General features: G+C 71.0%; 51 protein-coding genes and 1 riboswitch (2 of these 52 running past the window's edge). Of the genes, 43 read left to right on the forward strand and 8 right to left on the reverse strand.

What is annotated here, in order from left to right; all coding sequences use genetic code 11:
* Positions 1-123, reverse strand: the start of a protein-coding gene (thiM, locus tag ITJ59_RS17355) for a hydroxyethylthiazole kinase (RefSeq protein WP_194652564.1). The gene continues 750 nt to the left of window position 1, outside the view; 123 of the gene's 873 nt are visible here — the first part of the coding sequence; it begins with the start codon at positions 121-123; its stop codon lies beyond the left edge, outside the window.
* A riboswitch (TPP riboswitch) is annotated at positions 112-207 on the reverse strand. Its footprint overlaps the gene before it by 12 nt.
* An 82-nt stretch (positions 208-289) precedes the next feature.
* Here thiM and ITJ59_RS17360 point away from each other — a divergent pair.
* From ITJ59_RS17360 to ITJ59_RS17380, 5 genes are all read left to right on the forward strand, one after another.
* Positions 290-1,270 (forward strand): NUDIX domain-containing protein, encoded by a 981-nt coding sequence (locus ITJ59_RS17360; RefSeq protein WP_194652565.1) that lies wholly within the window; start codon positions 290-292, stop codon positions 1,268-1,270.
* 90 nt (positions 1,271-1,360) lie between these two features.
* On the forward strand, positions 1,361-2,107 hold the full coding sequence (locus tag ITJ59_RS17365; protein ID WP_194652566.1) for a phosphotransferase enzyme family protein: 747 nt from the start codon (positions 1,361-1,363) through the stop codon (positions 2,105-2,107).
* Positions 2,104-3,195, forward strand: coding sequence for a winged helix DNA-binding domain-containing protein (locus tag ITJ59_RS17370; RefSeq protein ID WP_194652567.1), 1,092 nt, complete (start codon positions 2,104-2,106; stop codon positions 3,193-3,195). The genes ITJ59_RS17365 and ITJ59_RS17370 overlap by 4 nt, the downstream gene beginning before the upstream one ends.
* A 156-nt stretch (positions 3,196-3,351) precedes the next feature.
* Complete coding sequence (locus tag ITJ59_RS17375; protein ID WP_194652568.1) at positions 3,352-4,326, forward strand: DnaJ domain-containing protein; 975 nt, start codon at positions 3,352-3,354, stop codon at positions 4,324-4,326.
* Entirely contained in the window at positions 4,326-4,697 is a 372-nt protein-coding gene (locus ITJ59_RS17380; protein ID WP_194652569.1) for a hypothetical protein, read from the forward strand. The genes ITJ59_RS17375 and ITJ59_RS17380 overlap by 1 nt, the downstream gene beginning before the upstream one ends.
* Here the strand turns inward: ITJ59_RS17380 and ITJ59_RS17385 are convergent.
* Entirely contained in the window at positions 4,691-5,053 is a 363-nt protein-coding gene (locus tag ITJ59_RS17385) for an RNA-binding S4 domain-containing protein (protein WP_071254500.1), read from the reverse strand. The genes ITJ59_RS17380 and ITJ59_RS17385 overlap by 7 nt on opposite strands.
* 33 nt (positions 5,054-5,086) lie before the next feature.
* Between ITJ59_RS17385 and ITJ59_RS17390 the strand changes: the two genes are divergently transcribed.
* Positions 5,087-5,344: a hypothetical protein gene (locus ITJ59_RS17390; RefSeq protein ID WP_323749544.1), complete on the forward strand. Its 258-nt coding sequence runs from the start codon at positions 5,087-5,089 to the stop codon at positions 5,342-5,344.
* Positions 5,345-5,573: 229 nt separating this feature from the next.
* The gene (locus tag ITJ59_RS17395; protein ID WP_194652570.1) at positions 5,574-6,737 is read left to right on the forward strand and encodes a hypothetical protein; all 1,164 of its coding nucleotides are present in this window, start codon (positions 5,574-5,576) and stop codon (positions 6,735-6,737) included.
* On the opposite strand, the gene ITJ59_RS17400 is transcribed toward ITJ59_RS17395, so the two are convergent.
* Positions 6,734-8,257, reverse strand: coding sequence for a S1C family serine protease (locus tag ITJ59_RS17400; protein ID WP_228511790.1), 1,524 nt, complete (start codon positions 8,255-8,257; stop codon positions 6,734-6,736). The genes ITJ59_RS17395 and ITJ59_RS17400 overlap by 4 nt on opposite strands.
* Positions 8,258-8,456: 199 nt before the next feature.
* Here ITJ59_RS17400 and ITJ59_RS17405 point away from each other — a divergent pair, with 199 nt between their 5' ends.
* The 5 genes from ITJ59_RS17405 (at position 8,457) to ITJ59_RS17425 (ending at position 12,540) form a co-directional block, all read left to right on the forward strand.
* On the forward strand, positions 8,457-9,491 hold the full coding sequence (locus ITJ59_RS17405) for a FecCD family ABC transporter permease (RefSeq protein WP_194652571.1): 1,035 nt from the start codon (positions 8,457-8,459) through the stop codon (positions 9,489-9,491).
* The gene (locus ITJ59_RS17410; protein WP_194652572.1) at positions 9,488-10,498 is read left to right on the forward strand and encodes a FecCD family ABC transporter permease; all 1,011 of its coding nucleotides are present in this window, start codon (positions 9,488-9,490) and stop codon (positions 10,496-10,498) included. Before ITJ59_RS17405 ends, ITJ59_RS17410 begins: the two co-directional genes overlap by 4 nt.
* Positions 10,499-10,611: 113 nt before the next feature.
* Complete coding sequence (locus ITJ59_RS17415; protein ID WP_194652573.1) at positions 10,612-11,091, forward strand: FHA domain-containing protein; 480 nt, start codon at positions 10,612-10,614, stop codon at positions 11,089-11,091.
* Positions 11,091-11,795: a MerR family transcriptional regulator gene (locus ITJ59_RS17420; protein WP_123312968.1), complete on the forward strand. Its 705-nt coding sequence runs from the start codon at positions 11,091-11,093 to the stop codon at positions 11,793-11,795. Before ITJ59_RS17415 ends, ITJ59_RS17420 begins: the two co-directional genes overlap by 1 nt.
* A gap of 184 nt (positions 11,796-11,979) precedes the next feature.
* The gene (locus tag ITJ59_RS17425) at positions 11,980-12,540 is read left to right on the forward strand and encodes a MerR family transcriptional regulator (protein ID WP_123312967.1); all 561 of its coding nucleotides are present in this window, start codon (positions 11,980-11,982) and stop codon (positions 12,538-12,540) included.
* Positions 12,541-13,000: 460 nt separating this feature from the next.
* Here the strand turns inward: ITJ59_RS17425 and ITJ59_RS17430 are convergent, their stop codons facing one another.
* On the reverse strand, positions 13,001-13,822 hold the full coding sequence (locus ITJ59_RS17430) for a ParA family protein (protein ID WP_194652574.1): 822 nt from the start codon (positions 13,820-13,822) through the stop codon (positions 13,001-13,003).
* Positions 13,823-13,882: 60 nt separating this feature from the next.
* On the opposite strand from ITJ59_RS17430, the gene ITJ59_RS17435 reads away from it, so the two are divergent.
* The 3 genes from ITJ59_RS17435 (at position 13,883) to ITJ59_RS19465 (ending at position 18,031) form a co-directional block, all read left to right on the forward strand.
* Positions 13,883-17,293 carry a pyruvate carboxylase gene (locus ITJ59_RS17435; protein WP_194652575.1) on the forward strand — a complete coding sequence of 1,137 codons (3,411 nt, stop codon included), beginning with the start codon at positions 13,883-13,885 and terminating at the stop codon, positions 17,291-17,293.
* Between the two features lies 1 nt (position 17,294).
* The gene (locus tag ITJ59_RS17440; protein ID WP_194652576.1) at positions 17,295-17,798 is read left to right on the forward strand and encodes a peptide deformylase; all 504 of its coding nucleotides are present in this window, start codon (positions 17,295-17,297) and stop codon (positions 17,796-17,798) included.
* A gap of 101 nt (positions 17,799-17,899) precedes the next feature.
* Positions 17,900-18,031: a hypothetical protein gene (locus ITJ59_RS19465; protein ID WP_267238389.1), complete on the forward strand. Its 132-nt coding sequence runs from the start codon at positions 17,900-17,902 to the stop codon at positions 18,029-18,031.
* Positions 18,032-18,122: 91 nt separating this feature from the next.
* Here ITJ59_RS19465 and ITJ59_RS17445 read toward each other — a convergent pair whose 3' ends face one another.
* Entirely contained in the window at positions 18,123-20,027 is a 1,905-nt protein-coding gene (locus ITJ59_RS17445) for a long-chain fatty acid--CoA ligase (RefSeq protein WP_323749545.1), read from the reverse strand.
* 122 nt (positions 20,028-20,149) lie between these two features.
* Between ITJ59_RS17445 and ITJ59_RS17450 the strand changes: the two genes are divergently transcribed.
* The 3 genes from ITJ59_RS17450 (at position 20,150) to ITJ59_RS17460 (ending at position 23,379) form a co-directional block, all read left to right on the forward strand.
* A complete protein-coding gene (locus tag ITJ59_RS17450; RefSeq protein WP_194652577.1) occupies positions 20,150-21,103 on the forward strand; it encodes an ROK family glucokinase in 954 nt (317 codons plus the stop codon).
* Between the two features lie 61 nt (positions 21,104-21,164).
* Positions 21,165-21,890 (forward strand): lysophospholipid acyltransferase family protein, encoded by a 726-nt coding sequence (locus ITJ59_RS17455; protein WP_194652578.1) that lies wholly within the window; start codon positions 21,165-21,167, stop codon positions 21,888-21,890.
* Between the two features lie 103 nt (positions 21,891-21,993).
* Positions 21,994-23,379 carry a class II 3-deoxy-7-phosphoheptulonate synthase gene (locus ITJ59_RS17460; RefSeq protein WP_194652579.1) on the forward strand — a complete coding sequence of 462 codons (1,386 nt, stop codon included), beginning with the start codon at positions 21,994-21,996 and terminating at the stop codon, positions 23,377-23,379.
* 301 nt (positions 23,380-23,680) lie between these two features.
* Here the strand turns inward: ITJ59_RS17460 and pknB are convergent, their stop codons facing one another.
* Together pknB and ITJ59_RS17470 are read right to left on the reverse strand one after the other, a co-directional pair.
* Positions 23,681-25,747 (reverse strand): Stk1 family PASTA domain-containing Ser/Thr kinase, encoded by a 2,067-nt coding sequence (gene pknB, locus ITJ59_RS17465; RefSeq protein ID WP_194652580.1) that lies wholly within the window; start codon positions 25,745-25,747, stop codon positions 23,681-23,683.
* Positions 25,748-25,829: 82 nt separating this feature from the next.
* Complete coding sequence (locus ITJ59_RS17470; RefSeq protein ID WP_323749546.1) at positions 25,830-27,125, reverse strand: lytic transglycosylase; 1,296 nt, start codon at positions 27,123-27,125, stop codon at positions 25,830-25,832.
* Positions 27,126-27,296: 171 nt separating this feature from the next.
* On the opposite strand from ITJ59_RS17470, the gene ITJ59_RS17475 reads away from it, so the two are divergent.
* Positions 27,297-27,653 carry an Rv2175c family DNA-binding protein gene (locus ITJ59_RS17475; protein WP_323749547.1) on the forward strand — a complete coding sequence of 119 codons (357 nt, stop codon included), beginning with the start codon at positions 27,297-27,299 and terminating at the stop codon, positions 27,651-27,653.
* A 70-nt stretch (positions 27,654-27,723) separates the two neighbouring features.
* Here ITJ59_RS17475 and ITJ59_RS17480 read toward each other — a convergent pair whose 3' ends face one another.
* Positions 27,724-28,821: a polyprenyl synthetase family protein gene (locus tag ITJ59_RS17480; RefSeq protein ID WP_323749548.1), complete on the reverse strand. Its 1,098-nt coding sequence runs from the start codon at positions 28,819-28,821 to the stop codon at positions 27,724-27,726.
* Positions 28,822-28,952: 131 nt separating this feature from the next.
* Between ITJ59_RS17480 and ITJ59_RS17485 the strand changes: the two genes are divergently transcribed.
* The 24 genes from ITJ59_RS17485 to hisD form a co-directional block, all read left to right on the forward strand.
* A complete protein-coding gene (locus tag ITJ59_RS17485) occupies positions 28,953-29,360 on the forward strand; it encodes a DUF3040 domain-containing protein (RefSeq protein WP_194652583.1) in 408 nt (135 codons plus the stop codon).
* A 489-nt stretch (positions 29,361-29,849) separates the two neighbouring features.
* Positions 29,850-30,281 carry a division/cell wall cluster transcriptional repressor MraZ gene (gene mraZ / locus ITJ59_RS17490; RefSeq protein WP_071254530.1) on the forward strand — a complete coding sequence of 144 codons (432 nt, stop codon included), beginning with the start codon at positions 29,850-29,852 and terminating at the stop codon, positions 30,279-30,281.
* A 106-nt stretch (positions 30,282-30,387) separates the two neighbouring features.
* The gene (rsmH, locus tag ITJ59_RS17495) at positions 30,388-31,353 is read left to right on the forward strand and encodes a 16S rRNA (cytosine(1402)-N(4))-methyltransferase RsmH (RefSeq protein WP_194652584.1); all 966 of its coding nucleotides are present in this window, start codon (positions 30,388-30,390) and stop codon (positions 31,351-31,353) included.
* A gap of 1 nt (position 31,354) precedes the next feature.
* Positions 31,355-32,041, forward strand: coding sequence for a hypothetical protein (locus tag ITJ59_RS17500; protein WP_194652585.1), 687 nt, complete (start codon positions 31,355-31,357; stop codon positions 32,039-32,041).
* 49 nt (positions 32,042-32,090) lie between these two features.
* Positions 32,091-33,860: a peptidoglycan D,D-transpeptidase FtsI family protein gene (locus ITJ59_RS17505; RefSeq protein WP_194652586.1), complete on the forward strand. Its 1,770-nt coding sequence runs from the start codon at positions 32,091-32,093 to the stop codon at positions 33,858-33,860.
* A 14-nt stretch (positions 33,861-33,874) separates the two neighbouring features.
* The gene (locus ITJ59_RS17510; RefSeq protein WP_194652587.1) at positions 33,875-35,533 is read left to right on the forward strand and encodes a Mur ligase family protein; all 1,659 of its coding nucleotides are present in this window, start codon (positions 33,875-33,877) and stop codon (positions 35,531-35,533) included.
* Entirely contained in the window at positions 35,530-37,035 is a 1,506-nt protein-coding gene (locus ITJ59_RS17515) for a UDP-N-acetylmuramoyl-tripeptide--D-alanyl-D-alanine ligase (RefSeq protein WP_194652588.1), read from the forward strand. Before ITJ59_RS17510 ends, ITJ59_RS17515 begins: the two co-directional genes overlap by 4 nt.
* Positions 37,032-38,135, forward strand: coding sequence for a phospho-N-acetylmuramoyl-pentapeptide-transferase (gene mraY / locus ITJ59_RS17520; protein WP_194652589.1), 1,104 nt, complete (start codon positions 37,032-37,034; stop codon positions 38,133-38,135). The genes ITJ59_RS17515 and mraY overlap by 4 nt, the downstream gene beginning before the upstream one ends.
* 4 nt (positions 38,136-38,139) lie before the next feature.
* A complete protein-coding gene (gene murD, locus ITJ59_RS17525; RefSeq protein ID WP_194652590.1) occupies positions 38,140-39,669 on the forward strand; it encodes a UDP-N-acetylmuramoyl-L-alanine--D-glutamate ligase in 1,530 nt (509 codons plus the stop codon).
* Complete coding sequence (ftsW, locus tag ITJ59_RS17530) at positions 39,638-40,930, forward strand: putative lipid II flippase FtsW (RefSeq protein ID WP_194652591.1); 1,293 nt, start codon at positions 39,638-39,640, stop codon at positions 40,928-40,930. The genes murD and ftsW overlap by 32 nt, the downstream gene beginning before the upstream one ends.
* Complete coding sequence (locus ITJ59_RS17535) at positions 40,927-42,036, forward strand: UDP-N-acetylglucosamine--N-acetylmuramyl-(pentapeptide) pyrophosphoryl-undecaprenol N-acetylglucosamine transferase (RefSeq protein WP_194652592.1); 1,110 nt, start codon at positions 40,927-40,929, stop codon at positions 42,034-42,036. The genes ftsW and ITJ59_RS17535 overlap by 4 nt, the downstream gene beginning before the upstream one ends.
* A complete protein-coding gene (murC, locus tag ITJ59_RS17540; RefSeq protein ID WP_194652593.1) occupies positions 42,033-43,454 on the forward strand; it encodes a UDP-N-acetylmuramate--L-alanine ligase in 1,422 nt (473 codons plus the stop codon). The genes ITJ59_RS17535 and murC overlap by 4 nt, the downstream gene beginning before the upstream one ends.
* Positions 43,451-44,827: an FtsQ-type POTRA domain-containing protein gene (locus ITJ59_RS19740; protein WP_194652594.1), complete on the forward strand. Its 1,377-nt coding sequence runs from the start codon at positions 43,451-43,453 to the stop codon at positions 44,825-44,827. The genes murC and ITJ59_RS19740 overlap by 4 nt, the downstream gene beginning before the upstream one ends.
* A gap of 145 nt (positions 44,828-44,972) precedes the next feature.
* Complete coding sequence (ftsZ, locus tag ITJ59_RS17550; RefSeq protein WP_194652595.1) at positions 44,973-46,133, forward strand: cell division protein FtsZ; 1,161 nt, start codon at positions 44,973-44,975, stop codon at positions 46,131-46,133.
* Between the two features lie 7 nt (positions 46,134-46,140).
* On the forward strand, positions 46,141-46,863 hold the full coding sequence (locus ITJ59_RS17555) for a YggS family pyridoxal phosphate-dependent enzyme (protein WP_194652596.1): 723 nt from the start codon (positions 46,141-46,143) through the stop codon (positions 46,861-46,863).
* A 43-nt stretch (positions 46,864-46,906) separates the two neighbouring features.
* The gene (locus ITJ59_RS17560; protein ID WP_194652597.1) at positions 46,907-47,482 is read left to right on the forward strand and encodes a cell division protein SepF; all 576 of its coding nucleotides are present in this window, start codon (positions 46,907-46,909) and stop codon (positions 47,480-47,482) included.
* A gap of 70 nt (positions 47,483-47,552) precedes the next feature.
* Positions 47,553-47,849 (forward strand): YggT family protein, encoded by a 297-nt coding sequence (locus ITJ59_RS17565; RefSeq protein ID WP_111085780.1) that lies wholly within the window; start codon positions 47,553-47,555, stop codon positions 47,847-47,849.
* Positions 47,850-48,047: 198 nt separating this feature from the next.
* Entirely contained in the window at positions 48,048-48,737 is a 690-nt protein-coding gene (locus tag ITJ59_RS17570; RefSeq protein ID WP_194652598.1) for a DivIVA domain-containing protein, read from the forward strand.
* A 2-nt stretch (positions 48,738-48,739) separates the two neighbouring features.
* Positions 48,740-49,429, forward strand: coding sequence for a signal peptidase II (gene lspA / locus ITJ59_RS17575; RefSeq protein ID WP_228511796.1), 690 nt, complete (start codon positions 48,740-48,742; stop codon positions 49,427-49,429).
* Positions 49,426-50,355 carry an RluA family pseudouridine synthase gene (locus tag ITJ59_RS17580; RefSeq protein WP_194652599.1) on the forward strand — a complete coding sequence of 310 codons (930 nt, stop codon included), beginning with the start codon at positions 49,426-49,428 and terminating at the stop codon, positions 50,353-50,355. Before lspA ends, ITJ59_RS17580 begins: the two co-directional genes overlap by 4 nt.
* Before the next feature lie 495 nt (positions 50,356-50,850).
* Complete coding sequence (gene dnaE, locus ITJ59_RS17585) at positions 50,851-54,333, forward strand: DNA polymerase III subunit alpha (protein WP_416354879.1); 3,483 nt, start codon at positions 50,851-50,853, stop codon at positions 54,331-54,333.
* A gap of 4 nt (positions 54,334-54,337) precedes the next feature.
* Entirely contained in the window at positions 54,338-55,150 is an 813-nt protein-coding gene (locus tag ITJ59_RS17590) for a hypothetical protein (protein WP_194652601.1), read from the forward strand.
* Positions 55,147-56,652, forward strand: a complete 1,506-nt coding sequence (locus ITJ59_RS17595; protein WP_194652602.1) for a hypothetical protein — start codon at positions 55,147-55,149, stop codon at positions 56,650-56,652. The genes ITJ59_RS17590 and ITJ59_RS17595 overlap by 4 nt, the downstream gene beginning before the upstream one ends.
* Before the next feature lie 35 nt (positions 56,653-56,687).
* Positions 56,688-57,671: the 5' portion of a histidinol dehydrogenase gene (gene hisD, locus ITJ59_RS17600; RefSeq protein WP_194652603.1), read on the forward strand. It continues 324 nt past the right edge of the window; only the first 984 of its 1,308 coding nucleotides appear in the window; it begins with the start codon at positions 56,688-56,690; its stop codon lies beyond the right edge, outside the window.

Here is a 57,671-nt window from a genome sequence, read left to right on the forward strand (position 1 = left end):
CGCGGTGACGTTCTGCACCACGGTGTTCGTGATGCACTGCACCAGCGGGCCCCGGGCACGGACGGCCTCGAGCAGTTCGGCGGTTCGGTGGGCCCAATCAGGGGTGGGCGCAGCGGTATCCATGGACGATCCCTTCGCGAGTACGAGCTCGAGCAGGTTCGACGGGTGTGATCTCAGCCGCTGGTTGCGGCACCCCGTGTCTCGAGCGACACCGTACACGAGCAGCTGCGTCGCGCTCCGGCCCGTCCTCTCCGGTCACATGTCCGGCCCCGTGTGACAGGGTTGACGCGTGCCAGACACCACGCCTCCCGGACCGCCACCAGGCCCCCGCGACCCCGGCGACGCCTGGGCGGTCGGCCCCGACGGCACCAAGGCCTGGGGGCTCTTCGGCGCCGCCGGCCTGCTCGTCGACGACGGCGCCGGACGCGTCCTGCTGCAGCACCGCGTCGAGTGGAGCCACCACGGCGGCACCTGGGGCATCCCGGGCGGCGCACGCCACCAGGGCGAGGACGCCGTGACCGGAGCCCTCCGCGAGTCCGCCGAAGAAGCCGGCGTGCCGCACGACGGCGTCGACCTGCGGCACACCGCACTGCTCGACCTGGGGTTCTGGACCTACACGACGGTGGTGGGCAGGGCCTCGCGACCGTTCGAACCGGTCATCGCGGACCGCGAGAGCCTCGCGCTGTCCTGGATCCCCGTCGCCGAGGTCGACGACCTACCGCTGCACCCCGGTTTCGGCCGGTCGTGGCCGGCGCTCCGTGCATCGATCACCACCACGCCGCACATCGTCGTCGACGCGGCGAACGTCGTCGGCAGCGTGCCCGACGGGTGGTGGAAGGACCGGGCCGGGGCCGCATCCAGGTTGCTGTCGTCGGTGTCGGCGCTCGCCGGATCCGGGGTGCACGCCGAGCTGCTCGCGTTGCCGTTCGCGCGGTGGTGGCCGCGGTGGACCGTCGTGCTCGAAGGCGAGGCCCGTGGGGCCGCGGCTGCCGGTGCCGCGGCTGCCGGTGCTGCGTCCGCCGGTGCCGAAGCGGCCCGCGGACTCGACGTCGTGCAGGCACCCGGGTCCGGGGACGACGCGATCGTGGCGTCGGCGCAGTCTGCGGTCGACGCCGGCGACGGGCCCGTCGTGGTCGTCACGGCGGACCGTGGACTCCGCACCCGCGTCGAGGCGGTCGGCGCCGTCGTGCACGGCCCGTCCTGGCTCCGCGACCAGTTCTCGGAAGACCCGGCCGTGCCGCAGGTCGGTCACGAGGGCTCGCCGATGTGACGTGTTGTTCACACGACTGTGTCACGGGCGGACACAGTCGTCGGTAGTGTGGCCGGACGTCAACGGAGACGCACACACAGGAGGTTCCCCATGGAGCGGATCACCAGGGCCGACGACCGAGTCCACCGCCCGGCCGGGCCGTGGACACCGACCGTCCACCGGCTGCTCGCACACCTGCACGAACAGGGGTTCGTCGCGGCACCGGAACCGATCGAGCACGGCGACACCCTCGAGACGGTGTCGTTCGTCCCCGGGGTCGCGGGGGAGTACCCGTGGACCGAGGACGTCGCGAGCGAAGCCGCCCTCGTCACGAGCGCCCGCCTGCTCCGGCAGTTCCACGACGCCGCGGCCACGTACCCGCGTGACGCATCACGCGACCTCTGGTCCCAGGCGGTCCGCGCACCCGTCGAGACGATCGTGCACGGCGACTTCGCACCGTACAACTGCGTCTACGACGGCATCCAGGCCGTGGGGCTCATCGACTTCGACACCGCACACCCCGGTCCCCGCGTCTGGGACGTCGCGAGTGCCGTGTACCGGTTCGCCCCGTTCACCACCGGCGAGGTCGAGGGCGCGACGGCTCCGGACCTCGACGACCGGCTCGCCCGCGCCGCCGAGTTCTGCCGCGCCTACGACCTCGACGACCGCTCCCGCAGCGTCCTGGTCGAGACGATGACCGGGTCCCTCGTCGCGATGGTCACCACCATGGAGACCGAGGCAGCCGCCGGCAACCCGAAGTTCGTCAGCGACCTGGCACACGGGCACGCCGACCTGTACCGGGCCGACGTCGCCTACATCGAGCAGCACGCCGCCGACATCGCCGCCGCCGTCGCGTGACCCCGACCCCTGCGCAGCTCCGCGCGATGCGGCTCGCCGCGCAGGGGATCGCGGTCCCCGGCCTCGGACCCACCGCCGCCGTCGAACGGATGACCGCCGTGCAGGGGCAGGACCTCGGCCATGCCCTCTGGGCCATCGGGGTCCGCGCACCGGGGGCCACCCGCACCGAGGTCCGTGATGCCTTCGACCGCGGTGACCTCGTCCGCTCGTGGCCGATGCGGGGGACCCTGCACGCCGTGCGGCCGGACGACCTGCGGCTCCTGCTCTCCCTGACCGCCGAACGGACCCTGCGGAGCATCGCCCGCCGCGCCACCGAACTCGGCATCGACGACGTGCTGCTCGGCCGTGCCCGTGACACCACCGTCGCCGCACTGTCCGGCGGCCGGTCCCTCGTCCGCGACGACCTCTTCGAGGAGTACCGCGCCGCCGGCATCGACCCCGCGGGCGGCCGCGGATACCATCTGCTGCTGCAGCTCTCGCAGGCGGGGCTCGTCGCCTGGGGGCCCACCGCCCGCGTCGGCCAGGGGCTCGTGCTGCTCGACGAGTGGGCGCCCGCGATCGCCGAGGTCCCCGAGCGCGACGAAGCACTCCGCCGAGTGCTCGTCGGGTACCTGCGCGGCCGGGGCCCCGCCACCGAGGCCGACGCCGCCAGCTGGACGAAGCTCCCGCTCGGCGACCTCCGACGAGCCCGAGCCGCAGCCGGCGACGCCGTCGAGGACCTCGGCGACGGACTCCTCGCGCTCGCCGACCGACCCACCACCGGCGGCACACCCACCGGACACCTGCTGCCCGGGTTCGACGAGTACCTGCTCGGGTACGCCGACCGCTCCGCCCAGCTCGACCCCGCACACGCCGACCGGGTCGTCCCCGGAGCGAACGGGATGTTCCTGCCCATGGCCGTCGTCCGCGGCAGGGTCGTCGGCACCTGGGGGCGGACCGAGCGTGCCAGCGGGGTCGCCGTCACCGTGACACCGTTCGCGGTGCTCGACACGGGATCGGTGCGCGCGCTCGAGGCAGCCGCCGACCGGTACGCGCGGTTCCTCGACGCGCCCGTCGCGTTCGGGGTCGTGGAGGCGACCACGCGCTGACCGCGGCCGGTGGGGTCGAGTCCATCCCAGCCTCTCCCCACCGGCACGGCCGACCCGCCGCTGGCGCGTCGATCCGGAACCGGCGGCGTGGGCCCAGGGCGTCCCCAGCAACCACGCGGCGGACTCGTACCCTGCCTCGGGTAATGTCGCAGGGCCATGACCGACAGCCCGGCCGACGCCACCCCGTACGAAGTCCTCGGCGTCCCCGCGACCGCCGACGACGACGCGCTCCGCCGCGCCTACCGGCGTGCGGCCCGCGAATCCCACCCCGACCTCGGTGGCGACGCCCAGCACTTCCGCCGCGTCCAGCTCGCCTGGGAACGCATCGGCACGCCCGCTGCACGTCGTGCCTACGACGCGGGTTCCCGCGGCGCGTTCAGCAGCAGCGGCTCCGGCCGGTCCGGTTCCTCCGGGACGTCCGGTTCGTCCGGTTCGTCGACCGGGAGGCCCGACACCGGTCGCGACGACTACGCACCCCCGTCAGCCCGTCGCGACACCCGCCCCCGCGCCCGGTCCCACGGACACCCCGGCGGACGCTCCCGCGAGGTCTTCCTGCAGGCAGAACGCGAATGGGTCGGACTCGGCGATCCCATCGAGGACCCCTACGACCCCACCCTCATCCGCTCGGCGCCCCGACACATCCGACGGCTGCTCGGCGAGGCGCTCGCCGAAGAAGCGACCGCCTCGATCGTCTCGGACATGGGCATCGGTGTCACCGTCTGGCACGACCTCGATGCCGGGTCCGAAGGCAAGCTCGACCACGCCGTCCTAACCCCGAGCGGGCTGTGGGCCGTCGAGTCGATCGACTGGGGAGCCCCCGTGCGCGTGGAGCACGGTGACATCGTCGGGGAGACCCTGGCGCCCGGCGAGCGTCCGGTGAAGGAACTCGTCCGCGCCGCCCGCGCCGTGCAGAAGCAGACCCGCGTGCGGTTCACCGGCCGGCTGCTCGTCGTGCCGGACTCCGCGGTCGAGGTCGACGTGCAGCTCGTCGGCTCGCCGAAGAAGCCCACCGCCCTCGTGGTGCGCCGGAGTGCGCTCGGGCAGGTGCTCAACGGGGTGTGGTCCCCGCCCGGCTCGGTCGACGTGTTCGAGATCCGCGACCGCCTGCAGCAGACCGTCCGTTTCGTCTGATGCCGGATCCCGTGGTCGTGCTCGTCGGTGGCTGGGAGCACCAGTGTTGCGGACCAGCCGTCGAGATCGGTGACGTCGTCGAGTACGGCGTCGTGCCCGCTGACGGAGCGCGTCGTTTCGACGAGGTCCGGCACGACACGGTGCGGACGCAGACCATCCGCGGTCGGGTGGTGGAGCTGTACGCCGTCGGGGTCGGCGGTCGTGTCGCGATCGAGCGGGTACCGAGCGGATCGGCGCTCTGCGGATCCGACGAGGACGACGACGGGCACCTCGAAGCTCGCTGGACCGGTCAGCCGATCGCCGTCGAGTGGGACGCCGACGAGGAGTTCGAGGTCGTCGTCGATCCGTACGGCAAGCCTCGGCGTCAGTAGCCGCGGAGCTTCTCGAGGTCGCGGCGCTCCCGCTTGCTCGGGCGTCCGGCGCCGCGGTCGCGCATCGGCACGAACCCCGCCTCTTCCTTGGACAGCCGTGGCGGAGTCCTGTCCTCGAAGTGCTTCGCGGCCTCGGGTGCACTCGTCCGCTTCAGGATGATGCCCGTGACGACGACGATCCGGTCGAAGCCGTTCTGGCGGACCCGCACCTCGTCGCCGGGGCCGATCGGCTGCGCGGGCTTCGCGCGCTCCCCGTTCACCCGGACGTGCCCGGCCTTGCACGCGGCGGTCGCAGCGGAGCGGGTCTTGGTGATCCGCACCGCCCAGATCCAGCTGTCCACGCGAGCCTTGGCCATCCCCTCACTCTAGGCGGCCCCTACGCTGGGCGGGTGAGCACCGGGGAGCAGGCGGCGATCGCGCGGGCCCGAGCGCTCGGCGTGCTGCACGACGCCGCGATCGGGGACCGGCTCGTCGTCCGGGCGCACCACGGCGACGGTGCACAGGACGCCCTCGGGGACCTCGTCGCCCGCACGCCCGACACCGTCACGATCGCCACCCGCCGCGGCACGGTCGAGGTCCGGCTCGACGACGTCGTCGCCGCGAAGCCCGTCCCACCGCCCCCGGCCCCGCGCGCGCCCCGCCGCTGACCTCGCACCGTGCGAGGTTCGTCTCGTCCCGTGCGAGGTTCCGTCCTCCGTGCGACCCGTCGTGGGTCGCACCACCACCGGAACCGCGCACCACTCGCTCCCACGCTCCCACGCACCGCCCAGCGCCTCGCACGGTGCGAGCGCCCGCCACCGCGCACGCACGCACCCGCCCCCGCGCCACCGGCGAGCCGCACCCCTCCGCACCCGCAGCCCGACGTAGCCTCGACCCATGGCAGTCCCCGTCCCACTCGGCACCGAGGACCGCACCGCCCGCCTCACCCTCCGCCGCCCCGACCAGTGGCGCCGCGAGGACTCCTCCCAGGCGGACCTGCGCGTCACCGGCGACGACATCGTCCTCACCGTCCGATCCCGCCCCAGCGACCGCGCGATCGGCGACGAGAACACGGGCCTCCTCGCGAGACTGCCCGGCTCGGTCGAGGGCCTGCTGCTCGTCGGCTGCGACCCCTGGACCGCCGCCGGCGCCCCCGCGCGCCTGGTCGAGTACGTCCGACCCGACGAACACGGCGACGTCGCCGGCGCGCACCTGCTGTTCGTGACCGGCCGGCACCGCGTCGACCTGACGATCGAACGCCCCCTGGCGCGACTGCTCGAGACCGACGAGCTCGTGTTCGCGGTCCTCGAGAGCGTCCGCGCCACCGAGCCGTCCCCGGTCCGCCCCGAGCGCGACCTCGAACCGCTGCCCGCCCCGGCACCGGGGCCGGAACTCGACGGCCCCCGCCTGAGCGCCGACGCGGTCGGCACGCTCAAGAGCCTCGCCGGACGCCGGTGGAACCCGACGCTCCTCCGCACCGCGGCGGGCCGCGAACTCATCGAAGCGGGCCTCGTCGGCCGACTGGGCACGCTGCCGGAGTCGACCCAGACCCTGCTCGAGCCGTGGCAGGGCGATGCCCAGCCGGTCACGCTGGAACAGCACATGCCCGACGGTGGCGAGTCGCGCCTCCAGGCCTGGTCGCAGACCGTCGTGGACGGGACCGCCGAGGCGGGCGCGGTGGTCGCGTCCGTCACGCCGGACCGCGCGGTCGCGCTGACGGCCGGGAGGCTCGGCATCGGCCCGACGTGGACCTTCCCGTTCCGCACGGGGTCACTGCCAGAGCACCTGCTCGGCCGCCGCCTGGCCGGCGGTGCCGACGCACCGGACCTGCCGGAGGCGCTCGTCGAGGCGGACCCGCGGCTCGCGCGGTTCTGGGCCGCACCGTGGACGGTGTCGTACCTGCGCCGACCCGGCAAGCCGAAGCCCGTGACGATCGTGCGTGCCGAGGGGATCGGCTTCGCCCGTGTGGGCAAGACGGAAGCCGGGGAGACCGTCTTCCAGACGGACTCCCCGGCGAACGTGTACCGGTCGGTGGTGCGGGCGCTGCTCGCTCCTGCTTAGGCGGCCGGGCCGGCGGTCAGGGTGACGGTGACGGTCTTCGCGGCGCCGGAGCTGTCGGTGTAGCCGACCACGACCTTGTCGCCGACGGAGTGCGACTGCACGGCCGCAGTGAGCTCGTCCGACGTCGTGACCGTCTTGCCGCCGAGGCTCGTGATCGTGTCGCCCTCGGTCAGGCCGGCGCTCGCGGCACCGGAGCCCTCGACCGTGCCGGCGACGGCGACGCCACCCGTGGTGCTCGCGGTGTTGCTCACCTGGACCCCGAGGAAGGCGGGCAGGCCGATGGTGATCGTGCTCGAGGACTCCCCGGCCAGGATCTTCTCGGCGATCGCCTTCGCGGTCGTGATCGGGATGGCGTAGCCGGTGACGTCCGCGCTGCCCGAGGACGCTGCGGTCGCCATGCCGACGACCTCGCCCTCGCTGTCGACGACCGGGCCGCCGGAGTCGCCGGAGACGATGTTCGCGGCGATCTCGATCAGGCCGGTCAGCGACTCGGTGCCGGTGCCGGACTCGCTCTGCACCTGGATGTCCTGGTCGGTGGCCGTGACGGTGCCCTCGGCGGCGACGAGGTTGCCGGTTCCCTCGGCGTTGCCGACGTCGGTGACGGTGTCGCCGGTGCTCGGCTCGCCATCGTCGTCGAGGGTGACGGTGGACAGGCCGGAGGCGTCCTCGAGCTTCAGGACGGCGACGTCGTTCGTGGCGTCGGTGCCGACCACGTCCGCCTTGTACTCCTTGCCGGTGGTCTCGTCGGTGACGGTGATGCTCGTGGCGCCCTGGATGACGTGGTTGTTCGTCAGGACGGTGCCGTTCGAGCTGAGGATCATGCCGGTGCCGGCCGCCTGCGAGGACTCGTCGTAGTTCAGGACGGTGTTGATCGTGACGACGCCCTTCTTCTGGGCGGCGGTCGCCGCGGTGGCGGCGGACTCGGTGCTCGTGCCGGCGCTGCCGTCGGTCCCGTTGCCGGTGCTGCCGTCGGTCCCGTTGCCGGTGCTGCCGTCGGTGCCGCTGCCGTCTCCGGGGACCGTGAAGCCGTTCGTGCCGTCGCTGCTGCCCGTTCCGCTGTCCGGCAGCGTCGTGGTGCCCTGCGACTGGCTCGACGTGGTGGTCGTGCTCTGCGAGGACAGGCCGAGCGCCGTGCCACCCGCAGCGCCGACGATGGCGAGGGCCGCGATGCCGGAGCCGATCATCAGGCCCAGGCGACGCGGGCGCTTCGTGGTCGCGCCCGGGTGGTTCGCCGTCGCGGCGGTGTGTGCCCAGGCGTGGTGGGTGCCCGTGAGTGCCGGGCTGCCGATCAGGTACGGGCCGCGGCCGTCGGGGGAGTAGGCGTAGGGGCCGGAGCCGTCGGGACCGTACAGGTACGGGCCGGAACCGTCGAAGGCGTAGGCCGGACGGAGGGTGGCGGGGTCGGCGTGCGGAGCCTCCCAGCGCATCCCGTACGCCTGCTGCTGCGTGCCGTCGGTCCGGGCAGTGCCCTGCTCGTCGTGCTCGCGGTCGGCGTCGGCGGGGTTCGGGGTCTCGTTCATCGGTGCTCTCCGGTCGTCCCTCGACGACCCGGGCGGGTGTCGATGGAGACCAGTACAGGCGGCGATCCAATGACGAGCCTATGAACGAACCCAGCGACTGCTCCGGGCTTGCTCGGGGGACGCCGAGCGGGGTGCCGGTTCGGTCGCCCGGGTGTCCGTTCGGGTCGCCCGGGTGTCCATTAGGGTTGCCTTACTTCCCATGCGCTCCTCCACGACCGCGCCCCCGGCGCCCGCCTCCGTCTCCCGTCTGGTCGGGGCGACGGTGCTGGCCGTCGTCGTCCTCGCCGTGGCGTGCGCGCTGTCGATCGCGTACGGATCCCGGCCGATCCCGCTCGGCACCGTGGTCGACACCGTCCTGCACCCGGGGCGGAACGACGAGATCGGGTTGATCGTGCTCGGCAACCGCGTGCCGCGCACCGTCGTCGGACTGCTCGCGGGTGCCGCGCTCGGCGTCGCCGGGGCGGTGATGCAGGGGGTGACCCGCAACCCGCTCGCCGACCCGAGCGTGCTCGGCGTCAACTCCGGGGCGGCCCTCGCCGTGGTCGCCGGCATCGCGCTCTTCGGCGTGAGCGGCACGGCGGCCTACCTGCCGTTCGCCTTCGTCGGCGCTGCCCTGGCCGCGTTGCTCGTCTACGGGATCGCCGCCGTCGCCCGCCGTGGACTCTCGCCGGTCGGCCTCGCGCTGTCCGGGGCCGTCGTCGCCGCAGCGCTGTCCTCGATCACCACGGCGGTGCTCGTGACGAACGCGAGCCTGCTCGACCAGCTGCGGTTCTGGCAGGTGGGCGCCCTCGCCGGCAAGGACCTCGGCACCGCCGGTGTGATCACCGCGCCGGTGCTGATCGGGCTCGTGATCGCGTTCGGACTCGGGCGGTCGCTCAACACGCTCGCACTCGGTGACGAACTCGCGGCGTCGCTCGGACAGCGCGTCGTGCTGGTTCGTGCCGTGGGCGGACTCGTCACCGTACTGCTCGCCGGATCCGCCGTGGCAGCGGCCGGACCGATCGCCTTCGTCGGGCTCGCCGTGCCGCACGCGGTCCGACGGCTGAGTGGTCCAGACCACCGCTGGACCATCCTGCTGTCCGCGATCGTCGCCCCGGCGCTGCTGCTGGTGGCCGACGTCATCGGGCGCGTCGTGGCGTACCCGGGGGAGCTGCAGGTCGGCATCGTCACGGCGCTCATCGGTGCGCCGGTCTTCATCGCCCTGGTGCGGTCGCGGGCGGTGCGGGGCCTGTGAGCGCGTCGTCGTCCCGCCGCGGCTCGCTCGTCGGCATCCGGCGCGAGATCGCCGTGCTCGCCGCCGTCGTCGTCGTGCTCGTCGTGCTGGTGCTCGTCGGCCTCGGCGTGGGGTCCATCCCGCTCAGCCCCGCGCAGGTGCTCAGCGCGTTCGTCGGTCAGGGCGACCGGATCTCGGACTTCGTCATCGGGCAGTTGCGCGGACCGCGGGTGTTCGGTGCCGTGTTCGTCGGGGCGAGCCTCGGCGTCGCCGGTGCCATCGTGCAGAGCGTGGTGCGCAACCCGATCGCGAGCCCCGACGTCATCGGCATCACCTCGGGTGCCAGTGCGGCCGGCCTCACCGCGATCGTGCTCTTCGGGGCCTCCGGCGGCACGCTGTTCTCGGTCGTGCTCGTCGGGGCCGTCGTCGTCTCGATCGTGATCGCCGGACTCGCCTGGCGCCGGGGAATCACCGGCAACCGGGTCGTCCTCGTCGGCATCGGCGTCTCGGCGATCTGCCTGAGCATCACCGGGTGGATGCTCACGAGCGGCACCGTCACGCAGGCCGGCACCGCGCTGCTCTGGCTCTCCGGCAGCCTGAACGCCGTGGACCGCAACCTGGTCGGCGTGCTCGGCGTCGCGTTCGTCGTGCTCATGGCGCTCGCGCTCCTGCAGTCGTCGCGCCTGACCGTGCTGTCGCTCGGCGACGAGGTCGCGGCGGCCCTCGGACTCCGGCCGGACCGCGCGAAGGTGCTGCTGCTCCTCACCGCGGTGTGCCTGACGGCTGCTGCGGTCGCCACGGCGGGGCCGGTGTCGTTCGTCGCGCTGATGGCCGCTCCGATCGCCCGTCGCCTCGTCGGGGGTGGCCGGGTGGCGCTCGGCGTGGCGGCTGCCGTCGGTGCGGCGATCACCCTGGGCAGTGACCTCATCGCCCAGTTCGCGATCCCCGGCAACGCCCTGCCCGTCGGTGTGGTGACCGGGGTCGTCGGCGCGCCGTACCTGCTCTGGCTGCTCGCGCGCGGTCGATGAAGTCGACGTCCGCGTTCGCGGATCGCGGACGATCCTCCACAGGGCCGATTCGGGGCTGCCGTTCGGGCACTCGTTTCCGATACGCTGGTGGGCCAAGAGGAGGAGGTCCACCGATGCCAGATCCAGTGGTCCCGCAGCCGGGCGGTCAGAAGACCCCGGAGCAGCGGCTGGTCGACACCACGTTGACCTTCAGTATGGACATGGGCGCGGCGCTCACCGCCGAGTCCGGAGTCTCAGCAGAAGAGCGCGAGGCGGTCAACGCCCTGCCGTCCGGATCGGCGTTGCTCGTCGTGCGCCGCGGTCCGAACGTGGGTGCGCGGTTCCTCCTCGACTCCGACGTCACGACGGCCGGCCGACACCCCGACGCCGACATCTTCCTCGACGACGTCACGGTGTCGCGCAAGCACGCGCAGTTCCTGCGGCACGGTACGGCGTTCACCGTCAAGGACAACGGTTCGCTCAACGGGACGTACTTCGACGGTGACCGCATCGACGAAGCACCGCTCACCGACGGGGCAGAGGTCCAGGTCGGCAAGTTCCGCCTGACCTTCTACGCCTCCCGGGTCGACCTGGCGCGCCTGGCGAACGCGTAGTGGCCGCACGGTCCGCTGCGGCCCGGGCGGGGTCAGCGGCACCGGACCTGCTCACGATCGGGCAGGTCCTCGCTCGCCTCAAACCCGAGTTCGCGGACCTGTCGAGTTCCAAGTTGCGCTTCCTCGAAGAGCGCGAGCTCGTCACGCCGATCCGCACGGCCAGTGGGTACCGCAAGTTCTCCGCGGCCGACGTCGACCGACTCCGGGTGATCCTCGGTCTGCAGCGCGACCACTACCTGCCACTCAAGGTCATCAAGGACTACCTCGCCGACCTCGACGCGGGGCGCGAGCCGGTGTTGCCCGGGGGCGGGGACGCTCCTCGTCCGTCGATCCTCGGGCGCGAACGCCGGTACACCCGCGACGAGACCGCCCGTGCTGCCGGTGCGTCCCCGATGCTGCTGGCCGACGCGGTGTCCGCGTCGCTGCTGCCCGCCACCGAGACCTACGGCGAGGACAGCGTCTCCGTCCTCAAAGCGCTCGTCGAACTCCAGCGCACCGGGATCGAACCGCGGCACCTCCGCACGCTCCGCAGCACCGCCGAGCGCGAGGTCGGGCTCATCGAATCGGCCCTGATGCCGGTGTCCCGCCGGGGCGATGCGACGTCACGGGCGAAGGCCACGGAACTCGCACGCGAGATCGCCGTCCAGCTCGAGGTCATCCGCTCGAGCCTCATCCGAGCGGCGATCGGTCGTCTCGACGCATGATCCGTTCCGGTGCTCCCCGGGGGCTTGTGCGTCAGTGGGTGGGGCGTATCCTCGACACGCCGGACGCGCCGAGTCGGATGTCCCGCGCGGGAGCGGTCGGAGTCGCTACCGTTGACCTCGGAACAACTCTCAACCCGTCGTTGAACCTTCGGGCGGGAGCTCGATCGTCGTGGAAGGCAAGCGCATGAGTGGGAACGACACCCCAGGCACCGAGTCGGACACGACCCGGTACGACCTCGGGCTGCTCTTCACCGACGGCCTCCCCGAGCACGACGAGCAGAACGGGTACCGCGGCACCGTCGCCGCCCGGGCCGCCGGCATCTCGTACCGTCAGCTCGACTACTGGGCACGCACCGAGCTCGTGCAGCCCACCATCCGTGGCGCTGCCGGCTCCGGCTCGCAGCGGCTCTACGGGTTCCGCGACATCCTCGTGCTCAAGCTCGTGAAGCGTCTGCTCGACACCGGCATCTCGCTGCAGCAGATCCGCACCGCGGTGAACCAGTTGCGCGAGTCGGGCGTGTCCGACCTCGCGCAGACCACCCTGATGTCCGACGGCGCCTCGGTCTACCTGTGCACCTCGGACGACGAGGTCATCGACCTGGTGTCCCGCGGACAGGGTGTCTTCGGCATCGCGGTCGGCAAGGTCCTGCGCGAGGTCGAGACCTCGCTGGTGGAGCTCGACGCCACCGCTGCGGCCGACCCGTCCGACGAGCTCGCCGCGCGTCGCGCTTCCCGCGCCTCCTGACGCCGGGCGCAGCCGGTTCGCACCCGCTCCCCGCACCCGCGCCCGCGCCCGCGCCCGCTCGTGCTCGTGCGCCCCGAGGTTCCGAAATCTCGGCACCTCGCCGATCGCTGAGCCCGTACGTGGAACCTCGGCGAACCTGAGCGGCGAGTCCCGGAACCTCGGCGAGGTCAATCGGTCCGACGTGTGATCTCCGCGGACGTGCGACGCAGACGCGACCCGCACACGTGCGCGCCGTGGAGGTTCCAATATTTCGGAACCTGGGCGCGTATTGCGGTCGGGGGTGGAACCTCGGCGAACCTGAGCGGCGAGTCCTGGAACCTCGGCGTAGTCGATCGGCGAGTCGTGCGGCAGGCGCGAGCAAACCCCGAACCCGACCCCCGAACCCCGAACCCCGACCCGAGAAACCGTTACCGACCCGAAGACCCGGACCGCCCCCGACCCGACCCGAACCGACTACCGCCTACGCGCCAGCGGCACCCGAGCCATCGGCGTACGGCCCGATCTTGCCCGTCCGCATGATGCGCTCGAGCAGCTGGTCGAAGTTCTTCGCCATCTCCTGCGCGGACTCGCCGGGCCACACGTGCAGGGGCTTCGCGGCACCCTGCGCCTGCTGCAACGAGGTGCGCTCGGGTAGCTGCGGCGACAACACGAGCGGGCCGAACATGTCGCGGAGTTCCTTGATGCGGAACTGGTGCTCGAGCGACTGGACCCGGGCGCGGTTCACGATGATGCCGAGCGGCTGCAGGCGGGGGGAGAGGCCTCGGCGGATCTCCTCGATGGCCCGGAGTGCACGGTCGGCTGCGGCGACGGAGAACAGGCCGGGCTCGGTGACCACGGTGACGCGGTCGGATGCGGCCCACGCGGTGCGGGTCAGCGCGTTGAGCGACGGTGCGCAGTCGATGAGCACGAGCTCGTAGTCCTGCTCGACGTTGGCCAGGGCCTCTTCGAGCTTCCAGATGTCGCGGATGGAGGGGTGCGGCCCGTCGAAGTTGATCGCGGAGGGCGACCCGACCATGACGTCGATCTTGCCCTGCGAGCCCTTCGTCCACCCGGACGGGGCGATCGCCTGACGGACGATCTTCTCCTTCGGGTTCTCGAGGACATCGGCCACGTTGAGGTGTCCGGCGATGTTGATGTCGAGGCCGGTGGAGACGTCGGACTGCGGGTCGAGATCCACCACCAGCGTGCGCAGTCCCTTGGCGAAGGCGGCCGAAGTCAGGCCGAGCGTCACCGTCGTCTTGCCGACACCGCCCTTGAGGGAGCTCACGCTGAGTACATGCACGATCAGCAACGTTACCGCCACTAGGGTTGTCTCACCTCAACCCGGGCTGAAAGGGACGTCGTGTTCAGCAAGATCCTCGTGGCGAACCGTGGTGAGATCGCCATCCGCGCATTCCGTGCAGCGTACGAACTGGGGGCGCGCACCGTCGCCGTCTACCCGTACGAAGACCGGAACTCCCTGCACCGCCTGAAGGCCGACGAGGCCTACCTGATCGGTGAGCGGGGCCATCCGGTCCGGGCGTACCTGGACGTCTCCGAGATCGTCCGCGTGGCGCGCGAGTCGGGCGCCGACGCGATCTACCCGGGGTACGGCTTCCTGTCCGAGAACCCCGAGCTCGCCGCCGCGGCCGCCGCAGCCGGCATCACCTTCATCGGCCCGGGTGAGCACGTGCTCGAGATGGCCGGCAACAAGGTCACGGCGAAGGAGCACGCGATCGCGGCCGGTGTCCCGGTCCTCGTGAGCACCCCGGCGAGTCGCGACATCGAGGAGCTCCTCGCCGGTGCCGACGCCATCGGGTTCCCCGTCTTCGCCAAGGCCGTCGCCGGTGGTGGCGGCCGTGGCATGCGGCGGGTCGAGACGAAGCCCGAACTCCGCGCCGCGCTCGAAGCGGCGATGCGCGAGGCCGACAGTGCCTTCGGTGACCCGACGATGTTCCTCGAGCAGGCGGTGATCCGGCCGCGGCACATCGAGGTGCAGATCCTCGCCGACGCGACGGGCACCGAAGCCGGCACGATCCACCTGTTCGAGCGGGACTGCTCCGTGCAGCGCCGCAACCAGAAGGTCGTCGAGATCGCCCCGGCGCCGAACCTCGACCCCGCGATCGCGCAGGCGCTGCACCGCGACGCGGTCGCCTTCGCCCGGTCGATCGGCTACGTGAACGCCGGCACGGTCGAGTTCCTGCTCGACACCGAGGGTGAGCGAGAAGGCCAGCACGTCTTCATCGAGATGAACCCGCGTATCCAGGTCGAGCACACCGTGACTGAAGAGGTCACCGACGTCGACCTCGTGCAGTCGCAGATGCGGATCGCCTCGGGCGAGTCGTTGGCCGACCTCGGGCTGTCGCAGGACACCGTCGCCGTGCACGGGGCCGCCCTGCAGACCCGGATCACGACCGAGGACCCGACCCAGGGCTTCCGTCCGGACACCGGCCGCATCACCACGTACCGCAGCCCCGGCGGGGCGGGCGTGCGCATGGACGGTGGCACGGTCGCCACCGGCGCGCAGATCAGCCCGCACTTCGACTCGATGCTCGCGAAGATGACGTGCCGCGGCCGCGACTTCCCGGCAGCGGTCGCCCGGGCGAAGCGCGCCCTCGCCGAGTTCCGCATCCGCGGCGTCAGCACGAACATCCCGTTCCTGCAGGCCGTGCTCGAGGACCCAGACTTCGCCCGCGGTGACGTCTCGACCAAGTTCATCGAGGAGCGCCCGCAGCTGTTCAGCGGGCACGTGTCGAAGGACCGCGGCACCAAGGTCCTCAACTGGCTGGCCGACGTCACCGTCAACAAGCCGAACGGCGATCGGTCGCCGCTGGTGATCGACCCGAGCGTCAAGCTCCCCGCACTCGACCTCAGTACGCCGGTGCCCGAGGGCCAGCGCGACCTGCTGCTGGCGAAGGGCCCGGCCGAGTGGGCGAAGGCCCTCCGCGCGCAGACCCGGCTCGCCGTGACCGAGACGACGATGCGCGACGCGCACCAGTCGCTGCTGGCAACCCGTGTCCGCACGAAGGACCTCGTCGCGGTCGCCCCGTACGTCGCGCGGCTCACGCCGCAGCTGCTCAGCGTCGAGGCGTGGGGCGGCGCGACGTACGACGTCGCGCTCCGGTTCCTCGGCGAGGACCCGTGGGAGCGCCTGACCGCGCTGCGCGAGGCGATGCCGAACATCCCGATCCAGATGCTGCTGCGCGGCCGCAACACGGTCGGCTACACCCCGTACCCGACCGAGGTGACGGACGCGTTCGTCGCCGAGGCCGCCGCCACGGGCGTCGACGTCTTCCGCGTGTTCGACGCGCTCAACGACGTCAGCCAGATGCGACCCGCCCTGGAGGCAGTGCTCGCGACCGGCACGGCCGTCGCCGAAGCGGCGCTCTGCTACACCGCCGACCTCCTCGATCCTGCCGAGGACCTGTACACGCTGGACTACTACCTCCGTCTCGCGGAGCAGATGGTGGAGGCCGGCGCGCACGTCATCGGGATCAAGGACATGGCCGGCCTGCTCCGCGCCGGCGCCGCCGAGAAGCTCGTCGCCGCGCTGCGCGAGCGCTTCGACCAGCCCGTGCACGTGCACACGCACGACACCGCCGGCGGGCAGCTCGCCACGCTCCTCGCCGCGTCCCGCGCCGGTGCGGACGCCGTCGACGTCGCGTCCGCACCGATGGCCGGCACGACGAGCCAGCCGAGCATGTCCGCCCTCGTCGCCGCCCTGGCGCACACGGAGCGCGACACCGGGCTGTCCCTCGACGCCGTCGGCGACCTCGAGCCCTACTGGGAGGCGGTCCGCCGCGCCTACGCCCCGTTCGAGTCCGGGCTGCCCGGGCCGACGGGCCGCGTCTACAAGCACGAGATCCCCGGTGGGCAGCTGTCGAACCTGCGACAGCAGGCGATCGCACTCGGGCTGGGCGACCGGTTCGAGCAGGTCGAGGACTGGTACGCCGAGGCGAACCGGATCCTCGGCCGCCCGACCAAGGTCACGCCGTCGTCGAAGGTCGTCGGCGACCTCGCCCTGCAGCTCGCGGCGGTCGACGCCGACCCGGTCGACTTCGAGCAGAACCCGGACAAGTACGACATCCCGGACTCCGTCGTGGGCTTCATGGCCGGGGAACTCGGTGACCTGCCCGGTGGGTGGCCCGAACCCTTCCGCTCGAAGGTGCTGGCGGGCCGCGACGTCCGGCTCGAGATCACCCCGGTGCCCGACGGCGAACGTGCGCACCTGGAGTCCGCCGGCCCGGAGCGGCGACAGGCACTCAACCGGCTGCTCTTCCCGCAGCCCACGGCGCAGTTCGAGCGGGTGCGCGAGCAGTACGGCGACCTGTCCGTCGTGCCGACCGTCGACTACCTGTACGGACTCCGCCCGGGCCAGGAGCACGTCGTGCCGCTCGGCAAGGGCGTCAACCTGTTCGTCGGGCTCGAGGCGATCGGCGAGGTCGACGACAAGGGCATCCGCACGGTCATGGCGACGATGAACGGGCAGCTCCGCCCGGTCTCGGTCCGCGACCGGTCGATCGAGGTCGAGACGAAGGTGGCCGAGCAGGCCGACAAGTCCGACCCGAAGCACGTCGCCGCACCGTTCTCCGGTGTGGTGACGCTCAAGGTCGCCGTCGGTGACGTCGTCGAGGCCGGAGCGGCCGTGGCGAGCATCGAGGCGATGAAGATGGAAGCGGCCATCACGGCACCCGTTGCGGGGACCGTCGGCCGTCTCGCGATCCCGGTGACCCAGCAGGTGGACGCCGGCGACCTCCTGGTGGTGCTGCAGTAAATTGACCGTCCGTCCCATCCGCCTGTTCGGCGACCCCGTCCTCCGCTCGCCGGCAGACCCGATCCGACCCGAACTGCTCGGGAGCCCCGGCATCCGCGACCTCGTGCAGGACCTCATCGACACCGTCGAGGAGCCCGGCCGAGCCGGTGTGGCCGCGCCGCAGATCGGTGTCGGCCTCCGAGCCTTTTCGTACAACGTCGACGGCGAGGTCGGCTACGTCTTGAACCCGGAGATCGTCGAGGTCTCGGGGGAGCCCGAGCTCATGGACGAAGGGTGCCTGTCCGTCCCGGGGCTCGGCTACCCGACCCGGCGACACCCGTACGCCAAGGTCCGCGGGGTCGACGTGGACGGCGCCGAGGTCGTGCTCGAGGGCACCGGGCTGATGGCCGAGGCGCTCCAGCACGAGGTCGACCACCTGGACGGCACCGTGTACGTGATGACGCTCGACCCCGAGGTCCGGCGCCAGGCGCTGCGGGACATCCGGGCCCAGGACTGGTTCCACTGATGACACCCCCACGGGGGATTGTCGCTTTGTCCTGACGAAGAGGTACCGTATCCGCGTCGGCCTCCCACCGGCAGCCCATCCCATCCCCCCAGGACTCCCGCATGACCACCCAGAACGACGAGCTCAGCTCCCACCGCACCCGCACCAACCGTCGTCCGGCCGACACCACCGTCGCCACCGGTTCGACCGCCGTCCTCGACGCCCCCGCGACGGAGCAGTCGCCGGAGGCCTGAGACCCTGCGTGCGCCCCCGGCGCCCGCTGAACGGCCTGGAGGCCCGGATCACGTCCCTGGGACGTGATCCGGGCCTCCAGGCCGCTTGCCTCTACTGCCGCTCGCCGCGGTCCCGGCGTCGGCCCTCGACGACGGGGGTCGCGGTCGTCTGCACCTTCGACCCCGAGTAGATGTGGTCGATGTCCGCCGCGAAGTCGCGCAGGATGACCGATCGCTTGATCGTCAGCTTCGGCGTCAGGTGCCCTGAGCCCTCCGTCAGCTCGGTGTCCAGGATCGTGAACGACCGGACCGACTCAGCCCGTGAGACCCGGCCGTTGGCGGCGTCGATGGCCTCTTGCACGGCGGTGAGCACGCGCTCGTCGTACGCGGCCTCGTGCGCGGAGAGCGCCGGGGTGATCCCGCGGCTCTCGCACCAGCCCGGCAGCATCTCACGGTCGAGGGTTACGAGTGCGGCGACGAAGGGCTTGCCCTCGCCGACGACCACGACCTGCCCGATGAGCGGGTGCTCGCGGATGCCGTCCTCGAGCGGGGCGGGCGCGACGTTCTTGCCGCTCGCGGTCACGATGAGTTCCTTGGCACGTCCGGTCACCGTGAGGACGCCGTCGCCGTCGAGTCGCCCGAGGTCGCCCGTGCGGAACCAGCCGTCGTCGGTGAACGCCTGCTCGGTGGCTTCGTCGTTCCGCCAGTAGCGGTCGAACACGTCGACGCCGCGGATCAGGATCTCCTGGTCGTCGGCGATCCGGATCTCGACCCCGGGGAGCGCCGGGCCGACCGATCCGATGCGCAGGTCCGCCGCACGGTTCACGGTGGCAGGGGCGGTCGTCTCGGTGAGGCCGTAGCCCTCGAGGATCAGCACGCCGATCGACCGGAAGAAGTGCGACAGCCGGGGCGAGAGCGGTGCCGAGCCGCTGACCGCGTACTCGGTGCGGCCTCCGAGGGCGTTCCGGAGCTTCGCGTAGACCAGCTTGTCGAACAGTCGGAACTTCAGGCCGAGCACGAGCGGCACCCGGCCGGCGGCCAATGCCTCGGAGTGCGCGACCGCCGTGTCCGCCGCGGCCCGGAAGATCTTCCCCTTGCCGCCGAGGTCGGCCTTCTGCTCCGACGCGTTGTAGATCTTCTCGAACACCCGGGGGACCGCGAGCAGGAACGACGGCCGGAAGGACGACACGGCCTTCATGAGGTCCTTCGTGTCCGGCTCGTGGCCGACCAGGACCCCGGCGGACACCGACATCGCCGCGATGAACCGGGCGAACACGTGGGCCATCGGGATGAAGAGCAGGGTCGAGGCCCCGTCGGCGACGACCTCGGGCATCGCGACGCTGGCGTTCTCGACCGTGGCGGTGAAGTTGTCGTGCCGCAGCACGCACCCCTTCGGACGGCCGGTGGACCCGGAGGTGTAGATGATCGTCGCGTCGTCGTGGCCGTGCACGGTCGCGGTCCGGGCGTCGAGTTCGTCGTCGGTGACGTCCTCGCCGAGCCGGGTCAGGTCGTCCAGGCCGCCGCCGTCGATCGTCCAGTGCTGCCCGAGGTGCGGCAGGTCCGGGGCGATCGAGGCGACCCGACGCGCGTGCTCCTCTTGCTCGACGACTATCGCCACGGCTTCGGAGTCGGAGAGGATCCAGTGCACCTGGTCGGGGGAGCTCGTCTCGTAGACGGGGACCGACACCAGGCCGGCGGTCCAGACGGCGAAGTCGACGAGCGTCCACTCCAGCCGCGTGCGGGACAGGATCGCGACGTGGGCGCCCGGCTCGAGGCCAGCGGCCACGAAGCCCTTCGCGATGCCGCGGACCCGTGCCAGCACCTCGCCCGCGGTGATCGTCGTCCAGGTGTCGCCGTGGCGCTGGGCCAGGATCGGACGCGACGGCGTCAGCCGGGCCCGGTCGCCGAGGAGCCGCGCTGCGGAGCCGTGGTCGGGGGCGACGGGGCCGCTGGTCGGACGCGAGGCGTGCCGGCTGGTCGGCTCCTCGGTGCTGGGTACGGGCCGCTGATCGTTCACGGTGACTCCCTTGTCTGCCGGTTCGATTCGAGGTCGCCTCATCCTGCGAGGCGACACAGCCAGCATAGGGCGGGTCGCCGGGCGTTCCGTGGGTTCGCGGCGAACCGGTAGGCTCTTGGACCGTGCACGCCATCGGAATCGACATCGGGGGCACCAAGATCGCGGGAGCGGTCGTGACGGAACTCGGCGAGATCATCGCCGAGGACCGCGTGGCCACCAACGCTGCGGACCCGAACGCCATGCTCGACGACGTCGTCTCGATGGTCGAGCGACTCAGCTCAGGACACGAGGTCGGCGCCGTGGGCGTCGCAGCCCCCGGGTTCATCGACGCCTCGCAGTCGATCGTCTACTACACGCCGAACATCCGGTGGCGGAACGAGCCCCTGCGTCAGAAGCTGCAGCAGCGCCTCGGCGACCTGCACATCACGGTCGACAACGACGCCAACGCCGCAGGGTGGGCCGAGTTCCGCTTCGGCGCCGGCCGGCTCGTCTCCGACATGACGATGCTCACCATCGGCACCGGTGTCGGCGGCGCCATCGTGACCGAGGACCGCCTGTTCCGCGGTGGGTTCGGCACCGGCGGCGAGATCGGCCACCTGCGCATCGTGCCGAACGGCCTGCCGTGCGGCTGCGGCGCCCGTGGCTGCATCGAGCAGTACGGCTCCGGCCGTGCCCTGCAGCGCATGGCGAACGACGTCGCCGACGCGGGTGGCATCGGTTCGGCGCTGGCCGACGCACGCGAAGCCAACGGCGGCCAGCTCGACGGGCACATCGTGGGCGACCTGATCCTGGCCGACGACCCGGGTGCCCTCGCGGCCCTCCGTCGCCTCGGTCGGCACCTCGGCGAGGCCTGCGCGTCGCTGTCCGCCGTGCTCGACCCCCAGCTCTTCGTGTTCGGTGGCGGTGTCGCCAGCGCGGGGGACCGGCTGCTCGACCCGATCAAGCAGGCGTACCTCAACAACCTGCCGGCGCGCGGCTACCACCCCGAACCGGACTTCGTGATCGCCGAGCTGGTGAACGACGCCGGTGTCGTCGGTGCCGCCGACCTGGCCCGCATCCACGCCCGCACGGCGTAGGCGCATCCACGCCCGCACCGCGTAAGGTCGCTCTGGCCCACCCCACCACCTGGAGTCGTCGATGACCTACTGGCTGCTGAAGAACTTCCTGCTCGGCCCGCTCATCCTCACCCTGTTCCGCCCCTGGGTCGTCGGCCGCGAGCACGTGCCGGCCAAGGGTCCGGTCATCTTCGCGTCCAACCACATCTCGTTCATCGACTCGGTGATCCTGCCCGCCGTGCTCGACCGGCGGCTGTCCTTCCTGGCGAAGAGCGACTACTTCACCGGGCGGGGCCTCAAGGGCTGGGCGACGAAGACGTTCTTCAACGCCATCGGCCAGCTGCCGATCGACCGGTCCGGCGGCAAGGCCTCCGAGGCGTCGCTCCGCACCGGTCTGCAGGTCCTGGCCCGCGGCGAGCAGCTCGGCATCTACCCGGAGGGCACCCGCAGCCCCGACGGCAAGCTGTACCGCGGCCGGACCGGCATCGCCCGGATGATCCTCGAGGGCCGGGTCGTCGTCGTGCCCGTCGCGATGGTCGGCACGCGCGAGGTGCAGCAGATCGGCCAGCGGTTCCCGAAGATCAAGCGCGTCGGGGTGGTGTTCGGCAAGCCGCTCGACTTCTCACGGTTCCAGGGGTTCGAGACCGACCGGTTCATCCTGCGCAGCGTCACGGACGAGGTCATGCACGAGCTCGCCGGGCTGAGCCGGCAGGAGTACGTCGACGTCTATGCGACGAGCGTCAAGGAACGGGCCAGCTCCGCGCGCGAGGCCGTCATGCGGGAACGGAAGTCGTCACCCGCACGTTAGGCTCTGAGGGTCCCGGCACTCCGCCAGGACGCCCATCGACGACCCGCCGTCCGCGTGCCGGCGCGTCGTCGGGCCGCCCGCACAGAACACCGAGGTAACGCCCTTGCCCGAGTCGACCGACTTCGTCGCCCTGCAGGATCCGGACGTCATCGAGGGTCTCGACTATTGGCGGACGCTCCCCATCAAGCAGCAGCCCACGTGGCCGGACGCGGGCGCGGCCGAGGCCGCCTCGGCCGAGATCGCCACGCTGCCGCCGCTCGTCTTCGCGGGCGAGGTCGACAAGCTCCGCGAGCGGCTCGCCGCCGCCGCGCAGGGCAAGGCCTTCCTGCTGCAGGGTGGTGACTGCGCGGAGACCTTCGCGGGTGCCACGGCCGACTCCATCCGCGACCGCGTCAAGACGATCCTGCAGATGGCCGTCGTGCTGACCTACGGCGCCTCGATGCCGGTCATCAAGATGGGCCGCATGGCGGGGCAGTTCGCCAAGCCGCGCTCGAGCGACTTCGAGACCCGCGGCGACGTCACGCTGCCTGCCTACCGCGGCGACATCGTGAACGGCTACGACTTCACGCTGGAGAGCCGCACGGCTGACCCGCGCCGCCTGGTGCAGGGCTACCACACGGCCGCCTCGACCCTGAACCTCGTCCGTGCCTTCACGCAGGGGGGCTTCGCCGACCTGCGTCAGGTGCACTCGTGGAACAAGGGCTTCGCGTCGAACCCGGCGAACGCCCGCTACGAGCACCTCGCCAAGGAGATCGACCGCGCGATCCGCTTCATGGACGCCTGCGGTGCCGACTTCGAGGCACTGAAGCACGTCGAGTTCTACGCGTCGCACGAGGGGCTGCTCATGGACTACGAGCGCCCGATGACCCGCATCGACTCGCGCTCCGGCCAGGCGTACGACACCTCCGGCCACTTCATCTGGATCGGAGAGCGAACGCGTGACCTCGACGGTGCTCACGTGGACTTCCTGTCGCGGGTGCGGAACCCGATCGGCGTGAAGCTCGGCCCGACGACGACCGTCGACGACATGAAGGCCCTGGTCGACAAGCTCGACCCGAACCGCGAGCCCGGCCGCCTGACGTTCATCACGCGCATGGGTGCCGGCAAGATCCGCGACGAGCTGCCCAAGCTGCTCGAGGCGATCAAGGGCATGGACGCCAACCCGCTGTGGGTCACTGACCCGATGCACGGCAACGGCCTGACGACGCCCACCGGCTACAAGACCCGTCGGTTCGACGACGTCGTGGACGAGGTCCTCGGCTTCTTCGAGGCGCACCGGCAGGTCGGTACCTACCCGGGCGGCATGCACGTCGAGCTCACCGGTGACGACGTCACCGAGTGCCTCGGCGGGTCGGAGCACATCGACGAGGCCACCCTCGCGACCCGCTACGAGTCGCTGTGCGACCCGCGGCTGAACCACATGCAGTCGCTCGAGCTCGCGTTCCTCGTGGCCGAGGAGCTCGGCGCGCACCCGCACGTGCGCGCCTAGCGCGAAGCGGGTCGGGTCAGTCCCGCCAGAGCGACAGAACCCCGCGAACTGTTCGCGGGGTTCTGTCGCTTCCGCGTACCGGACGGGAGGCCCGTGGCGGCCCCGTGCCGCGCCTCCCGTCCGCCGCCCGGTCGCGTCGACTTCCCGCCCCGCGAAGCGTCGGCCGCGCCGGTTCGCGAAAGCGACAGTGTGCCGCCGATGTTCGGCGGCACGCTGTCGCTTTCGCGGTGCCTTCGGCGAGGCCGTGCGGACAGGTGTCGCTTCGACGGACCGGACCGGACCGGACCGGACTGCTCGACCGCTACTGGTCGTAGGACAGGGTGACCGTGTCGCCGCGGTACACCGTGGCTCCGAAGCCCGGGTCGGTACCGGTCACGGGGAGCGTCGACTTCCAGTCGTAGAACCCGCACAGGATGTTCGTGCAGTCCGGCACGGAGACCTTGAGCCCGAGGCCTTCGAGGGTCGCCGAGGCCTGGTTGATCGTGAGTTTCTCGGCGGCGACGTCCGGCAGGGTGATCGGCGTCGGGCCCTTCGACACGACGACGTCGATCGCGGTGCCCCGGACGGCGGGAGAGTCCTGCACCGCGGCGGAGACGATCTGACCGGTGGGGACGGACTCGTCGTACTCTTCGGTCCGCGCGCCGAGGATCAGGCCGGCGGCGTCGAGTTCGGCGGTGGCCTGGTCGACCGTCTTGCCGACGACGTCGGGCACGGCACCGAGGGACACGGTGAGGGTGACCGGACCGGTCTCGCCGTAGGCCTTGACCGAGGTCAGGTCGAGCGCCTTGCCGCCGGAGGCCCGTCCCGTCGCTGCGATCACGGTGTCCTTCGGGACGTCGGCGGAGAACTCGTACCGGTTGTCCTGCAGCTCGAAGTCGTCGTCGAGCGCGGCGGTCACGGTGGAGATCGGCTGCCCGACGATGGTCGGCAGCGCGATCATCTTCGGTCCGTTCGACACGACGAGCTGCACCGCCGTGCCCTTCTGCACCTCGCGCTTCGCGGCCGGCTTGGTGATGGACACCTGTCCCTTCGCGACGACGGCGTCGAACCGGGTTCCGGTCTTCGACGCCGCGTGCAGGCCCTGGGCTTCGAGCAGCTGCCGGGCCTGCGAGACCGACTTGCCCGTCACTTCGGGGATGCGCACGTTCCCGCCCGGTCCCGGGCCGAAGTACCAGCCGAAGCCCGCGCCGATCAGCAGGAGCACCACGAAGACCGACAGCGCGATCCAGCCGCGCTTGCGACGCTTCGCGGAGAGGTCCGCCAGGCGCTGCCCCGCGGGCGAGAGCACCCCGGGCTGCGCGCCCGTGCGGCGGGGCCCCGGACCGGTGTTGCGGCCTCGGGCGGCGGGACGGCTCCGTTCCGGGGAGTCGATGATGGCCGTGGCGTCGGTGGCCGCCGGTGCTTCGGCGGCAGCAGCACGGGCACCTGCGGCGGCAGCGCCGACACCGGCCGTGGTCCCGCCGCCGGAGGGCAGGATCGCGGTCGCGTTCTCGGGCCGCAGCACGGCGGTCCGGTACTGCCCGGTGGCGCGCTGCTGGTTGCCCGCCATGTGGTCGAGCATCTCGCGGGCGTCGCGCGGCCGGTCCTCGGGGTCGCGGGCGGTCGACCAGGCGACGAGCTCGTCGAGCTCCGGTGGGACGCCGGACACCGCGGCGCTCGGGACGGGCACCGTGTCGTTCGCGTGCTGGTAGGCGATCTGCATCGGCTGTTCGCCCTTGTAGGGCTGCTCGCCGGTGAGCATCTCGTAGAGCATGATGCCGAGCGCGTAGATGTCGCTGCGTGAGTCGGCGGCGCCGCGGGTGACGAGCTCGGGGGACAGGTACGCGATGGTGCCGAGCAGCGCGGCCCCGGTCGCGGTGTTCGCCGTCGTCGCCCGCGCCAGGCCGAAGTCGCCGAGCTTGATGCGGCCGTCGTCGGCGAGCAGGACGTTCTCGGGCTTCAGGTCACGGTGCACGATGCCGGCGCGGTGGGCCGATGCCAGCCCGGCCAGCACGGCGCGCAGGATGTCGGTCGCCTGCTCCGGTGTCAGCGCGTGGTGCTCCTGCAGCAGGTCCCGCAGCGTGATGCCGGGGATGTACTCCATGACGATGTACGCGGTGTCGTCCTCGGCGCCCTGGTCGTAGACGCCGACCAGGTTCGGGTGCGACAGCCGTGCGGCCGAACGGGCTTCTTGGATGAAGCGCTCACGGAAGGCCTGGTCGTCGGCCAGGTGCCCGTGCATGATCTTGATCGCGACGCGTCGCTCGAGGCGCACGTCGGTCGCCAGGTACACGGTTGCCATGCCCCCGCGCGCGATGCGGGAGCGGACGCGGTACCGCTGATCGATCATGCGACCGATCATCGGATCCGTGGCGGCGTTGGTGGTCATCGGCGGCATTCTACGAATCGAGACTGCACGACACCGCACCGGCGCACCGGTCGTGACCCAATCTCGATCTTCCGGATGAGGCTCAGAGGGTGGCCAGCCAGCCCTGGGCGGCGCTCGCCCAGTCGGCGTAGGCCTTCGGGTAGGCGGAGAGCTGCACGGCCTGGGCCGCGTCGGTGATGCTCATCGACGACCAGCCGGGCACGTCGAGCAGCCCGCGGGTCTTGCCGGCGTTCGGGTTGCTCCGCCCGCCGAAGAACAGCTTCGTGGCGTACGCCGGGTCCTGCAGCTTCGCCGCACTGCCCCAACCCTGGCTCGGCCGCTGCTGGAACAGGCCGACGGAATCGCGGTCGCCGCGCGACAGGTTGCGCAAGCTCGACTCCTGCATCGCGGCGGCGAGTGCCACGACGATGCCGCGGTCGGGCACGCCGAGGGACCGACCGACGGCGACGATGGTCGCGGCGTTCTGGCGCTGCTCGGCGCTCAGGCCCACGGCAGCGCTCACGGCGGCACCCGACGGGGCGGCGGTCGTCGCGGCGGCGGTGCGCGTCGACGGGATCACGAGGGTCTTGCCCGCGTAGATCGTGCTCGTGTAGGTCAGGCCGTTCGCCGACAGCAGGGCGGCGACAGAGACGTGGTGGGACGCAGCGATGGAGCCGATGGTGTCACCGGAGGAGATCTTCACGCTCGACTTCGACGAACCCGACGACACCGCGGCAGTGGACACCGAGCCGCCTCCGGACGAGCCGTGCGGCACGCGGAGGGTCTGCCCGGGGTAGATGACGCTGCGCTGCGAGAGCTTGTTCGCGCTGAGGAGCGCCGTTGTCGACACGCCGACCCGTGACGCGATGCCGGAAACGGTGTCGCCGGACTTCACGTGGTAGCTCGAGGTGCTCGACCCCGAACCGGACGTCGATCCGGCGCTCGTGGTCGTCCGCGCCGTGGTCACCGCGGGCGTCGACGCCAGGTGCAGCGTCTGCCCGGGGTGGATGATCGTGTTCCAGCCGAGGCCGTTGCGGACCAGGACCTCCTGCGCGGACAGGCCGAACCGGGCGGCGATGCCCGAGACCGTGTCGCCCTGACGGACGGAGTAGGTCGTGGGCGCCGCACTGGTGGACGCCTTCGTCGTCGCGGCGACCGTCGTGACGACGGTCTGTGACGGACGGGCGACCGCGGTGCCGAAGACCGGACGGCTCCCGACGTTCCGATCCTGGTCGACGTGGCGCTTGTTGGTGTCGGGGTCGTCGTGCCGCGGTTCGGCGTGGGCGACCGGGCCGGTCAGACCGGCGGTCACCGCGATCGTGCCCGCGAGGACGATGGGCATGGTCGCGAACCGGGCGGATCGTGCGCGCCGGGCGGCTTCGTCTGCAGCGTTGTCCACGGTTTCTCCTGGTGTCGACTGAGCCGTGCGCGTGCATGCGCGCACTCACAGGTGGCACAACGCTGGCATGGTGTGATTCCCAAGTCAACCAGAGAGTCGGATGTGGTGGATGTGACGAATGTGACGAACGCCGCGTCATCACTCCACGTCATGCTCTGGCACCATGGGCGTGTGAGTGCTGCACCCGTCGACGACCTGACCCTCTCCGAGCGCTGGCTGACCGTCCCCGAGCTGGTGGACCTCTTCAGCACCAGCCCCGGCCGGATCCACCGCCTGTTCGAGGAGAAGACCCTGCTGGCGGCCCGGGTCGGCGGTGTCCTGCGCGTGCCGAGTGAGTTCCTCGAGGACCGCGAGCCCCTGCCCGAGCTGCGCGGCACCCTCACCGTGCTCAGTGACAACGGCTTCACCGACGACGAGGCCGTGCGCTGGATGCTCACGGTCGACGAGTCGATGGGCGTCTCGCCCATCGCGGCGCTGCGCGCCGGTCGCAAGGCCGAGGTGCGTCGCGTGGCCCAGTCGCTGCTCTAGACGCGTTCCGAGCAGACGGGAGGCCCGGTGCCAGCTGGCACCGGGCCTCCCGTCTGTCCTGGGGTCGCGTCTAGGACGACCGGCGGCTGACCGTGTCGGCCAACGACGCGAGCTGTTCGCGTGCCGACGGCGTCAGCGGCGACGCGTCGAGCGCCGCCTTCGCACGCTGGACGTGCCGGTCGATGGAACGCTCGACCGCGGCGACCGCACCGGACTCGGTGAGGGTGGCGCGGAGCATCTGCACCTGGCCCTCGTCGAGGTCTGGATCGCCGAGCAGTTCGTCGAGCAGCTGCCGCGGCCCGCTCGCCAGGGCCTTGCGCGCCGAGGCGATGAGCACGGTCCGCTTGCCCTCGCGCAGGTCGTCGCCGGCGGGCTTGCCGGTGACCTCCGGGTCGCCGAACACGCCGAGCATGTCGTCGCGCAGCTGGTAGGCCACGCCGAGGGGGAGACCGAAGGCACGGAGGCCCTCGAGCTGCGACTCGCTCGCACCGGCCACCAGGGCGCCGATGACGAGCGGTGCCTCGATCGAGTACTTGGCGGACTTGAAGACGATGACGCGCTGGGCGCGGAGCAGGTGCTCGGACTCGTCGATGACGGGCCACGCCGTTTCTTCGTGCACGTCGAGATACTGACCGGCGGTGACGTCCAGGCGCATCGCGTGGAACTCCTGGCGCACGATGCGGCCGCGGACCGGGTCGAGCAGGGCGAGGCCCTCGTCGAACACCGAGTCGCTGAGGGAGAGCAGCAGGTCGCCGAGCAGCAGCGCCGAGTTCGTGCCGTACTGCCCGCGGTCGCCGACGAAGCCGGACTCCTCGTGCAGGGACTCGAACCGGCGGTGCGCGGCAGGGCGCCCGCGGCGGGTGTCCGAGCGGTCCATGATGTCGTCGTGCACGAGGGCTGCCGCGTGGAAGACCTCGAGCGCAGCCGCCACGGTGACGATCGCCTCGGCCGTGGTCTGCCGTGACCCCTCCGCCAGCGGGTCGAACGAGCCGGAACGGCCCGCCACCGACTGCCATCCCCAGTAGCAGAACAGCGCACGGAAGCGCTTGCCGCCGGACAGCAGGTCTCGGGCGTACAGGTCGAACGGGGCGAGATCCGGGCTGATCGCGAGGAGCCGTTCACGCTGCTCGTCGAGTGCCCGGTCGATACGCGCCGATACGAGGTCCACTAATCGCGTACTCTCAGCCACAGTCCCTACCCTAGTGGAGCGGTTGGGACATAGAATCGGTCCACTCAACCGAGTGTTTTCCAGCCCGGTTGTTCAACCCCGCGTCGATCCCAGGAACAGAGGGAACCAAGATGCCGCTCTCGGAACAGGAGCAGCGCCTTCTCGAAGAGATGGAGCGCAGCCTCTACCAGAACGATTCCGATTTCGTGGCGCGTGTCACACGTCGACAGGGTCGTCCGACGTACACCGCCATCACGCTCGGGGTCCTCGGCGCACTCGCCGGTGTCGCCGTCGTCATCGTCGGCCTCGTGATCAAGGCACCGCTGCTCGGCATCCTCGGCTTCGTCGTGATGCTCGCCGGTGTGCTGTTCGCGTTGCGCCCGGGCATGCGTGCGCCGAAGGCCAAGCCAGCTCGGCCGGGCAAGCCGGCAGCCGGTGGCTCCGCGGGTCCGTCCGGTGGCGGCAACAGCAATGGTGGCGGGTCCTTCATGGACCGCATGAACGACCGCTGGGACAAGCGGAACGACCAGAGCCAGTAGCGCTCCTCCACACTCCTCCCTTCTGACGGGGTCGGCCTTCGGGCCGGCCCCGTCTTCGCGTTCCCAGGGGTGGCGTGCGCGGGTGGGGGTGGGGTCCCGAGGTTCCGAAATCTCGGAACCTCGCGCGCCCTGACGCCCGTTCGTGGAACCCCGGCGGTGCGTGCGCGGCATGTCGTGGAACCTCGGCGCGACGACCTCGGGTGTGGCGTGGCCGCAGCGCACCCCTTCGTCCGGACCCCGCCGCGCCCAGGCTCGCCCCGTGGCGCTCCACCGGCTGCGAAAGTCCTCCACTTTCCTCCACGGTGACCATCACGCCCTGGTTCCGCGCCAGTACGGGCATCCGCGGCGCCAGTCCGACGCCGAACACCGCCGAACCGGCCCCAAAAGGGGTGTCAGCGGCGGAAAAGGGAGCAGATTCCTGGGCGCGGGGAGTGGAGTGGAGTAAAGTGGGGCTCGCAACGGTCCGGTGGAGCGGAGGGGAGGCCCGACGTGCTGCTCGGTACTCATGCCCCGAAGCTCGACGAGAAGGGTCGCGTGATCCTGCCCGCCAAGTTCCGGGACGAACTGTCCGGGGGACTCGTGATGACCCGCGGCCAGGAACGCTGCGTCGTGGTCTTCAGCGCCCGGACGTTCGAGGAACTCCACGAGCGCATCCGGACCGCTCCGATGACGTCGAAGCGCACCAGGGACTACATGCGCCTGTTCCTCTCGGGGGCCAGCGCCGAACAGCCCGACAAGCAGAACCGCGTGACGATCCCGCAGAACCTCCGTGAGTACGCGGGGCTCGAGCGGGACCTCACGGTCATCGGCAGTGGTGACCGTGCCGAGATCTGGTCGACCACCGCGTGGGAGGCCTACTACGCCGAAGCCGAAGAGGCGTTCGCCGACAACGACGAGGAGGTGATCCCGGGGATCTTCTGATCCGTGGATCGGGACTCCCAGCCGTGAAGCCCTGACATCACTTCCCCGATGTCAGGTCGCATGGATGGGGATCCGGACCCGCGGCCCGGAAGACGAGGGGCTGCACATGGCCGAGAACGACAACGGGACACCACGCTTCCCGCACACGCCGGTGATGCTCGAGCGCATCGTCGACCTCTTCACGCCGACGCTCGAGGGGCCGGGCAAGGTCGTCGTCGATGCCACACTCGGCATGGGCGGACACTCCGAGGGCCTGCTCGAGCGCTTCCCGGAGCTGACCCTGATCGGTCTCGACCGCGACACCGACGCGCTCGGCATCGCGGGGGAGCGGCTCGCCCGGTTCGGTGACCGTGTCCGACTGGTGCACACCGTGTACGACGGCATCGTCGACGCGATCGAGGGCGAGGGGTTCCGCCAGGTCGACGGCGTGCTGTTCGACCTCGGCGTGAGTTCGCTGCAGCTCGACCGGGCCGAGCGCGGCTTCGCGTACAGCCAGGACGCCCCCCTCGACATGCGCATGGACCGGACCGAGGGGCAGACCGCCGCCGACGTCCTGGCCACCTACGACGAGGGCGAACTGCGCCGCATCTTCCAGCGCTACGGCGAGGAGAAGCTCGCGGGCCGCTACGCCCGGGCCATCGTCGAGCGCCGTGCCAGCGCACCGTTCACGATGTCCGGCGACCTGGTCCAGGTGCTGCACGACGCCACCCCGGTCGCGATCCAGCGGCAGGGGCACCCGGCGAAGCGCGTGTTCCAGGCGCTCCGCATCGAGGTCAACGCCGAACTCAGCGTCCTCGAGCGCGCGATCCCGGCAGCGCTCGACGCCATCGCGGTCGGTGGCCGGATCGTCGTCGAGTCGTACCAGTCGCTCGAGGACCGCATCGTCAAGCGGGCCCTGGTGGAGCGCACGAAGTCCAGCGCTCCCGCGGGGCTGCCGGTCGAGCTCCCCGAGCACGCACCGACCTTCTCCCTGGTCGTCAAGGGTGCCGAGCTGGCCGACGAGGCCGAACGCGCCGCCAACCCCCGAGCAACACCCGTGCGCCTGCGCGCGGCCGAGCGGATCCGGAAGTGACATGAGCACGAACCTCGCACTCGTCGACCCCGCCGTCGTCCCGTCCCGTGCCCCGCGCCCGGATCGCCGGAGCCGACCGGAGCTCGTCGAGGTCACGCCGACCGCGGCACAGCGCCGCGCACGTCCCCGCATCGGGTACGCCGTCACCGCCGTCGTCGCGCTGGGCATCCTGCTGCTCGCCCAGCTCGGCATCAGCATGGTGCTCAGCCAGGGGGCCTACACGCTGAGCGCGCTCGGCACCGAGCAGACGAACCTGTCCCGCACGCAGCAGTCGCTGTCCGAGGAACTCCGGGTGCTCGACTCGCCGCAGAACCTGGCCCGCAACGCGCAGTCGCTCGGGATGATCGCGAACTCCACGCCGGTGTACCTCGACCCGAAGACGGGCCGGGTGTACGGCACGCCGACCCCGGCGGTCGCCGACCAGGCCACGGCGAGCACGGAGAACCAGGTGCCGAACTCGCTGCTCAACGACGTCCCGCTCGCTGCGAAGCAGGGCGACACGTCGACGAGCAAGGAGACGGGCTCGACCACCGGCACGGCCACGGCCGGCACGGCCGCCACCGGCACGGCCACGACCGGCACGGCCGCGTCTGAGAAGACGAGCGGCGCCAGCGCGTCGGACGGGGGTTCCTCGAAGTCCTCCGTAGAGTCCGACGCGAACCAGCTCCAGGCGCCCACCACCCGGTGACCTCTGGGTCTGCACCACCCTCAGCACCACCCGGGAAGGACCGCACCGCGTGACGAAGACGATCCGCAACCGACGACTGCGCTACAGCATCGTGATGATCGCCGTGATCGCCCTGGTGGGCGTCTTCGTGGTCCGACTCGTCGACATCCAGGTCGTGCAGGCCTCGGAGTTGAGCAAGCAGTCCGCGCTGAAGCGCAGCATCCCCGTGACGATCTACGGGACCCGCGGCTCCATCGTCGACCGCAACGGCACCGAACTCGCGGACAGCGTCACCCGGTACAACATCACCACCGCCCCGCGCCTGGTCAAGGCCTTCAAGGGCAAGCTCGGCGGGACCCGGGTCAAGGACATCAGCGTGGCGACGGCGCTCACCGCCCTGGCGAAGGCCTCCGGTGGTGACGTCGCGACCATGCGGAAGAACATCGCGGCGAACCCGGAGTCGGACTTCGCGTACCTGGTCAAGGGCCTCGACGTGAAGCACTACGAGGCCGTGACCGACCTCGGCATCCCCTGGATCTACAAGGAGCAGCAGGCGTCGCGGGTGTACCCGACGGGTGCGACCACGGGCAACATCACCGGCTTCATGGGGACGGACGGCGCGCAGGCGGGTCTCGAGTACGCGTACAACAAGTGCCTCGCCGGCACGAACGGCTCGGAGACCTACGAGCGCGGCGAGGACGGCGTCCAGCTGCCGGGCAGCACCGTGACGAAGAAGCAGGCCAAGGACGGCGGCACGCTCGTCACGACGATCGACAGCGACCTGCAGTACATGGCCCAGCAGACGATCGCGTCCGCTGCGAAGACCCTGCAGGCCGAGTCCGCCACGGCGACGGTCACGAGCGTCAAGACGGGCGAGCTGCTCGCGGTCGCCGACTACCCGACCGTGGACCCGAACGACGTCGACGCCACGACCGACAAGGGCGCGTTCGGTTCCCGCGCACTCACCGACTCGTACGAACCGGGTTCGACGATCAAGGCCGCCATCGCCGCCGCCCTGATCGACCAGGGCAAGTCGAGTCCCACCGACCAGGCCGTCGTGCCGTACTCCCGCACGTTCCCCTGGGGCGGCACGATCCACGACTCCGAGTTCCACCCGACCGAGAACCTGACGCTGACCGGCATCCTGCGGGACTCGTCGAACGTCGGCATCACCGAGCTCGGGTCGCGGCTGACGGCGCAGCAGCGCTACGACTACATGCAGAAGTTCGGGCTGTTCGAACCCGAGTCGGCGATCGACTACCCGGGCCAGCCGTCGATGGACTACGGCTCGAGCCCGAACTGGGACCAGCAGACGAACATCAACTCGATGTTCGGTCAGGGCATCTCGACGACCGCCGTGCAGGTCGCCAGCGTCTTCCAGACGATCGCGAACGACGGCGTCCGGATCCCGCTGCACTTCGTCAAGGGCTGCACCACCTCGGACGGCACCACGATCGACGCGCCCGACGTGCAGAAGCAGCGCGTCGTGTCCTCGAACGCGGCGACGCAGGTCACCGACATGCTCCAGAGCGTGGTCACCGGCGGCACGCTCGTGGGCATGAAGCCGATCTCGGGCTACAACATCGCCGCGAAGACCGGCACCGCCGAGGTGGCCGAGGGCTCGAAGGGCTACGGCTCGCAGCGCATCACGTCGGTGGCCGGAATGGCACCCGCCGAAGACCCCCAGTATGTTGTCACGGTGACGTTCACGAAGCCGCAGACCAACAAGTGGTCGAGCGGAGCGGCTCCGGCGTTCCGCACACTCATGTCCCAGGTGCTCGAGAAGTACCGTGTCGCCCCCTCCACGACGCAGGCGAAGACCTACCCGTCCACGTGGTGAGGAAGAAGGAGCACTTGTCCGCACGGATCCCCCCGGTCCTCCGGCCCGAACACCCGACCCCGAGGGCGGTCGCCGAACTCGCGAACGCGTTCGGTCTCCGCGTCGTCGGCTCGGTCGACGCCGTCGAGACGACCGGTGTCACGCTGAGCGCCGCCGAGGTGCAGCCCGGTGACGTCTTCGTCGGCGTGCACGGTGCGAACCGGCACGGCGCGCAGTTCTCCGCCGAGGCCGCCGAGCGCGGTGCCGTCGCGGTGCTCACCGACGACGACGGTGTGGAGCACGCGCGGGCCGCCGGCCTGCCGGTGCTCGTCGTGGACGATCCCCGTGCCGCCCTGGGCGACGTCTCGGCGTGGGTGTACCGCACCCACCCGGACGAGGCCACCGACCTGCCGCAGCTGTTCGCCGTCACCGGCACGAACGGCAAGACGAGCACGTCCTACATCCTCGAGGGGATCCTCAAGCAGCTCGGCCTGGTCACCGGCCTGAGCTCGACCGCCGAGCGGCACATCGGGTCACTCAGCGTGACGAGCCGCCTCACCACGCCCGAGGCCAGCGAGATGCACGCCCTCCTCGCCCGGATGCGCGAGAGCGAGGTGCGTGCGGTCGCCGTCGAGGTGAGCGCGCAGGCTCTCAGCCGCCACCGGGTCGACGGCATCGTCTTCGACGTCGCGGCGTTCACGAACCTGTCGCACGACCACCTCGACGACTACGCCGACATGGAGGAGTACTACCAGGCGAAGCTCCCGCTGTTCCAGCCCGAGCACGCCCGTCGCGGCGTCGTCTCGCTGGACACCGACTGGGGCCACCGCGTGGTGCAGGACTCCCGCATCCCGGTCACGACGATCACGGTGCACCCGGACGTCGAGGCCGAGTGGCACGTCGACATCGTCGAGTCGCACGCTGCCTACACGGAGTTCCGCCTGAGCGGTCCCGAGGGCCGCGAACTCACCACCCGTGTGCCCCTGATCGGCTGGCACATGGCCGCGAACGCCGCACTGGCGATCGTGATGCTGGTCGAGGGTGGCTTCGAGCTCGGTGCCATCGCGCACGCGCTCGAGAGCAACCACCGCCGCTACCCGGACGAAGACGACCGCGACGAGCACGACGCCCGCAGCGACCGCGACGCGCGCACCGTCTCCGCCATCGAGTGCTACCTGCCCGGCCGCACCGAGCGCGTCTCGGGCGACCGCGGCCCGAGCGTCTACGTCGACTTCGGCCACAGTGCCGACGCGTTCGAGAACACCCTCGCCGCCGTCCGCCAGTTCACCTCCGGCAGGGTCCTCATGCTGTTCGGCGCTGACGGTGACCGCGACACCACGAAGCGTGGCGACATGGCCCGCGTCGCGGCGGCCGGCAGCGACATCCTCGTCGTCACCGACCACCACCCCCGCTTCGAGGACGCCGCATCGATCCGGAAGACCCTGGTCGACGCTGCGCGCGAGGCGTTCCCGGACCACGAGCTGCACGAGGTGAGCCCGCCGGAGGCCGCCATCCGCACGGCCGTGAGCCTGCTCGGTGAGGGGGACTCGATCCTCTGGGCCGGCCCAGGTCACCAGGACTACCGCGACATCGCCGGCGTCCGCACCCCGTACTCGGCACGCGACGAGGCCCGAAAGGCCCTCCGCGAAGCCGGTTGGGAGCCGAACTCCGGTCCGGCCGAGGACCTCCGATGATCGCGCTCACCCTCGCCGAGATCGCCACCGCGGTCGACGGCGAGCTGATCGGCGGCGCCCAGGCGACCGACGTCGCCGAGCCCGGCGACCTGGTGGTCGAGGGCTCGGTCGAGACCGACTCGCGTCTGGTCCGCCCCGGCAGCGTCTTCTTCGCCCTGCCCGGTGAGGTCACCGACGGCCGTCGCTTCGTGCCGGCCGCGACCGAGGCCGGCGCCGCGCTCGTCATCACGCCCGAGCGCGTCGACACCACCGCGCCGCAGATCGTCGTGGCGGACGGCTACGCCGCCCTCGCAGCGCTCGCGCACGAGGTCGTCACCCGGGTCCGGATGGCGTCCGCCGACCGTGTCGACGCCCAGGGGCGTCCGGCACCGCTGCGGGTCGTCGGCATCACCGGCTCGAACGGCAAGACGAGCACGAAGAACATGCTCCGGACCATCCTCGAGCAGCACGGCGAGACCGTCGCGCCGCAGGGGTCCTTCAACAACCACGTCGGTGCGCCGATCTCGATGCTCAAGGTCACGGACGACACCCGGTTCCTGGTCGTCGAGATGGGGGCGAGCGGCGTCGGTCACATCGCCGCGCTCGTCCGCATCGCCGAGCCGGATGTCGGCGTCGTCCTCAAGGTGGGTCTCGCGCACGCCGGTGAGTTCGGCGGCATCGAGGCGACGCAGCGCGCGAAGTCCGAGATGGTCACCGACCTGCCGGCCTCCGCGACCGCGCTCCTCAACGTCGACGACGACCGTGTCGCGTCGATGCGCGACCTGACCGCTGCACAGGTGGTCGGCTTCGGCACGTCGGCGGATGCCGACTACCGCATCACCGGTATCGAGACGGACCGCAGCGGCACCCGCTTCACCCTCACCGCGCCTCCCGTACCAGCGGACGACCCGTCTGCAGACGGAGGCCGACCGGGAGGCCCGGATCACGTCGACGTGCGCCTCGCGATCCTGGGTGAGCACCACGCGATGAACGCGGCCGCCGCCCTGACGGTCGCCCACCGCTGGGGCGTCCCGCTCGCCGACGGCGCCGCGGCGCTCGCGTCGATGACGCGCGCCGAGCGCTGGCGCATGGAGCTGCTGCAGGGCGGCCCCGACGGTGTCACCGTGATCAACGACGCCTACAACGCCTCACCGGACTCGACCGCAGCGGCGCTGCGGACCCTGGCGCAGATCGTGCGACCGGGGGAGCGGACCGTCGCCGTGCTCGGTGAGATGGCCGAACTCGGGGAGTACGCGACCGAGGAGCACGACCGCATCGGGCGGCTCGTGGTCCGTCTCGGCATCGGGCAGCTCGTGGTCGTCGGCCGCGCCGCGCTGCCCATCCACCAGGCCGCCACCCTCGAGGGATCGTGGGACGGCGAGTCGGTGTTCATCGAGGACGTCGACGACGCCGTCCACGCACTGCAGGAGATGCTCCGCCCCGGCGACGTCGTCCTCGTCAAGTCCTCGAAGTCTGCCGAGCTGCGATTCCTCGGCGACCGCCTCGGAGGTGTCACCGAATGATCGCCCTGCTCATCGCCGGCGCGACGTCGCTGGTGTTCACGTTGCTGCTCACCCCGTCCTTCATCAAGCTGTTCCACCGTCTCGGGTGGGGGCAGTTCATCCGTGACGACGGTCCGCAGTCGCACCACACCAAGCGCGGCACCGCGACCATGGGCGGCATCGTCCTGATCATCGGTGCGGTCATCGGGTACTTCGTCGGCCACCTGGTCGGACGTGACTCGATCACGCTGTCCGGCCTGCTCGTGCTGTTCCTGATGGTGGGCCTCGGCTTCGTCGGGTTCATCGACGACTTCCTCAAGGTCCGGCGCCAGCGGAGCCTCGGGCTCGGCGGGTGGGCGAAGATCCTCGGCCAGGTCATCGTCGGCGTCATCTTCGCCACGGTCGCGCTCGTGGTGCCGACGTCGAACGGCAAGCCCCCGGCGTCGACCATGATCTCGGCGATCCGCGACATCCCGTGGCTCGACTTCATGGCGCTCGGCACCGTCATCGGCACCGTCCTGTTCCTGGCCTGGATCGTGCTGCTCACGGTGTCGACGTCGAACGGCGTCAACGTGGCGGACGGCCTCGACGGCTTGGCCACCGGGTCGAGCATCCTGGCGATCGGTTCGTACGTCATCATCGGCTTCTGGCAGTCCAACCAGATCTGCGGTGGCGTCCGCCTCGACGCGAGCACCGAGCACGCCTGCTACACGGTGTCGAACCCGCTCGACCTGGCGGTCGTCGCCGCCGCGGTCTGCGGTGGGCTCATCGGGTTCCTCTGGTACAACACCTCGCCGGCGCAGATCTTCCTCGGCGACACCGGTTCGCTCGGCCTCGGCGGCGCGCTGGCGGGTCTCGCGATCCTCAGCCGCACCGAGCTGCTGCTCATCCTGATCGGCGGCCTGTTCTTCATCGTCACCGGCTCGGTCATCCTGCAGCGGGCGTACTTCAAGATCACCCACGGCAAGCGGATCTTCCGGATGAGTCCGCTGCACCACCACTTCGAGCTCAAGGGGTGGGCCGAGGTGACGGTCGTCGTCCGGTTCTGGATCATCGCGGGGCTCTTCGTCGCTGCGGGGGTCGGCCTCTTCTACCTCGAATGGATCGCACGCGTTGGTTGACCCGGTGTCCTCGTCCTCCCGCCTCCAGTCCCTCGACAGCTGGTACTCCGAGGGGTGGAAGGGCCTGAACGTCGCCGTCCTCGGGCTCGGTGCCACCGGGTTCTCGGTCGCCGACACCCTGGTCGAGCTCGGCAGTGACGTCACGGTGTACTCGACCGACGCGCCGTCGGACAGCGTCGAGCTGCTCGACGTCATAGGCGCGCGCTTCGTGCAGACGCCGCTCGACACCGTGCCGGCCGCGTTGCAGGAGCAGGCGCCGGACGTCGTCGTCGTGTCGCCGGGCCTGCCGCCGCACAACGCCACCGTGCAGTGGTCGGTCGCCAACAGCACCGTCTGGGGCGACATCGAACTGGCCTGGCGCGTGCGCGACAAGGTCGTGCGCGGTCCGGTCGCGGCACCGTGGATCACGATCACGGGCACCAACGGCAAGACCACCACGACGCAGCTCACGACCGCGATGTACGAGGCGGCGGGCCTGCGGGCCGTGGCGTGCGGGAACATCGGCGTGCCGGTGCTCGACGTCGTTCGCGACCCGGACGGCTTCGACGTGCTCGTCGTCGAGCTGTCGAGCCACCAGCTGCACTACATGGCGACCGCCGGCGACGGTGCCGTGGTGCCGCTCGCGAGTGCCTGCCTGAACATCGCCGACGACCACCTCGAGTGGCACGGTTCCGCCGCGGCGTACCGGGCCGCGAAGGCCAAGGTCTACGAGCGCACCGTGATGGCCTGCGTGTACAACACCGCCGACGATGCCACCCGCGACATGGTGCAGGACGCCGACGTGGTCGAGGGCTGCCGTGCCGTCGGCTTCACCCCCGGCGTCCCCGCGCCCGGTGACGTGGGCATCGTCGAGGACGTCCTGTGCGACCGTGCCTTCGGCGAGGACCGCCGGAACAGCGCGCTCGAACTCTCGACCCTCGCCGATCTCGAGGCCGCCGGGCTCGCGAGCCCCCACATGACCATGAACGTGCTGGCCGCCGCCGCCCTCGCACGGGCCGGCACCGTCCAGCCGAGCGCGATCCAGGCCGCCGTCCGTGCTTTCCGGGCCGACCACCACCGCACCGAGCTGGTGGCCCAGTCCGACGGCATCACCTGGGTGGACGACTCCAAGGCCACGAACCCGCACGCCGCGACCGCGTCCCTCGCCTCGTTCGACACCGTGGTGTGGATCGTCGGCGGACTCTTCAAGGGCGTCGACGTCGACGGACTCGTCGCACGGTTCGGCCCCGAGGTCCGTGCCGTCGTCGTGATCGGCGCCGACCGGACCCCCGTCCTGGAGGCATTCGCGCGACACGCGTCCGGGGTGCCGGTGCTGCAGGTGGACACGACGGACACTGATCAGGTCATGCCCGAGGCGGTCCGGCATGCCGCATCGGTCGCGAGGCCGGGCGACACGGTCCTCCTCGCCCCGGCGGCTGCGTCGTTCGACCAGTTCGGCTCCTACGCCGACCGGGGGCGTCGTTTCGCGGCGGCGGTCCACGAGCACCTGGGAGGCAGCGCCGATGGCGACGACGGATCTTCCGAACGGCCGTGAGCGTCGGTCGCCGGTGAACGGCACCGGCACCACCGGCAGCGGCACCGGCTCCCGACGTCGCACGAACGGTGCGTTCGTCGCCGTCAAGAACGTCTTCGTCGCCGAGTCGAGCACCTTCTACACGATCCTCGGCGTCACGCTCTTCCTGGTCGTCTTCGGCGTCGTGATGGTGCTGTCGTCGTCGAGCGTCGAGCAGTACGCCGCGACGCACGACTTCTTCGGTGCGGCATCCCGCCAGGGGCTCTACGCTGTGCTCGGCGTGCCGCTCATGCTCATCGCGAGCCGGGTCCCGACCCGTCTCTGGCGGAAGTGGGCGATGCGGCTGCTCGGTGCGGCGCTTGCCCTGCAGCTGCTCGTCTACACACCGCTCGGCATCGACATCCAGGGCAACCGGAACTGGATCGGCATCGGCTCGTTCACCGCGCAGCCGTCCGAGGTCGTCAAGCTCGGCCTGGTGCTCGGCATCGGCGCGATCATGTACGTCAAGCGCGACAAGCTCGACGACTGGAAAGAGGTGTTCATCCCGATCGGGATCGCCTCGCTCCTGTCGCTCGGTCTCGTCATCCTCGGTGGCGACCAGGGCACCGCGATGATCATGCTCATCCTGGCCCTCGGTGCGCTCTACGTCGGCGGTGCCCGCGCGCGGCACCTGCTCGTCGGCTTGGCGGCGATGGCGGTCATGCTGCCGATCGTCACGATGGCGTCGGCATCGCGCAAGGTGCGCATCAGCGCCTGGCTGTCCGGCTGCACCGACTCGAACCAGTACGCCGACCTCTGCTGGCAGCCCGTGCACGGCATGTGGGCACTGGCGTCCGGCGGCGTGTTCGGCGTCGGCCTCGGCAACTCCAAGGCGAAGTGGTCGTGGCTGCCCGAGGCGGACAACGACTACATCTTCGCGATCATCGGCGAGGAGCTCGGCCTGATCGGCGCCGTCGTGGTGCTCGCGCTGTTCGTGGTGCTCGCCGTCGGCATGATCAAGATCATCCGACAGTCCCGCGACCCGTTCGTGAAGACGGTGACGGGCGGGGTGCTCGCGTGGATCATCGGTCAGGCGCTCGTCAACATCGCCGTGGTTCTCGGCCTGCTGCCGGTGCTCGGCGTCCCACTGCCACTCATCTCCGCAGGTGGTTCCGCCCTCATCATGACCCTGGTGGCGATCGGCGTCGTGCTGTCGTTCGCCCGTGACCTGCCCGGCAAGAACGACCCGCGCACCACGAACCCGCCCCTCGACAGCACCACCACGAACGGACGACTCCGGTGAGCAAGTACCTCTTCGCCGGCGGCGGCACCGCCGGGCACGTCAACCCGCTGCTCGCCGTCGCCGACCGCCTGACCGACCGCGTGCCGGACGCCGAAGTGCTCGTGCTCGGCACGGCCGAGGGTCTGGAATCGCGCCTGGTCCCGATGCGCGGCTACGAACTGCTGACCATCCCGCGCCTGCCGTTCCCCCGGAAGCTGAACGCGAACGCACTGCGCTTCCCGCAGCGCTTCGCCGCCGCGGTGAAGCAGACCGAGCAGATCATCCGCGAGCGCGAGGTCGAGGTCGTCCTCGGCGTCGGGGGCTACGCGGCAGCACCGGCCTACATCGCCGCCCGACGCACGGGCACCCCGATCGTCGTGCACGAGCAGAACGCGAAGCCGGGGCTGGCGAACCGTCTCGCCGCGTTCCTGACCCACCACGTCGGCCTGACGTTCTCGAACACCCGGTTGCGGGGCGGTCGCGTCGTCGGCATGCCGCTCCGGCGCGAGATCGAGTCGCTCGACCGCCGTGCCAGCCGGGCCGAGGCCCTCGCCGAGTTCGGACTCGACCCGGACCGCCCGGTGCTGCTCGTGACCGGCGGCTCGTCGGGGGCCCGGAGCATCAACCGCACGATCAACGCCTCGGCAGCCTCGATCGTGGGCGCCGGTTGGCAGATCCTGCACGTCGTCGGAGCAGCGTCGGACATCGGTCCGAGCGACCTCGACGGCTACCACGTGCTGGCCTACTGCGACCGGATGGACCTGGCGTACGCAGCGAGTGACTTCGTCGTCTCCCGCTCCGGCGCCGGCATGGTCTGCGAGCTCACCGCGGTCGGACTGCCCAGCGTGCTCGTGCCCTACCCCGTCGGCAACGGCGAGCAGCGGCACAACGCCAAGGACGTCGTCGACGCCGGGGGAGCCGTGCTCGTGGCGGACGGGGAATTCGACCAGGACTGGGTGACGTTCCAGCTCCTGACGATCCTGCAGGACCGGTCCCGGATCGCGGACATGACCGTGCGGGCGGGCAGCGTCGGACACCGCGACGGCGCGGACCGGATGACCGACCTGGTCCTCGACGCCGCCGACCACGCCGTCAAGCACGCCGCCAGCACCACGGAGGAACCATGACCATCAAGCCGGACCTCACGAAGCCGATCCCGGACGACCTCGGCACCGTGCACTTCGTCGGCATCGGCGGCGCCGGCATGAGCGGCATCGCCCGGATGTTCCTCGCCTCCGGTCACCGGGTCACCGGCAGCGACTCCCGCGAGACCGAGACGACCGGAACCATGCGGGGCCTCGGCGCCGACGTGCACATCGGCCACGACGCCGCCAACGTCGGCGACGCGGACACGATCGTCGTCACGAGCGCCCTGTGGCCGGACAACCCCGAACTGCTCGAGGCGCAGCGCCGCGGTCTGCCGGTGCTGCACCGCTCGCAGGCCCTCGCAGCGCTCATCGCCGAGCACCGCCTCGTGGCGGTCGCCGGCGCGCACGGCAAGACCACCTCGACCGGCATGATCGTCACCGCGATGGTCGAGCTCGGGCTCGACCCGAGCTACGTCAACGGCGGTGTGATCCAGTCCCTCGGCACGAGCTCCGCACCGGGGTCGAGCGACCTGTTCGTGGTCGAGGCCGACGAGTCCGACGGCTCGTTCCTGCTCTACGACGTCGCCGTGGCCCTGATCACGAACGTCGACGCCGACCACCTGGACCACTACGGCAGCGAGGAAGCCTTCACCGAGGCGTTCGTCGAGTTCGCCGCGAAGGCGAGCGAGCGCGTCGTCATCTCGAGCGACGACGCCGGTGCCAAGACCGTCACGGCCGGCATCCGACAGCGCGCCGACGCCGCCGAGATCGTCACCTTCGGCGAGGCCGTCGACGCCGACGTCCGCATCGAGGGCATCACCGAGTCCGCCGGTGTCGAGGTCGACTTCCGTGCGGCGGGCGAAGCACACCACCTGACGCTGCGCGTGCCCGGTCGGCACAACGCGATCAACGCCGTCGGCGCCTTCGCGGTCCTGACCGGTCTGGGCGTCAGCGCTGCCGACGCGATCCGCGGGCTCGAGGCCTTCGGCGGCACGCAGCGCCGCTTCGAACTGCACGGTGTCGAGCGCGGCGTCTCGGTCTACGACGACTACGCGCACCACCCGACCGAGGTCGCCGCGGCGCTCAAGGCGGCCCGCAACGTCGTCGGCGACGGGCGGATCATCGCGATCCACCAGCCGCACCTGTACTCGCGCACGCGTCTGATGGCCGGCGACTTCGCGCGGGTCTACGAGGAGCTCGCCGACCACACCGTCGTCCTCGACGTCTACGGCGCGCGTGAGGACCCGGAACCCGGCGTGACCGGCGCCCTGGTGCAGGAACGCTTCGCCGACCAGTCCCGCGTGGAGTTCCTGCCGGACTGGGCCGAGGCCTCCGCCCGCGCTGCCGCGGTCGCCCGCGACGGCGACATCATCATGACGCTCAGCTGCGGTGACGTGTACCGGATCATCCCGCAGGTGCTGGGTGCCCTGGCGGACGACGGAGCGTCGTCCCGGTGAGGCGCCCGGAGGGGTTCGACGAGGGGGACGCCCGCAGGGACGTCCCGGCCGAGGGCGCCGACGCGCCCCGGCAGCGTCGTGCCCCCTCGATGCCGCGGCTGCCGTTCCGCGGACGATCCTCCGCTGACGACCGGGAGGCCCGTCCCGCGTCCGACGATTTCGCTGCGGGCGACGACGCCCCAGCCGTCACTCCGGCACCCGCTTCCTCCGGATCGCGCCCCCCAGCGGTCGGTGCGCCCCCGAGCACCGGGGCGCGACGGCCGTCCGCGGGCGCGGATCCGACCACCGATGCCGCCGACTCGACGCGCGACCGCGTCGGCGCCCTCGCGGGCGCGGCCGGCCGCCGCGTCGGCGCCGGCTTCGGGGCCGTCGCCGACCGCCTGCGCGAGTACACACCGGACGAGGACCACCGCGATTCGCGCCCCGACGCGGGCAACGCGCCCCGAGGAGACGGGGCGCGACGACCGTCCGGGGGCGCGGCGGGCAGTGACCGCGACCAGGACGCCACCGTGACCGACGTGCTCGACGCCGGCAGTGCCTCCCGGCCTGGCCACCACGACGGCGCACCGATCGGTGCCGGCGTCCGTGCAGCCGAGACCGCGCGTGAGGCCCGCGTCGCGAAGCGGCGCCGTCGCCTGCTCGAGCGGGCCGAGGTCCGCCGATTCACCCGACGCAGCCGCCACCGTCGCGCCTCCTGGATCACCGCGGCCGGCATCGTCGTCGTGCTCGGCGTCTCGATCCTGGTGGCCGTGTTCTCGCCGCTGATGGCGCTGCAGACGATCGAGGTGAAGGGGACGAACCGCGTCGACGAGACGGCGCTGCGTGAGGCCCTCTCAGACCAGATCGGCACGCCGCTCGCGCGCCTCGACTTCGACGAGATCAAGCAGGACATCGCCGGCTTCCCGCTCATCGAGAGCTACGTGACCGAAGAGGCACCGCCGCACACCCTCGTCGTGACGGTGACCGAGCGGACACCCGTGGTCGCGGTGAAGTCGGGCGCCTCGTTCGACCTCGTCGACCCGGCCGGCATCGTCGTGCAGTCCTCGCCGCAGCGCCCGGCGACGATGCCGCTTGCCGACATCGGTCGTGCGCGCCTCGGGTCGTCGAGCTTCCGCACGATGACCGAGGTCGTGCTGGCGCTGCCCTCGACCGTGCGGACGCAGGTCACCCGGGTCGCGGGGTCCACCGCCGACGACGTGACCCTGACGCTGCGTGACAAGTCGACGGTCGTGTGGGGGAGCCCGGACGACTCCGAGGCGAAAGCGGCGCTGCTCGCGGCGCTGATGAAGGACCACGCTGCGCGCAACCCCGGCGTCGTGGTCGAGTACGACGTCTCGGCGCCCGACAACGGCGTGATCCGCGCGAAGGACTGAATTGCCGACCTGATCGGCGACACGCGGCGTGGCGGGGCGACACTGCGCGGAACCCACCCGTAGCGTCGAAGCCAGCACCACATCTACCAGCATTGCCCCTGAACTTCAAGTAGAGGTTGAGGGTTCAACCGGAGGCCTGACTGACGTGACCACGAACCACAACTACCTCGCCGTCATCAAGGTCGTCGGTGTCGGCGGCGGCGGCGTCAACGCCGTCAACCGGATGATCGAACTCGGCCTCCGTGGGGTCGAGTTCATCGCGATCAACACCGACGCGCAGGCGCTGCTGCTCAGCGATGCCGACGTCAAGCTCGACGTCGGCCGCGAGATCACCCGCGGCCTCGGCGCCGGCGCGGACCCCGAGGTCGGCCGACGTGCCGCCGAGGACCACGCCGAAGAGATCGAAGAGGCACTCGCCGGTGCCGACATGGTCTTCGTCACCGCCGGTGAAGGCGGTGGGACCGGCACGGGTGGTGCGCCCGTCGTCGCCCGCATCGCCAAGTCGATCGGTGCGCTCACGATCGGCGTCGTCACGAAGCCGTTCAGCTTCGAGGGCAAGCGTCGTCAGTCGCAGGCCGAGAACGGCGTCGCCGGGCTCAAGGACGAGGTCGACACGCTCATCGTCGTGCCGAACGACCGCCTGCTCGAGATCAGTGACCGCGGCATCTCCATGGTCGAGGCCTTCGCCACGGCCGACCAGGTGCTCCTCGCCGGCGTGCAGGGCATCACCGACCTGATCACCACCCCGGGTCTCATCAACCTCGACTTCGCCGACGTCAAGTCGGTCATGCAGGGTGCGGGTTCCGCGCTGATGGGCATCGGCTCCTCGCGCGGTGCCGACCGCGCCATCAAGGCAGCCGAGCTCGCTGTGGCGTCGCCGCTGCTCGAGGCCTCGATCGACGGGGCGCACGGCGTGCTGCTGTCGATCCAGGGAGGCTCGAACCTCGGCATCTTCGAGATCAACGACGCCGCGCGTCTGGTGCAGGAAGCCGTGCACCCCGAAGCGAACATCATCTTCGGAGCCGTCATCGACGACACCCTCGGTGACGAGGTCCGCGTGACCGTCATCGCCGCGGGCTTCGACGGCGGCGAGCCGGCGCAGCAGCAGAAGGAGCGTCGCTCGAGCTACGTCGACCCCGACGCGGGCGTGACCGCTCCCGTCGCCGCGTCGACCGGTGCGATCGAGGACTCCAGCACCTCGAGCCCGTCGTGGGCCTCGCAGGAGCACCAGCCGCCGGTGCAGCGCGCCGCCGACCCGGCGTTCGACGACGACGACGAACTCGACGTCCCCGACTTCCTGAAGTAACCGTTCCATGGCAGGTGATCCGCGCCTCCCGTCCTCGCCTCGTGACGACGGACTGGAGGCGCGTCTCGCGTCCGTCAGGAGCGGCATCGCCGACGCGGCGCGCGCCGCAGGGCGCTCGGTCGACGACCTGACGCTCATCGTGGTCACGAAGTACCACCCGGCGTCCCTGGTGCGTGCCCTGGCGGCACTCGGCGTCACCGACGTGGGGGAGAACCGCCACCAAGAGGCGCAGTCCAAGGCCGCGGAACTCGCCGACCTCGGCCTGACCTGGCACTTCGTCGGGCAGCTGCAGTCGAAGAAGGCCCGGCAGGTCCGCCGGTACGCCCACGTCGTGCAGTCGCTCGACCGCACGTCCGTCGTGGACGCCTTCGCGCCGACCGAAGCCGAGCCGGACCCGCCGGTCATCGACGGGTTCGTGCAGGTCAACCTGACCGACGACCCCGGACGCGGCGGCGTGCAGCCGGACGAGGTCGAGACGATGGCGACCCGGGTGCTCGAGACCGGCACGATCCGCCTGCGAGGCGTGATGGCCGTCGCGCCGCTCGACGAAGAGCCTCGTGCGGCCTTCGCCCGTCTGCGGCAGATCTCAGACCGGGTCGTGGCCCTCGAGCCCGGCGCCACCGACATCTCGGCCGGGATGAGCGGCGACTACGCCGACGCGGTCTTCGAAGGCGCGACACACCTGCGGATCGGCACCGCAATCACGGGAAATCGGCCGGCGGCACCCTAGCCTCGTTGCAGGGCATCCACGTGCACCAACCTCCGGAGGAACCATGGCCAACCCGCTGAAGAAGACGATGGTCTACCTCGGCCTCGCCGACGAGGAACTCGACTACGAGGACGAGCCGCAGCAGGCTGCGCCCCTGCGCCAGCAGGCACCTGCCGCTCCCGCTCCTCCGGAGAATCCCGCCCCTGCGGCTGCCCCCGAGGCCACGGCCGCTCCGGCCGCGGCCTCCGCCGCCGCTCCGGCTGCGACGAAGACGCACACCCACCAGCGCGGCGCCCAGGTCACTCCGCTCCGCCGCTCGCACACGACCGCACAGAAGGCGACCCCGGTCCAGGAAATGAACGAGATCCTCACCGTCCACCCGCGCGAGTACAAGGACGCCCAGTCCATCGCGGAGAGCTTCCGTGACGGCATCCCCGTCATCATCAACCTGTCGCAGATGACCGAAAACGACGCGCGTCGCATGATCGACTTCGCCTCGGGCCTGTCGCTCGGCCTGTACGGCAAGATCGAGCGCGTCACGAACAAGGTCTTCCTGCTGTCGCCCGCGCACGTCGCAGTGAGCGGTGAGCCGGCTGAGGTAGAGTCCGACATCGAGGCGAACTTCTTCGCCCAGTCCTGAGCCGCCCCCGGCCACCCGCCCGTGAGCGTCGTCGCATGACGACACTCGCCCGAGACGAGCGAGCCCCATCGTGTCCGTGATCCTAGGGATCATCTCCCTCGCCCTGCTGCTGTACTTCTTCGTCATGTGGGGGCGGTTCGCGCTCGACCTCGTGCAGAACTTCAACCGGTCCTGGCGGCCGCGCGGGGGACTGCTCGTGGTGTCCGAGTTCGTCTACACGATCACCGACCCGCCCATCCGTGCGGTTCGTCGGGTCCTGCCGCCGCTCCGCATGGGGCCGGTGGCGCTCGACTTCGGCTGGACGATCGTCATGCTCGTCGTGATCATCGCCCGGGTCGTCGTCAACGGCATCGCCGTCGCGGTCTGACCCGATCCAGGGCCGATCCAGGTCCGCAACACGCGCCGCGCCGATGCAGCGGTCGTCGTTCCGCCCCATCGTCGGTGTACGGTGGTCGGGATCGATGCTCGCCTCCGGCGCGGCATCCGCACCACACGTCGTGACTGGTAGGTTCGGTCACGACGCAAGTGGTTCCACACGTTCAGCAGTTCTATTGAGGTGACGGCAATGGCTTTGACGCCGGAAGACGTAGTCAACAAGCGGTTCCAGCCGACGAAGTTCCGCGAGGGCTACGACCAGGACGAGGTCGACGACTTCCTCGACGAGGTCGTGGTCGAGCTCCGTCGCCTGACCGCGGAGAACGACGAGCTCCGCCAGCGCCTGCAGGCGGCTGAGTCGGCCGAGTCGGCTCCGACGCTCACGAAGAGCGACGAGCCCGCTCCCGTTGCAGAGCCGGAGCCCGTCCCAGCCCCGGTCGAGGCGGCTCCCGAGCCCGCTCCGGTCGCAGCGGCCGCCCCGGCGACCACGGTCCCGGCGGACGAGGACACCGAGGGCACCACGAACCTCCTGACGCTCGCGCGTCGTCTGCACGAGGAGCACGTGCGCGAAGGCGTCGAGAAGCGCGACGCGCTCATCGCCGAGGGCACCGCCCAGGCAGCGCGCCTCGTCTCCGAGGCCGAGGCCAAGCAGCGCCAGATCATCGCCGACACCGAGAACACGAACCGTCAGCGTGTCGCAGTGCTCGAGCAGGAGCAGCGCCAGCTCGAGGGCAAGATCGACGAGCTCCGCACCTTCGAGCGCGACTACCGCGCACAGCTCAAGAGCTACATCCAGGGGCAGCTCTCCGAGCTCGACTCCTCGAACGAGCAGTCCGGTCTCACCCCGGCGCCGGCATCGGCGCAGGGCTTCGGCAACTGACGTTGTCGCGACCAGCATCACGAGCGAAGGTCAGTGTCCGCGCAATCGCGGCACTGGCCTTCGCCGCTGTCGTGGTGGTGGCGTTCGACCAGGTCGCGAAGGCGCTGGTCGTCGCCAACCTGCCGTACGGCACCCCGGTCGAGGTCGTCGGCGGCGCACTCCAGTTCCTGTACGTCCGGAACCCCGGGGCAGCGTTCTCGTTCGCAGTGAACATGACCTGGGTCTTCTCGGTCATCTCCGCCGCGGTCGTCGTCGCGATCATCGTCTACTCGCGACGCATCCGGTCGATGTGGTGGGCCATCGTGCTCGGCATGCTGCTGGGTGGTGCGCTCGGCAACCTGATCGACCGGCTCTTCCGTGAGCCCGGCTTCGGTCGCGGCCACGTGGTCGACTTCATCTCGACGCCGTGGATGATGCCGGCGATCTACAACGTCGCTGACTCGTTCATCTGCATCAGCATGGTGGTCTTCGTGGTGCTGGTGATCCTCGGGGTGAACCTCGACGGGTCCCGGACCGTCTCGGCCAAGCGTGCCGCGCAGGCCGACACGACCGAGCCGCTCGACGGTGGGGTCGCGTTCTCGGCGCCCGCAGCCGACGCGGTATCGCCCGCAGCCGACGTGGCGGAGCCGGAGCGGGCCTCCCGTCCGGATCAGCGCGACCGGCGCGACGCGCTGGGGCACGACGCCACGTGAGCGAAACGCGTTCTCTTCCCGTCCCCGACGGGCTCGCCGGCGAGCGTGTCGACGCCGCCATCGCGAAGCTCCTCGGGTTCAGTCGGTCGTTCGCGGCCGACGTGGTCGCCGCCGGTGGGGTCCGGGTCGACGGCGTCCCGGTCGACAAGTCCGACCGGCTGCACGCCGACTCGTGGCTCGAGGTCGAGTGGTCCCCGAAGGAGCCGCCGCGCATCGTACCGGCCGTCGTCCCGGGGATGACGATCGTGCACGACGACGAGGACATCGTCGTCGTCGACAAGCCGGTCGGCGTCGCCGCGCACCCCTCGCCCGGCTGGGACGGCCCGACCGTGCCCGGAGGCCTCGCCGCCGCCGGGTTCACCATCGCGACGTCGGGCGCCGCCGAGCGCGCGGGCATCGTGCACCGCCTCGACGTCGGGACCTCGGGACTGATGGTCGTCGCGAAGACCGAGCTCGCCTACACGCACCTCAAGCGTGCCTTCAAGGAGCGCACGGTCGAGAAGGTCTACCACGCGCTCGCGCAGGGGCACCCCGACCCGACCTCCGGCACCGTCGACGCGCCGATCGGCCGCCACCCGTCGAGTGACTGGAAGTTCGCGGTCACCGCCGACGGCAAGCCGAGCGTCACCCACTACGAGACGCTCGAGGCGTTCCGCTCCGCGACCCTGCTCGAGGTCCACCTCGAGACCGGTCGCACCCACCAGATCCGCGTCCACATGGCTGCGACACGGCACCCGCTCGTCGGCGACACGATGTACGGCGCGGACCCGGTGCTGTCGCAGGAGCTCGGGCTGACCCGTCAGTGGCTCGACGCCGTGCGGCTCGGGTTCGACCACCCGCGCACGGGCGAGTGGGTGTCGTTCCGGGCTGAGTACCCCGAGGACCTGCGGCTCGCGCTCGAGCGCATCCGCGCCGCTTCGTCCTGACGCGGGCGCGCGCTGGTCGCGCGCGTCGCGTTGGTCGCACGGGTCCCGTCGTCGTCGTCGTGTCGGTCGCCCGAGGTGCCGAAATCTCGGCATCTGGGCGCGCCGTGCGTCGGTCCGTGGAACCTCGGCGGAGCGCACACGGCGTGTTGCGGAACCCCGACGAACGAGCGGTGGGCGTGTCGCGTGCGCTCCGCCAAACCCCGGCCGGGAGGCCCGTGGCGTCCCCGTCCCGCTCCGCACGCCCGCCACGCCCCGGCTCCACCGCCGAGAGGGCAGGATCTGCGGACCTCGCCTCCGCCAATCGTCGCTTCCTGCACCCTCGCCGGACTGCGCGCGGCGTGTCGTGCGACCTCGGCGGCGGACCGCTCGGACACGCGCGGGTTTGTCCGCGGTCGCGGTTAGGCTGTTCGCGTCCCGCAAGCAGCTCGTTCGACCGGAGGTTCCGTGGCGGATTCCGACTCCTTCGTCCACCTGCACGTGCACAGCGAGTACTCGATGCTCGACGGCGCGGCCAGGCTCGGCGACCTCGTGCAGGAGACCGCTGCGCAGGGCATGCCGGCCGTGGCGGTGACCGACCACGGCAACATGTTCGGCGCTTTCGAGTTCTGGAAGGCCGCCAAAGCCGGCGGCGTCAAGCCGATCATCGGAACAGAGGCGTACATCACGCCCCGGACGCACCGCACGGACAAGACCCGTGTGCGGTGGGGCGACGGCGGTGGGGACGACGTCTCCGGTGCCGGGTCGTACACGCACATGACGATGTTCGCCGAGAACACCACGGGCATGCACAACCTGTTCCGGCTGTCGTCGAAGGCATCGCTCGAGGGCTACTACTTCAAGCCGCGCATGGACATCGAGCTGCTGCAGGAGTACCACGAGGGCATCATCGCCACGACGGGGTGCCCGTCGGGCGAGGTCCAGACGCGCCTGCGCCTCGGTCAGTACGACGAAGCCGTCAAGGCCGCCGCCGACTACCGCGACATCTTCGGCAAGGAGAACTACTTCGCCGAGGTCATGGACCACGGACTCGAGATCGAGCGTCGCATCATGAGCGACCTGATCCGGCTGGCCAAGGACCTCGACATCCCGTTGGTCGGCACGAACGACCTGCACTACACGCACTCGCACGACGCGAAGTCGCACGCGGCCCTGCTCTGCGTGCAGTCCGGTTCGACGCTCAACGACCCGAACCGCTTCAAGTTCGATGCCGACGAGTTCTACCTGAAGTCGCCGCAGCAGATGCGGCACGTCTTCCGCGACAACCCCGAGGCCTGCGACAACACGTTGCTGATCGCCGAGCGGTGCAACGTCGAGTTCGACACCTCGGCGAACTACATGCCGAAGTTCCCGGTGCCGGCGGGGGAGACCGAGCACTCCTGGTTCGAGAAAGAGGTCGCAAAGGGGCTGGACTACCGGTACCCCGACGGCATCCCGGCCGAGGTGCAGGAGCGCGCCGACTACGAGGTCGGGATCATCAACCAGATGGGGTTCCCGGGGTACTTCCTCGTGGTCTCCGACTTCATCCTCTGGTCGAAGAACAACGGCATCCGAGTCGGCCCCGGTCGTGGTTCCGGCGCCGGGTCGATGGTGGCCTACGCGATGCGCATCACCGACCTCGACCCGATCCGCCACGGACTGATCTTCGAGCGCTTCCTCAACCCGGACCGCGTCTCGATGCCCGACTTCGACGTCGACTTCGACGACCGGCGCCGCGGTGAGGCGATCAAGTACGTCACCGAGAAGTACGGCTCCGAACGTGTCGCGCAGATCGTCACGTACGGCACGATCAAGGCGAAGCAGGCGCTGAAGGACTCCTCGCGCGTCCTCGGCTTCCCGTTCGGCATGGGCGAGAAGCTCACCAAGGCGATGCCGCCGCCCGTGATGGGCAAGGACATCCCGCTCACCGGGATCTTCGACAAGGACCACCCGCGCTACAAGGAAGCCGTCGACGTCCGCACCGTGGTCGAGAACGACCCCGAGGCGCGGACGGTCTTCGACACCGCGCTCGGGCTCGAGGGGCTGAAGCGTCAGTGGGGCGTGCACGCGGCCGGCGTCATCATGTCGAGCGACCCGCTCATCGACATCATCCCGATCATGAAGCGGGAGCAGGACGGCCAGGTCGTCACGCAGTTCGACTACCCGGCAGCGGAGTCGCTCGGCCTGATCAAGATGGACTTCCTGGGGCTCCGCAACCTCACGATCATCAGTGACGCCCTCGACAACATCAAGAACAACCGCGGCATCGAGCTCGACCTCGAGACCATGGGGCTCGAAGACCCCGAGGCGTACGCGCTCCTGCAACGCGGTGACACGCTCGGTGTCTTCCAGCTCGACGGCGGGCCGATGCGTGGGCTGCTGCGGCTGATGAAGCCCGACAACTTCGAGGACATCTCCGCGCTCATCGCCCTGTACCGTCCGGGGCCCATGGGTGCGAACTCGCACACGAACTACGCGCTCCGCAAGAACGGCGAGCAGGCGATCACGCCGATCCACCCGGAGCTCGAGGAACCCCTGGCGGAGATCCTCGGCGGCACCTACGGCCTGATCATCTACCAGGAGCAGGTCATGGCCATCGCGCAGAAGGTCGCGGGGTTCTCCCTCGGCCAGGCGGACATCCTCCGCCGCGCGATGGGCAAGAAGAAGAAGTCCGAGCTCGACAAGCAGTACGCGGGCTTCGAGAAGGGCATGCTGGACAACGGCTACTCGGCTGCTGCCATCAAGATGCTCTGGGACATCCTGCTGCCGTTCTCCGACTACGCGTTCAACAAGGCGCACTCCGCAGCGTACGGCGTCGTCTCGTTCTGGACCGCGTACCTCAAGGCGCACTACCCGGCCGAGTACATGGCGGCGCTGCTCACCTCGGTGGGCGACGCGCGCGACAAGCTGGCGCTCTACCTCAACGAGTGCCGCCGCATGGGCATCAAGGTCATGCCGCCGGACGTCAACGAGTCGATCGGCTTCTTCGCCGCCGTGGGTGAGGACATCCGCTTCGGCATGGGCGCCATCCGCAACGTCGGCTTCAACGTCGTCGACGACATCGTGAAGGCCCGCAACGAGAAGGGTGCGTTCGAGTCGTTCCACGACTTCCTGCGCAAGATCCCGATCTCGTCGGCGAACAAGCGGACCGTCGAGTCCCTCATCAAGGCGGGTGCCTTCGACGAGTTCGGCGACTCCCGCCGCGCGCTCGTCGAGATCCACGAGGGCGCGGTCGAAGGCGCGGTGAAGGTCAAGCGTGACGAGGCCCACGGCAACGTCGGCTTCGACTTCGACTCGCTGTTCGCCGAGGTCGCCGAGGAATCGCCGGCCGCCGGTCCGGTGTCACAGGTACCGGACCGCCCGGAGTGGTCGAAGCGCGACAAACTCGCCTTCGAGCGCGACATGCTCGGGCTCTACGTCTCGGACCACCCGCTCGCCGGGCTCGAGATCGAGCTCGCGAAGCACCAGTCGATCACCATCGCCGACCTCATCGGTGCGGACGACTCGATCGAGGGCGAGACCGTCACGGTCGCGGGGCTGCTGACGAGCGTGCAGCACCGGGTGGCGAAGACGAGCGGCAACCCGTACGGCATCGTCGACATCGAGGACTTCGGCGGCCAGATCGGCGTGATGTTCCTCGGCAAGACCTACCAGGAGTTCGGTCCGTCGCTGGTGGCCGACTCGATCGTGGTCCTGCGCGGCCGCGTGAACGTCCGTGACGACGGCAAGGCCCTGCACGCGGTGAGCATGTTCCAGCCGGCGATCGGCGACGCGATGGGCTCCGGCCCGCTCACGTTGTCGCTGCCAGAGCGCCAGGCCACCACGTCGACCGTGACGGAGCTCGCGGCCGTGCTCGGACGGCACCAGGGTGAGACCGAGGTCCGGCTGAAGCTGCTCAAGGACGACGTCGCGCGCACGTTCGAGCTGCCGTTCCCCGTGAACCTGACGCCCGACCTGTTCGGCGAGCTGAAGAGCCTGCTCGGGCCGCGCTGCCTGGTCTGACGCAGTGACCGACGACCCACCCGGCCCGGACGTGCTCCACGCGTTCGGGGTCGGTGGGTGCGCACCGGTGCTGCTCGCCGGTGGACGCGGCCTGACGTGGCATGTCGGCGACCTCGTGCTCCGTCCGCACGACGGTCCGTCGGTCACCGACTGGCGGGCCGGCGTGCTCGCCGCGCTCGAGCCCTCCTCGGCGTTCCGGACGCCCCGTCCGGTGACGACGACCGACGGCGCGTGGCGGTCCGGGGCGTGGGAAGCGTGGGAGTACGTCGCCGGCCGTGCGGACGAGTCCCGCGTCCTGGACGTGATCCGAACCGGCCGCGCATTCCACCAGGCGATCGCGGAGCTCGACCGCCCGGCGTTCCTCGACCATGCCGCCGACCCGTGGAGCCGTGCCGACCGCATGGCCTGGGGTGAGGACCCCCTGCCGGCGGATCCGACCCTCGACCGACTCGCCGGTGTGTTCCAGCCCGTCCACGAGCCGTCGCAGCTCGTCCACGGCGACCTGCTCGGCAACGTGCTCTTCGCCGAGGGGCAGCCGCCGGCCGTCATCGACTGGCCGCCGTACTGGCGTCCTGCCGGGTTCGGCGCCGCCGTCGCCGTCGCGGACGCCGCGTGCTGGCACGGCTTCCCGCTCGATCGGGTGCAGGTCGTCGGTCCCGATCAGCCCGCGTGGGCGCAGCTGCTCGTGCGTGCACTGACGTTCCGGATCGCGACGGCCGTCCTGCTCGGCGCCTGGGACGGCACAGCGATCGCCCGTCACCAGCCGGTCGTGAACGCGGTCGTCTCCGCCGCTTCGTGCGGTACCGTGCAGGCGTGAGTCGGGGGATCAGGGGCGTGGGGCGTTCGGTCGCGGCTGTCGTGGCCGCCGCGGTGGTGATCGCGGTGTCGGGGTGCACCAACCACCTCGACGCCGGAACGGACGGAGCCGACGAGTTCGCGGCACACTTCCGTTCGGTCGACGGAGTGCAGCGCGTCCGGGGTGGTGGGACCAACGACCTGCCGTTCTCCGGCTCGGCGATGGTCCGCGTGGTGCTCGACGACGGGCTGTCCGACGACGACCTGACCGCACTGGTCGACGACATGGGCGAGTACATGGCGACCCACAGCAACGGGTCGTTGTCCTGGAGCGGCACCGCCACCGTCGACGGGTGGACGCTGCCGCTCGTCGCGAAGCGGACGCCGAACCACCGGGTGCTGGGTGCCCTCGAGCAGGTCCGCCACGACGACCGGTTCGCCGGCGGCGAGATCGATCGGTCGTCAGGGGTGGCGATCCACGCCGCAGGACCGACGGACCTCGTCGCCGCGTGGGACGCCGCTCGGACGGTCGCTCGGACGGCGGGACTGTCAGCTGACCGAGCTGTCTCGTACGCCGACCCGGAAACCGATCCGGACGCGGACGGCGCGGCCTCGGCGACGCCCGAGGCCACTGCTCGGTGGGTCCTCTCGTCATCCGACGCGGACGCACGCGACTTCCCCGAGATCGCCCGACCCGAGGCCCGGGCACGCCAGACGCCACGGCCGACCGCTGAGCCCGACGCTGGTCCGGCCGACGCCGACGAACTCCGGACCCGCGTCGCGCGTGTGATGGCGGATCCCGACGTGGACGGTGCCGTCGTCACCCCCACGACGGTGTCGGTCCGCGCGACGACCGCGGCGGCCCAGCGCGACGTCCGGGACCGCGTGGCGCCGAAGGTCCCCGACGGTGTCGCGCTCCTGGTGTCCGGCGGTGACGTTCACCGGACCGGTGCGGGGGACTACTCCCAGACGGACCGGATCGCCGATGCCGTCGCACGCACCGGCACGTCGGTCTCGCGGGTGGAGGCGACGCCCACCGGTGTCGGGTTCGTGGTGTCCGACCTCGCGGCGGCGGAGACGGTCGCCCGTGCCGTGCGGGCCACCGGTGACGTCAAGGGTGTCGAGCGGATAGTCATCGCCTCCGACGTCGACGGACTCGACGCGTTCCGGCAGCCGCGCGCCGGGTTCGCCGTGGTCGCAGCACCGGGGGCGATCGAACGGGCCGTCGCGGTGTCGACCGCGCTGTCGTCGTCCGCGCCCACGCTGGTGGAGTTCCCGACCGGTCGTGCCGTCGACACGGAACTCTGGCTGTCGGCGCAGTCCACCGCGGACTTCCCGGCACTCGCGCGGGCACTCCGACCGTTGGGACTCGACGGGGCGCGTACCCAGATCCGGATCGACGACGACGGCAGCGTCCTCAACTGCACCATCGGGGACACCCTCGAGGTCTCCCGGGCGGGGGAGGACGACCAGGACCGGCGGAACCGTGCCGCACTGCAGGACGCCTGGCGTGCAGCCGGCTGAGTGCGGTCAGTGGTCCTCGGTAGGCTTGTGCCCTGATGATGCAGCGAATCGACCTCCGCGGCGGCCTGCCCGCCCGTGCCGAACTCCTCCGACTCATGCCGCGCGCCTTGGGTGACGTGTCGCACGCGGTCGACGCCGCCCGCGAGCTCGTCGAGGACGTCCGACACCGCGGAGCGGACGCGCTGCACGACCAGGCCGAACGGTTCGACGGCGGCGCTCCGGCGAACGTCCGAGTGCCGGCCGCCGAGATCGCCGCCGCCGTGGCCGGGCTCACCCCCGAGGTCCGCGCCGCCCTCGACGAAGCGATCCGACGGGTCCGTGCTGCCAGTGCCGCCCAGGTGCCGGCCGGCTCGGTGACCACGCTCGCCGACGGCGCCGAGGTGCACCAGCGCTGGCAGCCGATGCGCCGTGTCGGGCTCTACGTGCCCGGCGGCAAGGCGGTCTACCCGTCCAGCGTCGTGATGAACGTCGTCGCGGCCCAGGTCGCGGGCGTCCCGTCGATCGCCCTCGTGTCGCCGCCGCAGCGCGACCACGGCGGCGCGGTGCACCCGACGATCCTCGCCGCGGCCGGGCTCCTCGGCGTCGACGAGGTCTACGCGATGGGCGGTGCCGGCGCGATCGGCGCGCTGGCGTACGGCGTGCCGTCGATCGACCTCGAACCCGTCGACCTGGTCACCGGTCCCGGCAACAACTACGTCGCCGCGGCGAAGCGCCTGGTGCGCGGGGTCGTCGGCATCGACGCCGAGGCCGGCGCGACCGAGATCCTGGTGATCGCGGACGACACCGCCGACGCCGGGTTCGTCGCGGCCGACCTGATCAGCCAGGCCGAGCACGACGAGCAGGCCGGCAGTGTACTGGTGACGACGTCGGCGACGTTCGCCGACGCCGTGGAAGCGGCCATCCCGGAGCGCACGGCGGTGCTCGGGACGGCTGCGCGCCTCCAGACCGCACTGGACGGACCGCAGTCCGCGATCGTGCTGGTGGACTCCCTCGCCGACGCCGCGACCGTGAGCAACGCC

The organism is Curtobacterium sp. VKM Ac-1393 (assembly GCF_015350995.1).
In the GTDB taxonomy this organism is placed as follows: Bacteria; Actinomycetota; Actinomycetes; order Actinomycetales; family Microbacteriaceae; genus Curtobacterium.

What these genes read in the sequence shown, in the direction of transcription:
- ITJ59_RS17560 (WP_194652597.1), top strand. Translation starts at nt 46,907, where the DNA reads ATGGCCAACCCGCTGAAGAAGACGATGGTCTACCTCGGCCTCGCCGAC.
- ITJ59_RS17515 (WP_194652588.1), top strand. Translation starts at nt 35,530, where the DNA reads ATGATCGCGCTCACCCTCGCCGAGATCGCCACCGCGGTCGACGGCGAG.
- ITJ59_RS17400 (WP_228511790.1), bottom strand. Translation starts at nt 8,257, where the DNA reads ATGAACGAGACCCCGAACCCCGCCGACGCCGACCGCGAGCACGACGAG.
- ITJ59_RS17415 (WP_194652573.1), top strand. Translation starts at nt 10,612, where the DNA reads ATGCCAGATCCAGTGGTCCCGCAGCCGGGCGGTCAGAAGACCCCGGAG.
- ITJ59_RS17365 (WP_194652566.1), top strand. Translation starts at nt 1,361, where the DNA reads ATGGAGCGGATCACCAGGGCCGACGACCGAGTCCACCGCCCGGCCGGG.
- ITJ59_RS17405 (WP_194652571.1), top strand. Translation starts at nt 8,457, where the DNA reads ATGCGCTCCTCCACGACCGCGCCCCCGGCGCCCGCCTCCGTCTCCCGT.
- ITJ59_RS17570 (WP_194652598.1), top strand. Translation starts at nt 48,048, where the DNA reads ATGGCTTTGACGCCGGAAGACGTAGTCAACAAGCGGTTCCAGCCGACG.
- rsmH (WP_194652584.1), top strand. Translation starts at nt 30,388, where the DNA reads ATGGCCGAGAACGACAACGGGACACCACGCTTCCCGCACACGCCGGTG.
- ITJ59_RS17375 (WP_194652568.1), top strand. Translation starts at nt 3,352, where the DNA reads ATGACCGACAGCCCGGCCGACGCCACCCCGTACGAAGTCCTCGGCGTC.
- ITJ59_RS17385 (WP_071254500.1), bottom strand. Translation starts at nt 5,053, where the DNA reads ATGGCCAAGGCTCGCGTGGACAGCTGGATCTGGGCGGTGCGGATCACC.
- ITJ59_RS17455 (WP_194652578.1), top strand. Translation starts at nt 21,165, where the DNA reads ATGACCTACTGGCTGCTGAAGAACTTCCTGCTCGGCCCGCTCATCCTC.
- ITJ59_RS17380 (WP_194652569.1), top strand. Translation starts at nt 4,326, where the DNA reads ATGCCGGATCCCGTGGTCGTGCTCGTCGGTGGCTGGGAGCACCAGTGT.
- ITJ59_RS17425 (WP_123312967.1), top strand. Translation starts at nt 11,980, where the DNA reads ATGAGTGGGAACGACACCCCAGGCACCGAGTCGGACACGACCCGGTAC.
- murC (WP_194652593.1), top strand. Translation starts at nt 42,033, where the DNA reads ATGACCATCAAGCCGGACCTCACGAAGCCGATCCCGGACGACCTCGGC.
- ITJ59_RS17555 (WP_194652596.1), top strand. Translation starts at nt 46,141, where the DNA reads ATGGCAGGTGATCCGCGCCTCCCGTCCTCGCCTCGTGACGACGGACTG.
- ITJ59_RS17395 (WP_194652570.1), top strand. Translation starts at nt 5,574, where the DNA reads ATGGCAGTCCCCGTCCCACTCGGCACCGAGGACCGCACCGCCCGCCTC.
- ftsW (WP_194652591.1), top strand. Translation starts at nt 39,638, where the DNA reads ATGGCGACGACGGATCTTCCGAACGGCCGTGAGCGTCGGTCGCCGGTG.
- mraY (WP_194652589.1), top strand. Translation starts at nt 37,032, where the DNA reads ATGATCGCCCTGCTCATCGCCGGCGCGACGTCGCTGGTGTTCACGTTG.
- dnaE (WP_416354879.1), top strand. Translation starts at nt 50,851, where the DNA reads ATGCTCGACGGCGCGGCCAGGCTCGGCGACCTCGTGCAGGAGACCGCT.
- ITJ59_RS19465 (WP_267238389.1), top strand. Translation starts at nt 17,900, where the DNA reads ATGACCACCCAGAACGACGAGCTCAGCTCCCACCGCACCCGCACCAAC.
- ITJ59_RS17500 (WP_194652585.1), top strand. Translation starts at nt 31,355, where the DNA reads ATGAGCACGAACCTCGCACTCGTCGACCCCGCCGTCGTCCCGTCCCGT.
- pknB (WP_194652580.1), bottom strand. Translation starts at nt 25,747, where the DNA reads ATGACCACCAACGCCGCCACGGATCCGATGATCGGTCGCATGATCGAT.
- ITJ59_RS17485 (WP_194652583.1), top strand. Translation starts at nt 28,953, where the DNA reads ATGCCGCTCTCGGAACAGGAGCAGCGCCTTCTCGAAGAGATGGAGCGC.